The following is a 57671-nucleotide window of genomic DNA, read 5'->3' as shown; positions in this document are numbered from 1 at the left end:
TGCACTCAACAAAGGATGAGGGCCAGCACCCACTACTTCGTTCTAGTCTAGCAGCGTACTTTTCGGGGAAAGGTAGCGGCCTGTCAGTCAAGCGGCGTCGGGAAGCGGTTACAGTACGTCGGCGAGACGGCCTGCCTCGCGGACTGAAGAGGTGTTGCCGCTGCCCCTCAAGCTGGTGTGGTGCGGGAGGGTTCCCTGAAAGCGGCTCTAGTCCGCCGTACGTGGAAACCGCAGCTCACTGATTGGAATCTCGCGCTTCCACTGCTCAACGCCGTTTTCATCGAAACACCGCATCGTCAGCAAGCGCTGGGCGCGCGGCCCAGAAAACTCCAGAAGACCAAAGTTGTGCTTCTCTACCAGCGTTCCCGCAACGCGGCAGGGATTGTTCTGCTCGACCTTGGACAAGGTCGCCACGCCGGCCGTCAGCGAACTCGATGTGAAGTCATACAGCGGGTACAGCCCCGGCTCAATCCGTTGATTGAGCTCCGCCAAGTGCCGGTCGCCGGAAATAAAGACCACCCCTGGAATCTTCTCCTTGCGAAGGAAGTCAAAAACTTTGGCCTGCTCAACTTTGAAGCGGCTGAAGCATTCCCACGGCGAAACCGGATTAAGCATTTGCCCGCCGTTGGCGATGACCTTGAACGTCGCCTCGCTTGAACGTAGCGACTCCAACAACCACCGGAGCTGTTCCTGACCAAACATCGTTTTATCCAGGGAATCGTCGGGCAGCGCATTCGGTGTCCGGTGATAGCGGTTGTCCAGCATAAAGAACTCAACGTCGCCCCACTCAAAACGGAAGAAACAGCCCGGAATCTCCGGCGTGCCGTGCGCGGGGTTGCCCCAGTAGTCGCGGAAGACGCGCAGCGCAATGTCGCGCCCTCGGTAGGTGCGGTCGGAGTCATTTGGGCCGTAATCGTGATCGTCCCAAATGGCGTAGTGGTGAACGGACGCCCACAGCGGTTGCAGTTCAGCTTGCGCGCGCGTGTGCGCGTAGCGATACCGCATGCCGGACTCCGTTCGGTAGTCGGCCTCACGGTAGTAGCAGTTGTCGCCCAGCCACAGCATCAAATCCGGCTTCTGCGCCAGAATAGCCGCAAAGACCTTGGGCGAATCGCCGTAAGGACGACCAGGCCGGTCAAACGGCGGATCGTTGACGTAGTGGCAAGAGCCGAAGGCGACCTTGAAGGGCGGCGGTTCCGTGCGCCACTTCCACATCGGCTGCGTCTGAAACGTCATCGCGTAGGGACGCTCAATGCGTACGCCGTCCAGATACACTTCGTAGTCGTAGCGAGTTCCGAACGACAGGCCCGACAGCACAAACTTTGCAATCAAGTCGCTGTCCAGCGTTGTCCGGTGTTCCTCGCTGAGCCGCGCTGTCTCTGGCTTACCCTGCACCCAGTAGCGAAGTTGTGCGCGCGCCGGACGGCGCGTTTGCAGCCAGATCAGTACTTCCGTCATTTCACTGTAGCCAACCAACGGGCCGGAAAGCAGCGCGTCTGCTTCCGCCCCTTCAGTACGAAGCCGCAGCAGTGACCACGCCACTGGTGACAGGAACAGGTGGCTAATAAACGAGCGTCGTCTCACGGTGGAGTTTCCTCAAGCTGAACAAGCGTTATGCTCGGCGACCGCACCAGCGCAAGTGGGGGAGAGACTGTGGTCTACCGGCGTGCGGACGCACAGGCGAAACAAATGGAATCCAAGAAGCGCGTTGGGAGGATTTATCTGGTGGGGCGCCGCTAGGCGGTCTATTCCGCTGGTACAGTTGGGAGCACTTGCCGAGCAGTGCGTCGGCGACGCAGCTTTGAACCAAAGCCTGCGCCGCCCCACCGTACTTTCGCTTTGACGCCGCTGAACAATGCCCACAGCGAATTCTTCAAACGAATTTTTCTCAGGTTGAGCGGTGGGGACGCGCCTAAAAGAGAGCCGGCCGGGGATTAGCCGCTTAGCGACCACCAGATGAGGCCTCCGATGCAGAGACAGGCTATGACGACGGCGACAATGACGACCGTACGCCAAGTCGCGCTCCGGCGTGGTTTTTCGCGTGCCACGACGGTTTGCGAGGCCATGACGATGTCCGCCGGATTGTTTTCCGGCGTCGGTTTCGGCGTCGGCGACAACTCACCGTTCACGGCGTTCACAACATTCAACGGCGTCGGCGAGACGGGCGGCGGTGGCAGCGCCCGCTGCTCGGCTTCACGCTTGCTCATTGTCGTCGCCAAGCGTACGGCTAACTCCAGCTCGCGCGCGAACTCGCCGCCCGACTGCGGCCGCCGCAATGGGCTTTTCTCCAGCGCCCGCATAATCACTCGTTCAACGTGCGCCGACAGGTCGGGGCGGAACCGGCGCGGCGACGGGGGAATTTCGTTGGCGTGTTTGCTGAGGATGACCTTCGACGGCCCGCCGTGAAACGGCGTCTTGCCGGTCAGCATTTCGTAGGTGATGATGCCAAGGCTGTAAACATCCGACCGCGCGTCAAGTTCAAGCCCCTTCGCCTGTTCCGGCGACATGTACTGCGGCGTGCCCATGACCATGTTTTGCGCCGTCAGGGGAGCGCTGTCCGTCGTGTCCTCTTGAACCTTGGCGATGCCGAAGTCTAGTACTTTGACCCGCTCCCGTTCGGCTTCCTCCGTCGGCAGCAGCATGATGTTTTCCGGCTTGAGATCGCGGTGGATGACGTTTTGCGCGTGGGCGGCGTCCAAAGCGTCGCCGATTTGCCGCACAATGTGCACAGTACGTTCTAGGCTGAACGGCCCGTCGGTCTGGATGGCGCGTTTGAGCGTCGAGCCTTCCAGATACTCCATCACCAGATAGACGTAGCCTTCTTCACTAATTCCAAAATCCGTCACCTGGATGACGTTGGCGTGGTCAATCCGGCTCGCCGCCTGGGCCTCTTTCTGGAAGCGTTTGACGGCGCGGCGCTGAGCCGCTAGTTCGGCATGGAGTATCTTGACGGCCCAGAGCTTGCGCGTCAGAACGTGCGTCGCACGATACACCGTGCACATCCCGCCTTCCCCGATGCGCGCTGTCAGGTGGTAGCGGTCAATAAACACCCGTCCCACCAGTGGGTCCTCACCCAACTCTTCTTCGTCGGATACCGTGGACAGCCCCTTGCCGTCATAGGGGCAGAAGGCGATGTCCGCCGTGTAGGTGCGCCGACATTGCGGACAGGCTTTCATGGCTGACACAACATACAAAACCGATGAACAAGCGGGCGGGGCTTACTTCAGGTACAACTCTTCCAGATTCCACGTCGCCGCCGGATCGAACGCCGCTAGGCGAACATTCAGCACGTTGGAACGCGCGCCGGCGATGGTGTGTTCCGAGACCAGATGGATCACGGGCGAGACCTCATTCCAGTTCCGCTGGAAGTCGTTATAGAGCTTTTTCCGCTCCTCAACCGTTTTTTGCCGCAAGGCCTGGTCGAAATCGCGCGCTATTTTCTTGAACCAGTCATAGCCGCGCAAGTCGGTTTGTGGGTTGCTGATAACCGGTTCAGCGAAATAGGGCCGACTACCAGTGACGAACGGTTGGAGAAACACCGGGTCGGGAAACTCCGGCTGGATTTCGACCAAAATCAAGTCAAAAACGCCAGTCGTTAGCGCCTTCCACCATTTCTCCAAGGGTTGCTCGTCCAAAACCACATCTAGACCGGCGGCGGTCAGGTCTTGGACAATAGATTGTCCCAACGCCACAGCCGTCGGCTCTTTGGGGACAGTGAATTTGAAACGCACCGGCATCTGAATGCCATCGTAGAGCCGGCCGTCCCGATAACTGTAGCCGGCTGCCTGAAGCGCGGCTTTCGCTGTTTCGACGTTGGGTTCGTAGCGCGGCGCATTCGGGTCGTACCACGTTGCATTGCCCGGTGTGATCAGACCGAAGCATGGACTAGCGTTCCCACCCAGCACGGTTTCCGCGAGACGCTTTCGGTCAATCAGCCGTGAAATAGCTTCGCGGAAATCATCCGTAAGAAAGTGCTTAGCGCGGTTGCGATCCACCTTTGACTGGTCAATTCGCGTGTTCCCAACAAGTGTCCACACGCGCAGCGAACCGCCGGTGTTGCGGATTTTCGCCTGCCCTTCAACGGCTTTGGCTTGCGCCGGCAGGAGGTAGTCCACCAAGTCGTACTTGCCTTCAACGAAGCGCTCCGACTGCGTTTTGCGATCTACACCCAATTCGTAGACGACTTCGTTGAGGTACGGCAGCAGTGTGCCGGCGTTGTCCACCTTCCAGTAGTTGGGATTGGCCGCCAAGCGAAGTTCCTTTGGAGACAACGACTTGACGATAAACGGCCCGGAACAGGCGATCTTGGTTGGGTCGTCCTTGATGGTTGGAAAGTTGGCTTTGGAGACAATCGGAATTCGCGCAAAGACGAACTTCGCCGCATCGGCTGAAATGGAATGCGCAAACCGCACTTGCACAGTCTGGGCGTCAATGATGCTGAACTCGGCGTTAGCGCGTTCATCGCCGACGCCGGTGCGCAGGAGGTCGCTAAGCGCCGAACCCGCCGCCAACGCTGTGCTGTATGAAAATACTACGTCGTCCGGCAACAGGGGCGAACCGTCTGAAAAGAAACACTTCCGAAGCGTAATCCGGTAGGTTTTCCCGTCGCCTTCTAGCGAGACGGCTGTCGCCAGCCCACTGTCTTCAACCACCTGTTTTTCAAAGTCGTAGTCGAGCAGCGTGCCATAAAGCTTCCGCAAAACGGCAAAGGTGTCCGGCGTGGAGTCCACAAACGGATTGAAGGTGAGCGGGCCAAAGGCAAGTGCAAGCCGGAGTGTCCCGCCTTGTTTACCGGGTTCGCACTTGGCCGGCTTAGCGTCCACACCCGCCGCTAGTCGCCGTGAGGCGATATTACAGCCTGTGGTCAACGTTGTGACCAACGTGAGACAAAATGCGAGAGCGAGGGAAAGCGCCGTCGCAGCCCGGTTGATAGGACCCATGGGTACTCAGGAAAACAGGTCGTCATCCGTCCGGGGACGCGGTGCGGGAAGCCGTCCCCACCGACCGACGCGATGGCGACTTGAAGTTGTGAAGTCAAGAATAGCAGCCGCCCCTTTTAGCAAAGGAACAGGGAAAATGCCATAACTTGCCTCACATCCACGTCAAGAGGACAGGCGTTAGGCACCGTGACAGTTTTTGTACTTTTTACCTGAGCCACACGGACAGGGCGCGTTGCGTCCAATTTTAGGTGTGCGACGCACAAACGTCCCGCCTTCTCCAGCGCGCGCTGCCCCGGCGTTGGCCGCCGTGTAAACCTGCCCAGGCGTTTGGCGCAGGGTCGGCGTCCTGAGTTTGGCGGACAGGGGGCGCGCTGTCGCCAAGCGCGGCGGCAGCGGTGTTTCTTCGGCGACTTCAAATTCGGCGCTCTCATCCTCTGCTTCGGCGTCGGCCGCTGTCAGGTCAAACGTCGCCTCCTCCACGACCTCGACGCGCATGTTCATCAAGAGGCGGACGCACTCTTCGTCCATCCGGTCAATCATTTCCTCGAACATCCGGGTGGACTCTTTCTTGTACTCAATCAGCGGGTCCTTCTGACCGTACCCGCGCAACCCAACGCCTTCTTTCAGGTGGTCAAGAGCGGCCAGATGCTTTTTCCAGTGGGCGTCAACAATGTTAAGCATCACGTGGCGTTCCAGTTGGCGCAGGTTTTCGGCGCCAACTTTGGCTTCCCGCGCCTTGTACCGTTCCAGAACGGTTTGCCACACCTTTTCACGAATCTCGTCGCGGCTTAGCCGCTCAAAATCGAGTTTTTCCGCCTCGCAGTCGAAGGCGTAGATGTCAAGCAGCGCCACACGCAGCCCCTCAATGTCCCACTCTTCCGGTCGTCCGTGCAGGTAGCGGTGAATCACATCCGCCAGCAGGTCTTCCGCCAAGTGGATGAACTCGCGTCCGCCCTCCGCGCCTTCCATCAACTCGCGCCGCAAGTTGTAGATGGTCTCGCGCTGGAGGTTCATGACGTCGTCGTATTCGAGTAGGTGCTTGCGGATCGAGAAATTATGGGCTTCGACCGACTTCTGCGCCGCCTCCACCCGACGTGACACCATGCGGCTTTCAATAGCGACGCCCTCCTCCATCCCCAGCGTCAGCATAATTTTCTTGAGGCGATCGCCGCCGAAAATCCGCATCAAGTCGTCTTCGAGGGAGAGGTAAAAACGGGATGAGCCGGGATCGCCCTGCCGCCCGGCGCGTCCGCGAAGCTGGTTGTCAATCCGCCGCGATTCATGACGTTCACTGCCGATAATATGTAGCCCACCTAGGGCAACGACTTCGGCGTGTTCTCGATCGGTTTGCGCTTTGATTTGCTCAAACAGCGCCCGCCGTTCCTCCGGGGGAACAGTAGCTGGGTCGCGTCCCTGTCGGCGCAGTTCGGCGTCGGTTAGAAATTCCGGGTTGCCGCCCAACAGAATGTCAGTGCCGCGCCCGGCCATGTTAGTCGCAATCGTGACCGCGCCTTTGCGCCCTGCCTGGGCAACAATCTCCGCCTCACGTTCGTGGTATTTGGCGTTGAGGACGTTGTGTGGAATGCCGATGGCGGTGAGCTTGCGCGACACAAGTTCAGAGTTGGCGACCGAAGCCGTTCCTACCAAGACCGGCTGGCCTTTTTGGTACCGTTCCTTGACCTCTTCGACAATGGCGTTCCATTTCTCTTCCGCCGTACGGTAAATGAGGTCGGGATAGTCCTGGCGGATCATCGGCCGGTGTGTGGGGATAACGGTGACTTCCAGATTGTAAATCTTGGCGAATTCCGCCGCTTCAGTTTCCGCCGTCCCAGTCATGCCGGCCAGCTTTTCGTACATGCGGAAGTAGTTCTGAAGCGTGATCGTCGCCAGCGTCTGGGTTTCCGCCTCGATTTTGACGCCTTCCTTGGCCTCCACCGCCTGATGCAGGCCATCCGACCAGCGCCGGCCTTCCATCGGGCGACCAGTGTGCTCGTCCACGATAATGACCTGCCCATCCCGTACCATGTATTCCTTGTCGCGGTGGTAAAGCGTATGGGCCTTGAGCGCCTGATTGACGCAATGCAGCAGCTCAAAATGCTCCGGGGCGTAGAGGTTGTCCACACCAAGCAGTCGCTCAACGCGCGCAATTCCGCTTTCCGTCAGCGCCGCCGTGTGGGTCTTTTCGTCAACAAGGTAGTCAGTGGCGGGATCGAGCTTAGGGATGACATCATTAGCAAGGTAGTACTTTTCACTCGATTCGTCGGACGGGCCGGCAATGATGAGCGGCGTGCGGGCTTCGTCAATGAGGATTGAATCCACTTCGTCCACGATGGCGTAGAAGTGACCGCGCTGGACACATGACTTGACGGAGTACTTCATGTTGTCGCGCAGGTAGTCGAAGCCAAACTCATTATTCATCCCGTACGTGATATCGCAGTTGTAGGCGTCGCGCCGCTCGTCGTCATGCATGTAGTTTTGGATCACGCCCACTGAGAGGCCGAGGAAGCGGTAAATCTTACCCATCCACTCCGCGTCACGTTTGGCAAGGTAATCATTGACGGTGACGACATGCACGCCGCGTCCCAGCAGGGCGTTGAGGTAAACAGGCAGCGTGGCGACCAGCGTTTTGCCTTCCCCAGTGCGCATCTCAGCGATGCGGCCTTGATGGAGTACGATGCCGCCGATGAGCTGAACATCAAAATGGCGCATACCAGTGGTACGCCGCGAAGCTTCTCGTACGACGGCGAAGGCGTCCGGCAGGAGGTCGTCAAGCGATTCACCTTGGTCAAGGCGTTCTTTGAATCGCGCCGTTTGGGCCTGCAATTCCGCATCCGAGAGCGCCTGCATCTTGGGTTCGCGGTCGTTGATCGCCGCCACAAGCGGGCGAATCCGCTTGAGGTAGCGGTCATTGGCGCTACCGAAAATTTTAGCGAGAATCTTGTCAATCAGCATGATGGGCGGGACTGAGGGTAGGCAATTCTGAGGCTAGGCACGTGAGAAGCCATGCACAAACAACATCGTTTGGTTGGTAAACCGCCCGGACGCCTCGCCGGAAAAGTTTAGCCCAGCGCGTGATGGTAGGGAATCACCGGTGCGGCGTCAAGGAAGCGGCGCTCGTTGTGCCAGCAGCCAAAATTTTAGGAAGGGATGGCGCGGTCGCCATCCCTTCTAATTTCGAAGTCGGCTTGAGAGGGCAGGTCGTCCCACCTAGCGGGCGGTTTTTTACGGATGCGGTGGGCGGACTTGCACGACGTGGCTGTGCTTGACGCGGTGGTTGATGAGCGCGTCAAGATAATCGGTGAGCGCCTCGATCTCATCGGGCGTCCCGACTAGCGGCGGCATGTAGCTCCGGTACGGTGAATCCGGCTTGTTTTCGTGCAGCGTCTTCAAAAATGATGCAATCGCCTGCCGGTCGCGTCCTTGCAGCAGGCGCGCAATCGGGCGGTAGCCTTCCACTGTGTGGCAGGCAAGACATTGCCCACGAAACATTAACTCGCCGCGCGCGAGGTTGGCGGCGACATCTGGTTCAACTGTCCCGCCAAAGGCGATGCGGCGCAGCGAGACCGGCGGCGCGTCGGTTTTCAGCCACATCGAATGGGTTAGATAACCCTCGCGGTTGAACTTCTCCACTTCCTGCTTGCGAATGCCGTTGGAGTACATGTGTTCGCCGACGACGAACGGCTTGCGCAGCATTTCTCGCGAGTGTTCCGCCGCCGCCGTGGCGGCGAAGGCTAGAAACAGCACGCATAACGCGCGCCCCAAGTTGAAGTGCCGTGAGTTGCGCCACGCCGAGAAGTACACAAACGCCAGAATTGTCGCCGAAGTCATGACCACCACTGTCGCGGCGCGCGTCACCTGGGTGAACGTACCCTGCCCGATGGTCGAAATGCCCAGATTAAGCAGAGCGCGTTGCGACTCCGGCACGCTTGCCAAGTACCAGAAGAAGCAAATCGGCACGAAAATGAACGACGGCACAAGCCACTTGGCCGACCACCGGATGAGTTCGTCTTTGAGCTGCGGCTCTGCGAGCGGATCAATCCGGCTGGCGGTAATCAAGGCGTAAACGCCCGCCATCGAGATGCAGACCAACGTTCGCAGAACAAGGCTGGGGAAATAGGTCGGGTTGAAAAACGCCTGCCAGAAGTAAGTGGCTTCCTGTCCCGTACCGGCTGCGCCGAGCCAGCTCGCGCCCGGCGTGAGCATGAAGGTTAGAATGCCGTTGATGATGACCAGGCTCATCCACGCGCAGAAGGCATAAATCCACCCAACCATTAGATGGGTGCGGCGCGGGAGTGCGTCCCAGCCATAGTAATAGACGGCCGCCGCCGTCAGCTCGACGACGAAAAACACCCATTCAATCGCCCAGCCGAACACGAAGTTGTGAATCAGCGTGCTGGTGGATTCCGGGTGAGCCAAGCCGATGGCGAACCAGATGCCAACGCCGGACACGGCACCGAACACGCCGGTCAGAATGATAAAAAAGCGCGCATGATCGCGGATGGCGCGCAGCCAATCTTCGCGGCCTTCCCGAATCGCCTTGGCTTCCGCCATCGGCAGGTAAAAGCCGCCGCCCACGGCGAAATGTGAAATCATCACGTGCAAGATGGCGATCAGCCCGATGACCCAGCCGCTGCCAATCAACGGGACATCCCAGAATGGATAGTTCATAACAACACTCCTTTGCGGCTACCTGAGGTCAAGGTAGCCCCAAACGCTGAACACGATCATTCCCAGCAGGGCGAAATAACCGAAATAGGTCGCAATTTGCGCCCGCCGACCGCCGGCCGTCCGGGTGTCGTAGAGCGGAATCAACGCCCAGACGATAATCGCCAGCGTAAAGAGCGAGACGCCCAGCGCCTCACCGGCTGCGCCCGGAAACCAGCGCCCAAAGACCTTGAGCACCTGAAACTGGCTCATGAAGTACCATTCAGGATGGATGCCGACCGGCGCAGGCGCCAGCGGATCAGCCTGCGGCCCCAACTGCCACGGGTACAGCGACGCTAGAATCGAAAGGACATTCAGCGCGATCAGCCACATGCCCAAGTCCAGCGAGAAGAAATCCGGGAAGAAGGGAATGCTGCGGCGTTCGCTTTCCGGCTTTGCTTCCTCGCTGGGCGGCAGCGCGTTGCCGTGCTTTTGCACCAGCCACAGGTGAAAGGCGAGAATCGGAATGTAAATGAGTGGCAGAATCACGACATGCAGGGCAAAGAAACGCTGGATAGTGGTCTCATTAACTTCAGGGCCGCCGCGCACGATGTCGGTTATCAACGTGCCGACAAGGGGGAGCGCCGCCGGAATCTCCAGCCCGACTTTGGTGGCGAAATAGGCCAGATCGTCCATCGGCAGCAGGTAGCCGCTGAAGCCGAACAGCAGCGTGAGCGCCAGCAGCGCCATGCCGCTCCACCAGCCGAACTCGCGCGGCTTGCGGTACGCCTTCATGAAGTACACCGAAAACATGTGGACGAAAACGGCGAACACCATCAGGTTCGCCGACCACGAGTGCGCCGAGCGAATCAGCCAGCCGAAGCGTACGTCGTAGGTAATCTGCCGAACGGATTCGTACGCCTCCGCGCCCGGCCGGTAATAGACCAGCAGCAGGACGCCGCTGAACACCTGTACGAAGAAGAAAAACAGTGAAATCCCGCCCCAGTAGTACCAGAACGAATACTTGTGATCGGGGACGGTTTTCTTGCGCGCCAGCGCCAGCATCTCTTCCAGCCCAAGGCGTTCGTCCACCCACTCATACACCGCTGCGGCGACCGAGCGCGGGCGGGCCGCGTCAGACTTTGGAGACCAGGATGCGTCCATCTTGCACCTCCACCTTGTAGCGGGTCAGGGGTTTGGGGGGCGGGCCGGCGACGTTCGCGCCGGTTTTGGGGTCGTAAACCCCGCCGTGACAGGCGCAGTAAATGCGCGCCTGTTCGGGTTCGTAGCTCACCGTGCAGGCCAAATGCGTACACACGGCGCCGAAGGCGACCCACGTCCCGTCGGTGTGGTGAATCAGCATGGCCGGGTTCGGGCCGAACTTGAACATCAGAACTGACCCGGCAGGCAGTTTGTCGGCGCCGTCGAGCACCGTTTGCGTAACCGCGCCGATTGCAGCCGCCTTGCGAGCCGGCGTGGCGAGATACTGATAGACCGGGTAGCCGATGAGTCCGGCGTAGCATGCGCCCAACGCGCCGACGCCAAGGGCGATGAAGGTTCGGCGGGTGGCGTCGGTCGGCGCGGCCGTTTGTTCGTTCGGATGCGAGGTTGCAGAAGCGTTAGGCATGGCGTGCGACTCCTTTCGCTTTGGCCAGCACGTACAGCATCCAGCCGATGACGCCGAGGCCGGCGACAAACAACACCAGAAAGAGCACCACAACCTGCCAGTTTGAGACGACGGGCTGTTGCCAAACGTCAAAGCCCTTGGCCAGTAGAGTGAGGTCGCGGATGCCGTCACGAGCGATGACAGCCATCGTCGTCGCCAAAAAGCCTGCACCGGCTGCGCCGACAGCCGGTAGCCAGCCCTTTAGCTTGAGCGATAGAAAACCAAACACCGCCAGCAGCGCGGCGCAGACCAGAAAACCGGGCAGACTCCAAGCGTAGAAAGGGTGTTCGGCGAGGGCGGTTTTGACGACGGTCGGCTGCGTACCGTGAACCCAGACGCCAAGGCCCATCGAGAGCAGTCCGCCTAAGCCGGCCAGCCAACCACCCCACCGACCCAGCAGCAACCGGACAGCGGCGTCGGCGCGGCTGAAGTTGGTGATGAGCAAGAGTCCCGCGCCCGTCACAGCGAACGAGGTCAGCATCATGAAGAAGAACCGGGGCAAGGTCGTGGGGTCGTCGGTGGGAAGCTGTGCGCCCAGCGGGTCGGCGCGGTACAGTTCGAGCCAGACTTCAGGCCGGAGCATTAGCGTGAGATTGGTCGAGTAAATCCGCCCGATGTACGTCACACCGACCAGCGACAGCAGGCTCAACCACCAGAAGGCGCGGCCTTGGTCGGCGCGACGCGCAGCGACATAGAGCAGGTAGTACGCCGCCGTCAGGAGAAAAATAACCGCCAGCCAGTACGCGCCGATGAGGATGCTGCTGGTGTAGAGCGCGCGGCCGTAGAGCACCTGCGCAAACAGCAGCGGTGGAATGCCGAAATTGACCAAGTAAGTCATGACGACCGGCAACCGGTGGGCGATGTCGGCGGAAGCGCCGTACAGCGGCGTACTGGCGTCATTGCGGGTGCGGAAATTCCACAGCGCCGCGAGCGTCAGCCCACCCACCATCAGGTAAATCGTGACGAAGTGCAGAGACAGGGTGACGATGTGCAGGACTTTGAACAGCCACACCGGGGCCGGAAGGGGAATCGGATCAAGCGTCGGAAACGGCATGCAGCAGTGTCTCCTTCGGAAGGCGGACGGAGAACGCTTGGGGACGTTCACCTTTTACACTTCGGGGGTGAATGGCAGCCGTGCATCAGGAGGATGCGTAGCTCATAAGTGTGGCCTTCCGTACATAGGTTACATTGCGGGGCGCGCCACCTCAAAAGAAAAAATCAACCAATGGGGCGCGTGGCTAGGAGATGTCTTGCACTTACCCTTTTTTGGAATGAGAGCGTTGGAGTCGTTCGCAGGCTACTTGGGTGCTTTCGATTATGGAGATCCTTGGCGGCGCCCCTGCAAAAGGGGGCTAGAGCGGGTTTCGGGAAGTGTAGCGCGCCAGTTTGCGGGCAGTGCCGAAACCCTCCCGGTCTCGCAAAGCGGGCGATTACTGACAAGCCCGGTGGAACCTGGGTCACGTTAGCGCTTGCCGAAAAGCTGCTCCACAAGTTCGTTGAGTTCAGGGATGCCACACCGCCGTTTGCTCAAATCCTCGATCTGCTTGAGTTTGCGGATCATCTGCACTACAGGGGCCTGCATTTCCGGAAACTTGATCACGATGTCAAATTGCTCCCCCGGGCCGACCATACAGGCTTTGTCATTGAGGAATGTCGTCAGGTGGTTGAGCATCCCCTGGGCCAGAATCGCCACTTCCGCCAGGATTTTCTGGTACTTCTTTTCGAGGCGCTGTCGTTCCTCCTCAATCGTGGCGCCAGGAGGTGTGGAAACATCCTCAGTAAATTTGCCGCTGTCCTGTGTCGTCCGTCGGAGTTCGTCCAACTGCTGTTCGGCTTCGCGCATCCGGCGCTCATACTCAGCGACGATTTCTTCCAACTCTCGAACATCACGCCGGCCCAGCTTGACTTGCAATCGCTTGCGCAGGCTGCGGTTATCTTGTTCGAGTCGTTCGATGCGAGCCAGCAACTCCTCTTTTGAAAGGTGACTGAGTGCAATTGCTGGACGCTCCGGCGTCAGGCTGCGCTCAATTTCGGCATCCTCTTCCGCATCGCTCAGCGTAGTAGGCTGGGCCATTTGCTCGCGCCGGTATTGCTCAATCAGCTGGTCAAGCTGAATGACATCGCCGCTAAACAACCCGCTTGGAAGGTTTCCGCCGGACGGCGTCTGGGGACTTGCCGTGGAGGTTTGGTAACCCGCTGCCGGTATCGGAAATCGCTTTTGGATGTAGCTCACAAGGTCTGGGCGCGCCACTTTCCCCAAGTAGCTGAGGAAAGCCTGGTAAACGGCAGGCGTGGCCAAAACCGTTTGAAAGTAATTCTGCCAGTGCTGATAGCTCTGTATGACCTCCGGCTGCTTCAGGTAGGGTGATTGCGGCTCCGACTGTTGCAGGCTTTCTACTTGAGCCAAATAGGCCAATCCATCGGCCATGTAAGGGAACTGCGCATCCATTGTTCGCCGAGCTTCCTCAGAAAGGCAGGTATAACGTTACCGTTACCGGCGCTGTGACGACGTTGAAGCCTCAGCGTTAGCTTCGATGCCAGCGTCGTACGTCAGGCAACCCATCAACTGTACAACGTCCACATTACCGCCTGAAAGCATAACGCCAACCCGTTCCCCCTGCACGGGAACTTTACCCGCCAGCAATGCCGCCACGCCAACGGCCCCGGTCGGTTCAACCAAGATTTTTAGGCGCGTCAGGAGAAAGGCGACGGCGGCGCGGATATCGTCTTCCGAGACAAGTAAGATGTCAGTTACGGTGCGTTGAATGATCGGAAATGTTAGCGCGCCGGGTGTCAGGTTGCGCATGCCGTCGGCGATGGTTTCCGGCGGCGCAATGGCGATTCGGCGTCCAGCGCGAAAGGACTGGTGGGTATCATTGGCGCGTTCGGCCTCAACCCCGTAAACGGCCATTGTCGGATACCAAGCCTTTGCGACAGTGGCGCATCCGCTGAGCAGTCCGCCACCGCCGACCGGGACGAGCAGTGCGTCAAGCCGGCCGATTCCATCAACAGTTCAAGCGCAGCTGTCCCTTGGCCGGCGATCACGTCGTAGTGGTCATAAGGTGGGACAACCACGGCGTCGAGTTCCTCCGCCAGTCGCTGCGCCACCGCTTCGCGATCATCGCGGTGACGGTCATAATAAACAATCCGTGCGCCGTAGCTGCGCGCAGCTGCGATTTTGGCCACCGGAGCGTCGGTCGGCATGACAAGCGTCGCTGGGACGCCGAATGTGCGGGCAGCAAGGGCAACGCCTTGGGCGTGGTTGCCAGATGAAAATGCTACGACCCCGCGCGCGCGAACTTCCGGCGGCAGGGCGGCCAAGCGGTTTGTCGCGCCGCGTACCTTGAAGGAACCACCGCGCTGAAAATTTTCCGCTTTGAGGAACACACGCCGACCCGTTCGCTCATCCAGCGTACGTGAAGTTAGAACTGGCGTACGGTGCACGTAAGGTGCGATCCGGTCGTAGGCGGCAACGACCTGTGCCAGCGTTAAGTCGCTTGAATTTGTCATGGCTGTGAAGTATCGCACACTTGAGCACGCTTTTGCTATTTCCAACCCCGCTTTGGGAGTTATGCTGAAAGCAGGCGAACGGTATGGCGCACTTCGGCCCACTGCACGGCAGGCATATCCTTATCACCCGCGCGGCGCATCAAGCGGCTGCTTTTGTCGCGCTGCTTGAACAGTACGGCGCGCAGGTGACGGCGTTGCCCACCATCGCCGTCACGGAACCGACCAGTTGGGAAGCGCTGGACGGCGCACTGTGCCGTCTGCGTGAACAGGCCGCTGGAATGACGCGCCACTACGACTGGCTCTTTTTCACCAGTGCTAACGGTGTGGCGTTCTTTCTCAAACGCCTGCACGCTCACGGCGATGATCCGCGTCGGTTGACGCAGAGCGTTCGGATTTGCGCGATTGGAAAGGGAACCGCCAAGGCGGCACGCGACGCTGGCTTTGAAGTGGCGTTGATCCCAACCCGCTTCAATGCGGAAGGCGTCGTTGAAAGCTTCCTTACCTTGCACGAGGGACGGGTCGCCGGATTGCGCGTTTTGCTGCCGCGTGCGCGGGTGGCGCGCGAAGTGTTACCGACCGCTTTGGCCGCCCTTGGCGTCCACCTTGACGTGGTGGAGGCGTACCAGACGGTGCGGGGCGACTTTGACCCAACCGCTTGGCGTCAGCGTCTGGAGAGCGGTGAATTCGACGTGACGGCGTTCGCCAGCGCCTCGGCGGTGACGCAACTCGTTGAGGCGTTTCCCGAAACGCCACCCGCTGCGCTCCTTGCACGTACCGTCATCGCCTGCATCGGCCCTGTCACGACACAGGCCGCGCGCGAGCTAGGGCTAACGGTCGCCATTGAACCTTCAGAGGCGACATTGCCGGCGCTCGCCGCCGCCATCGCCGCCTATTTTTCGCCGCAACGTGAACACCGTCCGGCGTCAACCGACACCGGAGCTTGACATAAGGGAGACTTTTGCAATGCCGACGCCGCTCCTGCTTGAACAAGACCTTGAAACGGATGTGCTCAACGTTCCCAACTACGCCGTGCGGGTGGAGACCTGCTTCGCTCAGCGGCTTGAATCCGGCGACGTGCGCATTACGGGAACGGTTGTCAACACCGGCCTGACGCGCTTGCAGACGCCCTACCTATACTTCACCGTCCACGATCGCTTTGGAACACTGTTACGTGAGGAAGTGGTGGCTGCCGGTGTCAAGGCGATTCAGGGCGGCGAGGTGGTCGCCATTGATGTTCTTATACCGGATTGTTCAACCAGCGCCGCCTTAGTGCGGGTGCTAGCCTCGATTTGATGAAGGCGACGGAGTTCCTACAGCTTGCGCCGACGACAGCGCCAGAGACGCTGTATGTGCTCACGGGTGAAGACGGCTATCTTCAGCGCGCTTGCCTGCAGGCGCTGCTGCAGCGGGCGATTCCAGAGGCGAGTCTCCGGCCATTTAATTATTCCGAGCATGACGTTGGGCAAGAAACCCTGAGCCGGGTTTTGGCGGTCGCGCGTGAGACGCCGCTGCCGCCAGCCCGCCGCTTGGTCGTAGTGCGGAACTTTGACAAACTGACTGACGCGGAAGTGGAACTGCTAAAGGACTACGTACGCCGTCCGACGCCGACAACAACACTTGTGTTTCAGGTAGATGCGCTGGATAAGCGCCGGACGGTGACGACGGTGCTGCTCAAGACGGCGACGCTAATTGACTGTGCCGCCCTGACGCCGGAAGAAGTGCGCCAGTGGATCACAGCTTACGCCCGCCAACAAGGCTTTGAGCCGGCGGCGGCGACGTTGAGCGTGCTGATTGGAGCCGTCGGTTGCGACTTGGCGCGTTTGACGCAGGAAATGGAAAAGCTGATGAACTACGCTGGTCAGGGCGGCCGCCTGACCCCAGAGGCCGCAGAGTCGCTTGTGGTACGCTCGGCGCAGGAGGATAACTTCGCTTTGGGCGAAGCGCTCTGGCAGAGGGATGCAGCGCGCGCCCTGCGGACGTTGCATCGGCTGCTTGACCGTGGCGAAGAACCGACGGCGTTAGTTGGGCTGCTAGGCTGGCAGCTGCGACAAATGCTGACGGCCTGCGATTTGATGGCTGCCGACACCCCGCGCGAAGCGTTACTCCGCGAACTGCGGATGCCGCCCCACCGATTGAATGCTTTTCTTGGGGCCGTTCGCAAACAGTCCGTCACCCACTTACGAAGGGCGCTGATCCGTTTGCAAGCGGTGGATGACGACCTCAAGCGCGGACGGGCGACGCCTCGCTTGCTGCTAGAAATCTTCCTTTGTGAGACGTTGGTGGGGCACAGCGTGGTTTCGCCAAGTTAGCCGAACTTTTTTTCGGTAAATTGAGGCTGTGATAATCCAGTTCGGTCTGCTACAATCGCCTGCGTCATTGGAAGTGATAACAACCATCAAACCCTAAAGCGGAGCGCTGCGTGTCTCATACGGCAGACATCTGGGTTGTTTTCGTCACGACGGATACCGTTGAGTCGGCGCGGGCGCTGGCGCAGGCGGTGGTACGGGAAGGCTGTGCGGCGTGCGTGAACATTGTCCCCGGCGTGACTTCCATCTACGTTTGGGAGGGAGCGGAGCGTGAAGACGCCGAGTGCCTTCTGGTGATAAAAACCACGGCGGCACGCTACCCAGCTTTAGAAGCCTGTATTCGAACACACCATACCTACGATACACCAGAAATTCTAGCCATCGCTGCCGGTGCGGTGTTTCCGGCCTATGCCGCCTGGGTTCGGCAGAGTTGTGAACCAAAGGCGTCAGGCTGAAGCGCTGGTGAGGAAAGCCCCGCCCCTTACGTTGCTCCACTGCACTTTGGGACTGGTTTCTGGGAAACGTTACAACACGAGGAGAAAGCATGCCAACGAATCTGGCCGACGTCAAAGAGGTTTTGGTGGATGTCGAGCTGCTGACCAAATATCGCATGTTCGACCGCGCGCTTGCCTTACTAGAAACGGCGATTGGCGTGTCCCCCAAAAATATTGAGCTCCGAGAGCGTGCATGCAGCATCGCCATCGAGCAGGGGTGGCGGCAGAAGGCGATTGAACATTTGTTGTCTTTGTCGAGTTTGTACATCGAGGCTGGTAAGTTGGAACAAGCCAACTCGGCGTTGCTGAATGCTAAGCGGCTCAACCCGCAACTTTCGATTACCTCACGTTTGAACGCGCTCAAAAACATTGAGCGTCAGCCGCGCTCCCTCGGCGCGTCCCCGCCGATGCCGCAAAATTTGGCGGCGTCAAGTTACTATGCACCAACGCGAAGTCGAGCGTTGCTGACCGGGGACCTGAGCTGTTTCAGCTTGTTCGATATCATTCAAATCATTGAGAACAGCCGCATTACAGGCTACCTTTCAATCCAGTCGCCGGGTCTAATGGGTAGGATTTACTTCAATGACGGCTTGATCGCTGACGCCTCAACCGACCTGCTGCGCGGCATCCCGGCTCTGAAACGATTCGCTGAACTGACCACCGGCTACTTTGAAGTTGAGAAGTCCGCTGTTGAGTACAAACAGAATATTCAGACGACCAGCAATACGAGCCTTATTCTGGACATTTTGCGCGAACTGGACGAAGAACGCTCTGGCGGCAGCCCGCCAATTGAAATCAGTCTTGACGATGCCGGCGGAGCCGACACCCACATTCACTAGTTTGCTTTCCGCCGCAATGTAGCAATACTTGGCCGAAGCCGCGTCAAGCCGTTGATACAGTCGCGCCCACACTGCTTCAACTTACGTGAAAATTGCGCGAGGAACCGCTCCAATCGGGCCTGAATACAGGCCAACAGACAGCACGGCGCGTGCGCCCATCGCGTACTACGCTTCCAGCGGCAGCCCTAACTGGGCGCGCAAACGGTTCAGTTCGGCCAGCAAAGCTTCCTTCGCTTGCCGCTCAGCCGCGGCGCGGGCTTCCGCTTCGAGCTTGGCTTGCCGCTCCGCTTCTTTCGCAGCGCGCTCCGCTTCCGCCCACGCCGCGGCTTCCTTTGCCTGCGCCTCCGCCGCCTCCTTTGCCGACCGCCGCCGCCAACAGCCGCTCGATGTCCGCCTGCAACAAATCCGCCCCAAACGCCCCGCCCAACACCTCACTCACCCCATCACACACCCGCCCACCTCACCCAGCACCACCTCCTCACCCTCTTGGTAGGTTTTCTCCTCCACGTACCGCCCCGCCGCTGTATCCGGCCCCGACACATCACTAAGCACCGCCGCCGCCAATCCACCACCCCATACACCTCGACACCCCGCCGCGCGTACGCCGCCCGCTTCTCCCTGTAGTCGTTCGCCAGTTCTCACTCACCACCTCCACGACCAACACCACCGGTGCCCCCACCCGCAGCACCCCGGCTTCTTCCTCTCCCTCCTTCACCGCCGCGTCCTCCCGCCGACACACCACCAAGTCGGGAATCCGCACCATGTACTCGCTGATTTGCCCCCCCAGCCGCGTCACCGCGTACGGCAGTCGCCGCTCGCTGATCCAGCGCATCAGGCGCACAGCCAAACTCAAAACAATCCACTGGTGGCGTTTGTTCGGTTGGGGCATCTCGACGGGGCCACCTTCGACGAGTTCATACGCACGCCGGGTTCGCCGTAGTCTAAGAACTCCTCGAAGGTCATCAAGCGGGGCAGGGTCGCGGTCAATGGTGTGGACATTGCAGGCGTGCCTCCGATGTTAGGGTGCGCAGGCGGCGTCACCCATCTGTGGGGAACAACCATGCTACACGCCAGTGCGTCCAGCGCTTTGTCGTCACACTTCTCAGAGACCGCTCTGACACACTTTACGAGAGCATGTGGCGGCGCTGACCCACCATTTGGTAGGCAGCGTAACCATGCCGCATGCCAATCGTTGACACAGTTCACACTAGGGCGTCACGCCACCTACGCGGAAACATCTTTAGGCGAGATAAGCCGCCATACGGCCTGCGCCGCCCGCGCCGACGCGCCTCGCTCGCCAAGTCGAGCACGAACGGCGGCGTACACCGTTTGCAGCCGTTCACGCTCGGTTTCATCCGTCAAAAGTCGCTGGAGTCGCTGTGCAATGTTGTCGCCGGTGACTTGTTCCTGAAGCAGTTCCGGGACGGCGACTTCACCCATCACGTAGTTGACAAGCCCTACGTAGGCCAACGGCGCAAAGCGCCGCAGATAAGCCGCCGTCAGCGGCGCAACCTTCCCGACAATCACCATTGGCGTCCCGATGAGCGCTGCTTCTAACGTCGCCGTACCCGAAGCGACCACGGCGGCGTCAGCGACCGCCAGCGTTTCATAAAACGCCTGGTGCGTCAGCCGGATGGGGACGGCAGCCTTCTGCATAAAAGGTGTGAAATGGGCTTCGTCCAATGACGGCGCACGAGGAATGACAAAGTGAAGCGCCTTATCAGTGTGCGCCAGCCGCTCCGCCGCCGCTAACATTGGCGGCAGGTAGTGCCGCAGTTCCGACCGCCGGCTTCCCGGCAACAGCGCGACAATCCGCCCGTCGGGGGGCCAGCCCAATCGTTCTCTTAGGATCAGCTTCTCGGCGTCTGAAAAGCGGGGGACGCGATCAAGCAGCGGATGACCAACAAACGTCACCGCCATGCCGCGCTGCGCGTAGAAGTCTACTTCAAACGGAAACAGCACCAGCATTTGCGTCACTAGCCGTTTGAGCGTTTTGACGCGACCACTACGCCAAGCCCACACCTGCGGGCTAATGTACCAGACGACCGGAACGCCGTGCCGTGCAAGCTGCTTAGCCAGACGAAGGTTGAAGTCGGGGAAGTCCACTAGAATTGCCAGGTCAGGCCGCTCACGTTCCACATCCGCCACCAAAGCGTGAAATACACGCCGGATCGTCGGCAAATGGCGGAGCACCTCGACGATGCCAATGACGCTCACGGCTTCCATGCGCGTCAGCGGTGCGACCCCGGCCGCAGCCATCGCCGCCCCGCCCATCCCCCAAAAACGCAAAGCCGCCCCGCCGTCCTGTGTCGCCAGTCGCTGAAGTTCACGGACAAGCTCGGCAGCGTGGGCGTCGCCTGACGCTTCACCGGCGACGATGAAAATCGAGCGGGTCACGGCGTGTTTATAAAAGTCCGGGGCGCGTCATGGTTCTCGCGTCATGGTTCTTCGGAAACCTTGACAACCAGCTTGCCTGTGTTCGAGCCGTCAAAGAGCTTGCGCACCGCCCGCGGTGCGTTTTCCAGCCCTTCGACAACGTCCAGCCGGTATTTGAGGCGGCCTTCTGTGACCCATTCCAACAGACGCGGCATCGCTTCCTGAGCGCGCGGCAGATAATCCAGCACAATGAAGCCCTCGATCCGTAGGCGTTTGCTGATCACCAACAGAAAGTTGGCCGGTCCAGTCGGCGGCCGGTCGGCGGTGTACTGGGAAATCGCCCCGCAGGCGACGACGCGCCCGAAGTTGTTCATGCGCGCCAGCGCCGCATCGAGTATCGCGCCGCCGACATTGTCGAAGTACACGTCAATCCCTGCCGGGCAATGTCGGGCCAGCGCCTCGCCAACGTTTTCGTTTTTATAATCAATCGCTGCGTCAAAGCCGAGATCTTCAACAATCCACCGGCATTTTTCTGGGCCGCCGGCAATGCCGACAACACGGCAGCCTTGGATCTTGCCGATTTGGCCGACCAGCGAGCCAACAGCGCCGGCCGCCGCCGACACAACTAGCGTCTCACCTACTTTTGGACGCCCAATGTCGAGCAAGCCGAAGTATGCCGTCAGTCCAATCGCGCCAAGGACGCCGTGGTAAAGCAGCAGCGAGTGACCCGGAATTTTGACAATCGGCGTCAGCCCTTTGCCGTCGCCGACGTAGTACAGTTGCCAGCCAAGCAGGCCCTGCACAAACGCGCCGACCGGAAGGGCGTCCGTGCGGGACGCCTCGACGACGCCAATCGCCACGCCGCGCATCACATCGCCGAGCGGGACGGCCGGCAAGTAGGAATCCTGCGCCGCCCAGATGCGATTGGTTGGGTCAAGTGATAGATAAATGTTGCGCACAAGCACCTGCCCGTCGGCGAGGGCCGGAACCGGTTCTTCATGCCAGGTAAAGTCGGTGTCTTTGAAATTCCCTACCGGACGGGCGGCTAGTCGCCACTGGCGGTTGATGTATTCGGCCATGTGCTCGAAAAACATCCTTTCGTGAAATGCCGCGCGTTTCCACGCCGCCGCAAGCATGCTCGATTTTGTTGAGACTGCAAGCCTGTTATGTCGACCACGACTCTGCGCAGCGGCGACGCTTTCGTGCTGCGCGCCTATGACTATGCCGAGGCGCACAAGATCGTCGTGCTGTTTACCCGCACGGACGGCTTGATTCGGGCGGTTGCGCACGGCGCACGCAGCGCCAGAAGCAAGTATGGCGCGGCGTTTGAGCTGCTTTCCGAAGTCGCCGTCGCCTATCGTGAACGCGAAGGGCGTGAGTTGGCGCAGTTGACGAGTTGCGACGTGAAGCGGACGCGCTTCGCCGCCGCAGCCGACCCGGCTGCTGTGGCGATGCTGGGCTACTGGGCCGAGCTGGTTTGTGAACTCTTCCCGCCGCACCAAGCAAATGATCCAGTCTACCGGCTGTTGGCTGTCGGCTGTGAAGCTATTGAACGCCGACTGGCGCTCAGCGTCGCCGAAGCTTGGCGCATACAACCAGCGCTGACAGTTTATGTTGAGACGTGGCTGCTGCGTCTGGCCGGCTTTCTTCCAACCTGGAAGCAGTGCGCCCTGTGCGGTGCGGCGTTCGGCGCTGGAGAGACAGCGCGGCTGGCGGCGGATGGGACGCCCGGCTGTCAGTCATGCCTGCCCGTCGGACGGTGGCTTGGCCCGCTCACGCGCGGCGCTTATGCGGCGATTCAGCGCCTTGTGCCGGATGAGTTCCTGGCGCAAACCCCGGCACCGGCCGTACTGGATGAGGTGGCTGAAGTCAATCAGCGCCTTCTGCAAGCAGCGATTGAACGCCCGCTGAAAAGCTACGCCGTTTGGCGGCGGCTGCGTGCAGAACCACCCGTATGAACAGACATCGTCGGAGGTGCAATGCTCAAGCGACTACTCATCGCTTTGCTTTCGGCGCTGTTCATCGCGCCGGGCGCGCCCAAAGCCAAGGAACGATTGCTTACACTGCAAACGCAGGCGCGCAGCCGATATGACCGGGGCTTGACGGGATTGCGGCTTCAACTCCGGCGGCTGCCGACGACGGCGAGCGTTCTACACATCGGCGCGCATCCCGACGATGAAGACTCCGCGCTCATCGCTCGACTGGCGCGCGGCGACGGGGCGCGGGTGGCGTACCTGTCGCTCACACGCGGCGAGGGCGGACAAAACATTCTGGGTCCGGAGCAAGGCGCGGCGCTGGGTCTGATTCGCACTGAAGAACTGGCTGAAGCGCGCGCCATTGACGGCGGCGAGCAGTTTTTCACTCGCGCTTTCGACTTCGGCTTTAGCAAGACGCTCAAGGAAACCGAAGCCAAGTGGGACGCGCTGCACGGTCGTGACGCCGTTCTGAGCGACATCGTGCGCGTTATCCGCGAGTTTAAGCCACTAGTCATCGTAGCGCGCTGGGGTGGTACGCCGCGCGACGGCCACGGGCATCATCAGTACTGCGGCTATCTGACACCCATCGCCTTTGCGAAAGCCGCCGACCCAAGCTGGCGTCCCGAACTTGGTCCGGCTTGGCAAGCGAAAAAGTTGTATGTCAGTGCAGATGTCGCACCGCCGGAAAACACCAATCCGACGCTGAGCCTACCAACTGGCGTGTACGACCCCGTTTTGGGCCGCACCTACTTTCAAATCGCCATGGAAGGGCGCAGCCAGCACAAATCGCAAGAAATGGGCGCGCTCGAACCCGACGGCGAGCGCTTTTCCGGCGTCAAGCTGGTGGAAAGCCGCGTACCAACCAATCCGCAAACCGAAACTTCGTTGTTTGATGGTTTGGATACGAGTCTGCGGAGCCTTTTGCCGGATACTGCGCCAGATGACGCGCGGCGCGCGATGGACGACGTACAAGCCATGACCAATCGCTTGCTTGCGGAAGCCTGCTCGCTGGACGAAACCTTAGCGATCCTGACCACAGCCTACGAACGGCTTGTTCAGTGCGGACTGGCGCTCGACGGCAAACCGCTTGACGGCCCTGAAGCCGTCGTTGTTGACACAAGCGGCGAAGGGGCTTTCAACCCAAAACGCGACACGCTGCCGCCTTCCTCCGCATTACGGATTAAGAAGGCGCAGATCGTACAGGCCATCTTATTGGCGGCCGGTTTTCGGGCGATGACGCTGGCCGATGCTGAAACTGTCACCGAAGGCGACATAGTGACGATCAGCCAAAAGGTGCGGATTGGAACGACCTCGGTGGCACAGTCTGCGGCGGTGGACAACTGGGGGCGGCCACTGCTGAGCGGCTATTTGTCCGGTTTTCTGTCCCATCCCGGCGCAACAGTTGAGCCGTTGCGGATAGAGGCGGGAACGTGGGAAAGCGTGCGGGTCGTGATGCCGAACGAGCCGGTTGACGTGTCACGGACACGCCCGTGGCTCAGCGCTATCGTCACATTGAACATTCGCGGTCGAAGGTATCTCTTCACCCAGCCGGTTGAACATTGCTTCGCGGATCCTGTGCGTGGGGAGCGATGCGACGAGGTTGAGGTTGTTCCTTCCCTATCGGTTCGGGTTTCCGAATCGTTGTGGCTTGCGTTCCGAGCGCCAGAAAGCCGCGCCAAGCGCCTCACGGTCACAGTGGCAAACCATTCGCAGCAGAGCCGAGGGGGAACCCTGACACTGCGTGCGCCGGATGGATGGCGGGTTGAGCCGCCGACGGCGACGGTGACGCTTCCGCCGAAAAGCAAGCAGAGCGTTGTGTTCAACGTGACAATACCGCGCACCACGGCGGACGGCCGGTACAAGCTTGCAGCGTCGGTCGCCAGCGACGGTAAAACCTATGACCGCGATGTCCAAGCGATTAGCCATCCGCACATTCGGACGCGGCGGTTATACCCCAAGGCCGAAGTCGAGGTCGTGGTGACGGATGTCAAGGTCGCGTCGGTCAAAGTCGGCTATGTCATGGGAAGCGGTGATCTTGTCCCGCAGGCCATTGAGCGTCTTGGGCTGTCTGTGACGTTGCTTGACGAGGCGACTCTGGCGGCGGGTGATCTGCGGAAGTTCGATGTGATTGTCGTCGGCGTGCGGGCTTCGCAGACGCGCCCTGACTTCGCCACCGAACACGCGCGCTTGCTCGATTACGTCAGGGCAGGTGGGACGCTTATCGTCCAGTATCAGCGTCCCGACTACCTTCAGCGCAGGCTACCGCCGTTTCCGGCTTCCGGGGTGACGCGGACGACCGATGAGAACGCGCCGGTGACGATCTTGAAGCCCGACCATCCGGTGTTCAATATCCCGAACCGCATCACGGCGAGCGATTGGGACGGGTGGGTGCAGGAGCGGTCGCTCTACGATTTTGAAACCTACGACGCGCGTTATACGCCCTTGCTGGCGGCGCACGATCCGGGTGAACCGCCGCGCACAGGTGGGTTGTTGGTCGCCGACATCGGTCGGGGGCGGTACATTTACACCAGCTATGCATGGTTTCGGCAGTTGCCAGCCGGCGTCCCTGGCGCATACCGCGTCTTTGCCAACTTACTGAGCCTACCGAAAGCGCCGTCCTTTGTCAGACACCAGTGAGTAAGCCCTAATTTGGTCAGGGTTGTTATAGGGCCGTTATCGTTCAAGTTGCGGCGGCGATGGGTGCAGGTTACTCTCCCACTGCCGGGCTTCCCTTGACTACTGACAATCGACGCCCGCGACGTAGCCCCTGATAACGTCCAATGCAACCGCCGTCTCGCTTCCCTGGAAACCTGTAATATCGTCAAGCGTGATTGTTTTGAGGTATTGCTGCAACAAAGGGACTGACAAGGGCGTATATGACCAGTGCCATTTTTCTTCCTCATAACCTGTCCGTCCCTTCTCCTTGGAGGTGTAGGGTTGGCAAAATCCATACTTGCCGGCATGGGTTACAAGCCATTGATAAACCGCCAATCCAACAGCTGATTTGAAGTAATCATCCTCTAAACTGTTCAAATCAATGTCTGTTCCCCAGTGATGACGGGATGTACCTGGCATAGAGGAATACCTGAGAATATCCCGCGCCCGCTCTACCGGATCGGTAATTGCCTGCCGCTCCTTCCATTTTGTCTCCCAGATATCCTTCTGACGGTCAAAGTTGCGGGTTGCCGAGACGATGATCAATTCTATGTTATCTTTCTTGGCGTCTTCAGCCATTTTGACAAACGCGGCATAAGTCTCCCTGCGCAAGTACTGGCAACGTGCAGCTCCAGCCGTATAGCGGTCTTCAAGTTTGACAAAACGACTGTCTCGGGCCGGATCGAATTTTCCAAGGAGATAGCTTTTGTCTATAAATTGGCTATCGGGCTTTGCAGGTGCTGACATTGGAAGCAATAGGAACGGTAGTAGAATGAAAAACTTTCTCATGAGTTTTTGAGAGTCAAAGGCACGGCAGACCTCTGGCTGCCGGCGCGACGGGGGTTAAGTTCAGGCGCAACAAGCCCGTAGTCAATAAAACCTTCTCAAGTCCATGCCGGCGTAGAGCGATGCTACCTGCTCGGCATAACCGTTGAACATCAATGTCGGTCGCCGGTTGAACTCACCGATGCGCCGTTCAGTCGCCTGACTCCACCGAGGGTGGCTCACATGCGGGTTGACGTTGGCGTAAAAGCCGTACTCATGGGGAGCAGCTTCTCGCCAGGTCGTGCGCGGCATCCGCTCGGTGAGGGTAATACGTACAATAGACTTAATGCTTTTGAAGCCGTACTTCCACGGAACAACCAGCCGCAGCGGTGCGCCGTTCTGGTTCGGAAGCGTTTTACCGTATAGCCCGACGGCCAGCAACGTGAGCGGGTGCAAGGCTTCGTCCAGTCGCAAACCTTCTCGGTAAGGCCAGTTCAACAGCCTACCGCGTTGTAGTGGGAACTGTTTTGGATCGTATAGGGTCTCGAAGGCGACAAATTGCGCCGCGCCCAGCGGCTCTACCAACTTGAGCAGGCCGGCCAACGGGAAGCCGACCCACGGAATGACCATTGACCAACCTTCGACGCACCGCAGCCGATAGATGCGTTCTTCCAACGGGAAGAGGCGGATGAGCTCGCCCACGTCGAACGTCCGCGGCCGGCCGACCAACCCATCCACTGCAACCGTCCACGGGCGCGTCACCAACGCCTGCGCCTCGTAGGCGACGTCATGCTTAGCGGTTGAGAACTCATAGAAGTTGTTGTAGTGAGTGACGTCATCGTAGTTGGTCGGTGGCTCATCCGTCGTCAACGCGCGGTCGGTCGGAGCAACCGTCGTTAGTGGTTGTGGAGCGGGGCCAGCCGGCGGCCGGCGATTTGCGCTGGCGAACAGGTGGTACAATCCTGCCGTTGCTGCGCATGAACCAGCCGCCGCCAAGGCCTGAATAAAGGCCCGCCGATTGAAATACAGCTGCTCCGGGGTGATCTCCGAGCTTTTGATGTCGGCGGGTCGTTTGATAAGCATGGCGTCCTATTTTTCAATCCCAAGTTGCGTCAGCAGAAAGGTGTAGTAAAACGCCGTCTCGCGCAGCGCGTCGTAGCGTCCTGACGCTCCGCCATGCCCCGCCGCCATGTTCGTCTTGAGCAGGAGAACATTCCGGTCGGTTTTGAGCGTCCGCAAGCGCGCAACGTACTTCGCCGGCTCCCAGTAGGCCACTTGGCTGTCGTTGAGCGCTGTCGTAACAAGCATCGCCGGATACGCGCCCGGCTTGAGATTGTCGTAGGGCGAATACGACCGCATGTAGTCGTAGGCTGCTTTTTCGTTGGGGTTGCCCCATTCGATGTACTCGCCGGTGGTAAGCGGCAGGGTCGCGTCCAGCATCGTGTTCATCACGTCCACGAAGGGCACCTGCGAGATGACGACCTGAAACAAATCGGGGCGCATATTGACCACGGCGCCCATGAGCAAGCCGCCGGCGCTAGCGCCCTGGATAGCCAGATGAGCCGGCGAGGTGTATTTCTCTTTGATGAGAAACTCGGCGCAGGCGATGAAATCGGTAAAGGTGTTCTTCTTGCGCATCATCTTGCCTTGTTCGTGCCATTCCTCGCCCATCTCACCGCCGCCGCGAATGTGCGCCACGGCGAAAATCATCCCCCGATTCAGCAAGGATAACCGGTTGGACGAAAAGCCGTCGGGAATTGAAATGCCATAGCTACCGTAGCCATATAGCAGCGTTGGATTCTTACCCGTTCGTCTAAGGCCTTTCTTGTAGGTGATAGTAATGGGAATCTTCACACCGTCTGAGGCTATGGCGAACAGCCGCTTGGTGACGTACTGTGTCTTGTCATAGCCCCCAACAACTTCATCCTGCTTGAGCAGGATTTGTTGGCGCGTGTCGAGATCATATTCATACACTGAGCGCGGCGTAATTGGCGATTCATAAGTGTAACGGAACTTCGTTGTGTCAAACTCCGCATTGGTCGCGCCGCCGACCGTATAGGCCGGTTCGGGAAATGCGATGACATGCGATTTGCCGCTTTCCAAGTCAAAAACTGTGAGTTTTTCGAGGCCGCCTTCGCGGGTTTCCAAAACAGCATGCTTGGCAAAGAGATTCAATGTTTCAATTTTCACCTTCGGATTGTGGGGAACAAGCTCGCGCCAGTTTTCCTTCGCTGGATTGGCGACCGGAGCGCGGACGACGCGAAAGTTTTTGCCGCCGTCCTGCGTCGTGATGAACCACTCGTCATTGCGGTGTTCGACAAAGTAGCGAATGCCATCCACACGAGGATACAGGATGCGAAATTCGCCGTCGGGTTGGTCACTCGGTAAGTAGCGAATTTCGCTCGTCGTCGAGCTCGTGGAAACCGCAATGAGATACTTCCGGTCATTCGTACGGTCGAGACCGAGGTTGTAAAGCTCGTCCTTTTCCTCAAAAATTTCCGTCGTTGCACCGCCCAAGGTGTGACGAAACAGCTTATTGGGACGTTTCGTCACCGGGTCTTCCACCACGAGAAAGAGCGTCCGGTTGTCTGCCGCCCACTCGACGTTTGTGACGCGCTCGGCCGTATCCGGCAGTAACTGGCCGGTCGTCAGGTCCTTGACGTGCAGCTTGTACTGCCGATAGCCGGTTTCGTCGGTCGTATAGGCGAGCAGGCGGCCGTCGTCGCTGACGGCAAATGCGCCGAGCGCCATAAATGGCTTGCCTTCCGCCAGTTGGTTGAGGTCAACCAGAACTTCCTCCGGCGCGTCGAGTGACCCTTTCTTGCGGCAATAAATCGGGTACTGTTTTCCCTGTTCGGTGCGGGAGTAATAGAAGAAGCCGAGGTACTTGTAAGGTACACTCAAGTCGGTTTCTTTGATGCGTCCGAGCATTTCTTTGTAGAGTGCCTCTTCAAACGCTTTGTGCGGCGCCATAACGCGCTCGGCGTAGGTGTTTTCGGCTTCGAGGTAGGCAATAACTTCCGGGTTTTGGCGCTTGTCGTCGCGCAGCCAGAAGTACTCGTCTACACGTTTGTCGCCGTGTAGCTCAAAGACACGCGGTTCTTTTTTGGCGATGGGTGGCGTCGGCGTTGTTTGGACCATGGCTGAGAAAGACACTGTAACGAGTATTGTGGCGAGTTTGAAAAACAGACGATCCACGGATCGGTCACTCCTTGGCATGTTTGCTAGTAGTCGCCTGCGACGGGCGTCGTCCCGCGAGCGTGGAGAAAGCACAGTCCAAGCGCGGGCGCAAGTCGAGCCGACCGCCGGCGGCGCACGCCAGCGCGTTTACGCCGACACCGTCCCGGTCGTATAATCCACCACAAAGCTTGATGTTTGTGTCAACAAGGTGATGGCTTGAAGAAGCTAACGCTGCCGGAGGAAGGTCTCGACATCCTCTTTGGAGCCTACGATGAGAACATTCGCTACCTTGAGACGCTTCTTAATGTACGCATCGGCGCGCGTGGCAGCGAAGTGACCATCGAGGGCGACGCCGCTGACACGGCCGCTGTGGAAAGTATCCTGACCGATTTCGCCGAACTCGTCGGTGAGGGCGCTGCGCCATCGAGTCAAGAGTTGCGGCAAGCGTTCAAGCAAATCGCCGACGACCGCACGGCGTCGCTTAAGACTTTCTTCTCAAAGACTTACCGCTTCAATCCGACCGGACGCAAAATGGTGTCGGCGCGGACGCCCAATCAGCGCCGTTACTTGGAGGCGCTTCAGGCGTACGAACTGGTGTTCGGGATTGGGCCGGCTGGCACAGGCAAGACCTTTCTTGCCGTGGCGATGGCGCTGCACTATCTCTGGCAAAAAAAGGTCTCGCGCATCATTCTGACGCGGCCGGCGGTGGAAGCCGGTGAAAAGCTGGGTTTCCTTCCAGGTGACCTGCAGGACAAGGTTGACCCTTACCTACGACCGCTCTACGACGCGCTGTTTGACTTGGCCGATCCCGACAAAATCACCCGCATGCTTGAAAAGCGCATCATCGAGGTTGCGCCGCTGGCCTTCATGCGTGGACGAACTCTGGCCGAAGCGTTCATCATTCTTGACGAGGCGCAGAACACGACATCCGAACAGATGAAGATGTTCCTGACGCGGATTGGTTACGGCTCGCGGGTGGTTGTAACCGGTGACGCAACGCAGATTGACCTGCCGGTGGGCAAATTGTCGGGACTGATTGAAGCGACCAACGTCTTGCGCGACATCAGCGAGATTGCCATTGTCGAGTTCACCAACCGCGATGTCGTCCGGCACCGGCTGGTGCAATTGATTGTCCAAGCCTACGACCGTGCTCGGCAAAACGCCTGAGACGGCGGCATTGTGGCCGCAGTGTCCATCCTCCAGATAATGCTTATGCCGACTTCATCTGCTGTTTCGACTGAGTTTGTGGGTGCGCCGTTGGCCGGCACAGAGGCGTCGTCGGTGACAAATCCGTTTTCGGATTACGACGAAGGGGTGTATTACCCGGCGGAGGATGGTCAGCCGATGGCGAACTCGGACCTGCACGCGGTCTACATTGTGCAGACGCGGGCGAACTTGGAGGCGCTGTTGCCGAACGACTTCGTCGGCAGCGACATTTTCTGGTATCCGGTCAAGGGGCGACCGGAGATTTGCCATGCGCCGGACGTGTTAGTAGCGCTGGGTCGCCCGCCAGTGGTGGGTGGGCATCGGCGGCGGAGCTATATGCAATGGAAAGAGGATGGAGTGGCACCGCAGGTGGTGTTTGAGTTTTGGTCGGAAGGGAATCGGAGTGATGAGGAAGAGCGAAAGTTGAGGTTTTACGAGCGGTATGGGGTGGAGGAATACTACGCTTACGATGTGCAGACGGGGCGACTTGAGGGATGGCGGCGGGATGGGGAGCGGTTGGTGGCGATAGAACGGATGGAGGGGTGGCGGAGTCCGCGATTGGGGATTGTGTTTACCCTAGAGGAAGGAGCGTTGCGGTTGTTGTACCCGGATGGGACGCCGTTTCAGACGCTAGGGGAGGTGCGTGCGGCGCTAGAGCGGGAGCGCGCCGCAAAGGAAGCGGCGTTGGCGGCAAAGGAGCGGGAGCGCGCCGCGAAGGAACGCGAGCGTGCGGCAAAGGAAGCGGCGCTGGCTGAGGTTGAACGGCTCAAAGAAAAACTGCGGGCGTTGGGTGTTACACCGGAGTGAAGCATAACCCTCCTAACCCGTATCCACTATTGTCCAACATTAGCCTCGGCGGCGTCTTTTGATGGTGGAAGCCTGTAGAAGCGCGCCCCGACGCTGAAGTAAGCGCCGCCGGTTGGAACGACGTCAACTGTCAACCAACTTGGCGTCATGTTTCTCACCCTGTCTAACAGCTTGACAACTGGAAGACACCGTACGCCATCCGCTCAACCCAAGGCAAACTACGCTTCCTTGGGCATCGAGCGTAGCTTGCACAATGACTTGGGTTGCAGCGTTCGCCGGATGAACTGTGGTACGCCAGTTGCCACAGTGAATGAACAGTCATTCATTTTCTTAGCGTGAGAGGCGGCAGTCATGCGCAACCGGCGTTTGGTGACGTGGTTTGGACTGGCAGTCATTGGATTGGGGCTGTGGCTTGGATGCGGCGCAAGCGCGTCGGCGCAAACGACTTTGGTTTTTGTTCACGGCAAGTCGGACGGTGTTTCCACCGACAGCCGCGACAAAGTCATCAACAACTACTGGACGCCGGATATGATCCGCGCAGCGACGCGCAACTACACCGTTCCGTACGAAGTCGTCTTCTACGACGGACGTAAGCCCTACTGGGACTGCGCCGTAGATGTCGCCGCCCAAATCAACCAGTTCATCACGAACGGACGGCGCAACCTCGTTTTCGTCACCCATAGCATGGGCGGGGTTGTGATGCGGTTTATCCTGTGCAACGCCGACCCGTCCGACCCGTTCTACAACTACCGAGGCGCGAACTTCAATCGGATTCAAGCGCACACGCGGCACGTACTGTCCTATGCGCCGCCGAACGCCGGCTCTGAAGCGGCTGATTTGGCCGGTTCGTTGAGCGGCTCGTGGCTAACGGCTTGGTTGGTCAGCCTCATTGACAACAACGCGCCCTCGACACAGGCGCTCACCACGGCGCACTTCCGTACGGCGAACGCCAACTGGATGCGCGACGCCTTGCGCAGCAAGGCCATCTTTACCGTCGCCGGTACGGGACTGTGGAACGACTTCTGTCTGGAGTGCGTCGGCTTGGCGACGCTGTCGGGACTGGCCGGGTTGCCCGGAGAAGACGACGGGATGGTGGCTGAGTACAGCGCCCACCACACGAAAGCGCCGGGCGGACGGTGGTACAACACCGACGCCAACCACCACTACAACCGCCGCAACAGCTACCGCAAGCTGGGGAACGACATTGCCCAGTACGGCTATTGAAAGGAGACCACGCCATGGTCGTTAGGACACGCAAATGGGTTTTGAGCCTCGCAGCCGTCGGGGCGATGGTGGGCGGTGTCGGCTTTTACAGCTCACTGCCGGTCAAAAGTGAACGCGCCAAGGACAACCCCGTGCCGGTGTCGGCGCTGACGACGACCACGCTGGACGGCGCAGCAACCGATTGCGGACGGCTGACCCCACAGGAACTTGCCCTGTCGTCCGCACGCGAAGAAACCTTCTCAACACGGTACGTCTTGGAAGGCGTCACAGGCGAGGCGACGCTGCCGGTGACGGGCAAACACGCCTGTATTGGTGTCTTTGTGGAAGATGAGACTGCGAAAACCACCTTGTTGGCGCCGAACGGCATGCGCGTTCCGACCGAGCTTGTCCCCCGCGATATGGACTTGGGTACGGCGCTGTCGCGGCAGGAAGTCGCCGCCGACGGCAAGGTTGAGGCGACGCCGCGCCACCTGACGACCGTACCGGGATTGTACCGTCTGCGGATCGAGAAAGCCGGCGGCAAACGTCTCCGTGAAGGAGGAACGACCGCCGCACCGCGTACAACGGTGGTCGTCAACGACAACAACCACCTCGTCCTCCATACTTGGTTGACCGACAACATGGTGGATGTCCGCCGGGCGACGGAAATCCATGCCCAAGTGCGCGACGGCGAACGGCCTGTTGAGAACGTCAAGGCGACCGCACGCATCTACCACGAGAATGGGACGCTGGTGCTCACTCGTGAAATGACGGCGCTGGGCAACGGCGACTTTGGCTTGAAAATCCGCCCGACGCAGCTTGGTCGTTTCGGCAAGGTCATCGTTGACGCCGAAGGCGTGACGGCCGACGGACTTCAGTTTAAGCGCACCGGTTTGCTTGAGATTGCAAGCGGTGTCGCCGGCGGGCGGTTGATGCGTGTCGTCGGCGAGCGACTGACCGACCGGGCGCTGGAGGTTGACCTCGAATACGTTGTTGTCCGCGCCGGGCGCTTTCATGCCCGCGCCAACCTCGTGACAGCCGACGGCGAGCCGGTCGCTTGGGCGCAAGCGGCGGCGGAAGCAGCTGTCGGACGGCATGTCCTAACGTTGCGCTTTGACCGCAAATTCCTCACCCCCGGCAAGTTGGTGTTGCGCGACATTGAACTGACCGACGTAACCGAATTTCCGGGCGTCAAGAGTCCGACAAGAATTGGAACCTATGCCGTCGAACACGCGTTGCAATAACGGGGATTTCTCCTGAAAAGCCGTTTTGCTTCGGCGCGTCGTTCTCCGACGCGCCTTCTTTTTGCCCGGACATTGCCTCCGGCAAGGCAAGAAGCGTCTTGTAGAACTACTCAGTTCGGCGTCCGTGCAGGGCTTGCGCCGCCTGGTGCAGCGCAGTGACGACCTGCACCATGGCGCGCGCCGTGTCTTCAGGGTCGTTGCGCGCCAGCGCATAGCGGACGCCGGAAAACACTTCCGCGCCGTAGCCCGAAAAGACGCCCGGCGCATAAATGACATGCCGCGCATCATAGCGCTTCGGTAACCCCTCCGGCGTCAGCAAAAAGCCCTCAAACCGACGACGCAAGCGGTTGCGCGCCGCCAGCGTCGCTTTCGTATCCGGTTCGGTTTCAAACATTTCAGCAGCGATCACCAAATCACGGGCGGCGTCCAGCAACGCGGCGGCGTCTAGCGTCGGGTGTTCTTGGGCGAGCTCCTGCGCTAGACGCTCAATTTCGCGGGCATAGTCCAGTAGGTTGAGTTCAAGCCGTACGGACTCCGACAGCCGAAACGCCAGCAAAGCCCACCCGCGCGCCATTGCCGTGTGGCGGGTGAAGTTCGGGTCGCCGAATTTTTCCATCCAGCGAAAGCTGTCGTAGGTCGAGTGATAAACGCCGTAGCCGCCCGTTGAGGCCATGTCCAAGCAGGCGACGCCGGCCAGTTGCAAAAACGGCGCGTAGTCTGACCCGCTACCCAGCTTGCCAAAGCGAACCTCCGGCGCGTTTTTGTCCTGCGCCCGCCAGTTGTCGTACAAGCTGCGCGTCCCACTTGCGTCCGGCGCGTCGCGCAGGACGGCTTTCGTCACCGCCCACAGGCTAGGGACGGCGCTGGCGCGAAAATTGTCGCCGCTGACGGCGCTATCCACATTGAGGTAGCAAACCGCCTTTTCGCGGAGTTCGGTAAGGTGTTCTTCCACCCATTCGGTTGAGCCGATGAGGCCGTACTCTTCGGCGTCCCAACTACAGAGCTTGATGGTGCGGCGCGGTTTCCAGCCCTGTTTGACCAGTTCGCCGAAGGCGCGCGCCACTTCCAGCATCGCCGTCGTTCCGCTAGATGGGTCCACCGCGCCGTACACCCAAGCGTCTCGGTGGTTGCCTAGCAGAATCCATTCGTCGGGGAACTCAGTACCGGGCAGTGTCCCGATGACGTTCCAAATAGTGCGAAGCCGGTAGTCCATCTCAAGCGCGATACGGACGCGCGTTTCGCCACCGCCGATGCGGTAAGCAATGGGTAGCCCCCCGACCCATGCCTTGGGAGCGTCGGGGCCGCGCAGGCTTTCAAGAATCGGCAGGGCGTCACGGTACGACAGCGGCTGGATGGGGATGGTTGGCAGCCCGGCGTCTTTAGGATTCAGGCGCGGAACGCCCTTCTTGGCTGGACGGCCGGGCGTAAGGGGATCGCCCGGCGGTTGCGTGAAGGCGCGGTAGCTGCCGCGCTGGACACAGTTATCCGCCCGCCATGGCCCGTCGGGATAGGTTTTGCCCTGAACATAGCCGTCGTCCTTGGGGTCGGAATACACGAGCAATCCCGCCGCGCCGCGCTGTTGCGCCACCTGCGCCTTGACACCTCGGTAGGCTTCCCCGTAGCGCACAATGACAATCTTGCCTCGGACGCTGACGCCAAGTTGGTCAAGGATTTCATAATCGCGCGGCAGCCCGTAGTTGGCATAGACGACCGGCGCTTCGACTTTGCCTGACGGTGACCAGGCGGCGAAAGTCGGAACGGCGAGTGGCGAAGCCGAGTCGGGATCGTCGGCGAGGACTGGTTCGGTCAGCGTACAGCGGTACTTCGTCGGCGCGGTCATTTCCACCCGCCGCGATTTTGGGCGCGGCAGGTACACTTCATACTCAACCAGTTCGGTCTGAAAACCGGCCTTGGCGAGTTCGTCACGGACGTAGAGCGCCGTTGCGTAGTCCTCCGGTGTGCCGGCCAGATGCGGCTTGGCGGTGAGTGTCCGTAGGGTTTGGCGGGCGCGGTCGGGCGACGGGGCTGCGAGCAGTTGGCTTTCGAGAGCGGAGAGGTTCGTTTTGGTTTCAGCCGCAACGCTGTGCGGCGTCATAACGTGACCACTCCGGAAGGCGGCGAAGAGGCAAAGACCGGTGGCGAACAGGTAGGCGGAAAGAGGGTGCGGAAAGCAGCGCATAGGGCGAGGTTGAACCTGCAAAGAAGCTGGATGTGGGTAAATCAGCGCTCAGCGCAGTTTGTGAGGCATCCGGCGCAAGCGTTTTGACGGCGAAGTGTAGGCAATTGGGTGGACGATTCAACTGTGTCTGGGTGGCGCAAGGCGTCAGACCTTATAAGCTGGGTGCAGTTTTGCCGCCGCGCCTTTAGCTTCTGAGGAGCGAGCTGTTTAGGTAAGGTGACGGTGTACGGCGTCTGAGAACGGCGCGCAGGAGAGGGCAGCGCGTGGCGACGAGGGGGAAGGGGGTTCCGTTGCAGGGGCTTCCGATAGGGCGTCACTCCGTCTTTCGGCAGGGCGCGTGGCGACTCACACCAGTGAGAAAGAAGCAGAAGCCGTCGCACTTCAAACGCTTGACGCCGCTTCTGAACCGAGTGTGTAGCTTGGGCATTGATGAAAGGCGCACTAGGAGAGCGCTATGAATGGGATAACCACCAACAAAGCTTGGCCGTGCGCCGCTGCCTTCCGGTCGCCAGACAACTTGGACGGCTCTAAAGCCGTCATGCAAAATACAGCGCCAGGGCCGTTCGGGCCAGATTCCAGACGCGCGTCCAGTTAAGTTTGCCGTTGCGCGCATCATGCAGACTGGCCCACACCTTTTCCCGAAGTTGAGCGCTCTCCCGCCGGAACAAGAACTCGCGTGCGTAAGGCAGAGCGACCTCAAGGAAGTTGAAACGCGGATTCATCGTAATGCTGATGCCTTCCAACGTCATCAGCGCCCGCATGATAAACGTAAACGATGCCGGCGTTGAGAATGGATAACGGTAAATAATGTCACCCAGATCGTAGGCCAAGTCCTTGAAGCGCACTTCCGACAGGTTGACATCCAACTTACGCCGGAAAAGGTCCTCAACCACCCGTGCAAAATCTTCCGTGTCGGCCTCAGGAGACAGAAAGCCAAGACCGATCAAATCCTGTACGATGCCCGGTGCGTCGCGGTCAATCAGATGGAAGAAGGCGCTGACCATTTGATCCTGCAGCTTGGGCGAAATATGCCCCACCATTCCAAAGTCGAAAAACGCCAACCGACCGTCAGGCAGCATTAGGATGTTGCCCGGATGCGGATCGGCGTGAAAGAAGCCGTCTTCAAGCAACTGCTTGAAATACGTTCGGTACATCAGTTCATTGGCTTCTTTGGGGTCAATGCCGGCGGCTTTCAAGCCTTCTAGATCGGTGACGCGAATACCGCGCAAAAACTCCATCGTGATGACCCGCGAAGTTGTTTGCTCCCAGAAAATGACGGGAACATGAACCCGCGGCCAGTCGGCGAAGTTGCGTCGGAAGCGGTCGGCGTTGCGCGCTTCATTCCGATAGTCGAGTTCGGCGAAAATCGTTCGCTCAAACTCGTCAATCATCCCCACCCAGTCATTGCCCTTGAAAAGCCGTTTGGAACGCGCCATCCACTGGGCAAGTCGGCGCAGAATAACAATGTCCTCGCTAATGCGCGCGACGAGGTTGGGACGCTGCACCTTGATGGCCACTTCCTGCCCGTCGTGCCGCACGCCGCGATACACCTGTCCCAAACTCGCCGCCGCCACCGGCTGTGGGTCAATCGAACGGAAGAACTTGCTGACGGGGCCGCCCAATTCCTGCTCGATAATGGCGAAGGCTTCCGCGTTTGGAAACGGCGGTACGCGATTCTGGAGCTTCGCCAACTCCTGTATGAATGGGACGGGAAGCAAATCGGCGCGCGTCGCTAGCGCCTGCCCAATCTTGATGAAGGTTGGTCCCAGCCGAATCAGTTGCTCCCGCAGCCGCGCCGCCTGCGCCTCCAGCTGCGCCGGCGACAACGCCGACAGATCGCCGTTCGGACGCCGCCGGGCGCGGCGGAGATCGCGGTAAATCATCCAGACAACGCGCCCAAGCACCCAAATGATGAACAGCGTTCGTTGCCAGTGGCGAACCCATCCCCACACGCCCCGCTGCATGGGGACGACCGGCGGGCGAACGACAGGCGGAATAGAAAAATCGGCCGGCAAGCTACGGTTCATGGACGTTGCGCGCCGACGATGCCGGTGGGCGACACATCGTACGGCATCCTTCGGGCGTTATAGCAAACTCAGCGTCACTGGCAAAAGCGACGACGCCTATGGCTTACCGTCGCCTCCATCCCGTCTGCGCCGCATCATAAGGACTGGCCACTTGCGCCGGTCGCGGTCGAGGTATACCTTAGGAGGCAGTTGCACGTTCTTTGGCTTCGGGTGCCCAATCCCCGAAACTGGGCGATTGGGAGAATAGGGAAGCGGGTGTAAATCCCGCACGGTCCCGCCACTGTGACGCCACGATGGTGTTCGCGCCTCTCCAAAGAGGCCACTGCGCTTGCGCAAGCGTGGGAAGGCCGGCGCGAACCGGCGAAGTCAGGAGACCTGCCCGAAGCCGCGCGCCCGGAAAGCTTCTCGCGGAGGAAGCGGCGCGGCGACAGTCCTGCCCGAATGCGTCCAACCCGGCGCATTGTCTCTACCTGTTTGCTTTCCGGCGCGTGATCCCAAGGTTATGGGTCTCCGTAGTGAGGCCGCTTGGCCGTACCTCGGCAATACCCGATGCGGCCGTGCCGTGGATGACGCCCGATGTCGCCTGTTCTGCTTGCCGCCGCCTACGCGCTTGACCGCTTGATCGGCGACCCGCCGTGGCTGCCTCACCCCGTACGCTGGATGGGCGCAGCCATCGCAGCTGGCGAGCGCGTTTTGCGTCCGTTGGCGCGCGGGCCGGCGACGGCATTTCTGACCGGCGCGGCGCTGACGCTCGGTTTGGTCGGACTATCGTACGGCGGCAGCCTGCTCGCGCTGCGCGAACTATGCCGCTGGTCGCCGGTGGTCGGCGCGATGGCGCTTGTCTATCTGGCGGCGACAACGCTGGCGACCAAGGACCTATTGGATGAAACGGGAAGCGTCGCTGACCGATTGCTCAACGACGACCTGCCCGGCGCGCGGCAGCGCGTCGCCCGGATCGTCGGGCGCGACACCCACGACCTCAGTGAAAGCGAAGTCTGCCGGGCCACCGTTGAAACGCTGGCTGAAAGCGCCTCGGATGGGATCATTGCGCCGCTGTTTTACCTCGCGGTCGGCGGCGTCCCGGCGGCGCTGGCGTACAAAGCCGTCAACACGCTTGACTCCTGCATCGGCCATGCGGACGAACACAACTTCTGGTTTGGAAAATTCGCCGCCCGCCTCGACGACATCGCCAACCTCATTCCGGCGCGGCTGACGGCCGCCTTGATTGTCGTCGCAGCGTGGTTGCACGGCGACGACTGGCGCGGCGCATTGCGCATTTGGTTCCGCGACGCCCGCCGCCATGCCAGTCCTAACGCCGGACAACCTGAAGCCGCCATAGCCGGGGCGCTTGGCGTCCGGCTGGGGGGCGTCAACCACTACGCCGGCGTCCCCTACGCAACGGCGTTTCTGGGCGACGCGCGCCGCCCGCTGGATGTCGCCGCCGTCGAGGCCGCGCGCCGACTGGTTGAACGTGTATCGTGGCTGGGGTTCGCCGCCGCGCTCACCTTTTGCCTGTGGAGTGTGCGATGAATCCTTCTCCGTGGTTGTCCGTCCATGGCGGGCGAGTGTTTGAAGCGGCGCAGCGGTGGGGCGTCGCGCCCGACCAGGTGCTTGATTTCAGCGCCAACCTCAATCCGTGGGGACCGCCCCAATCGGTTACAGACGCCGTAGCGCGCGCCGACTGGAGGCGCTATCCCGACGACACCGCGCTGCGCGCCGCCTTCGCCCGGCGTTACAACCTTGATCCGGCCGCCGTCGTCGTCGGCAACGGCGTGGCGGGACTCCTGTTTGACACGTTGCGCGTTTGGCGACCACGCCGCGTTCTGCTGCTGGAGCCGTCCTTCGCCGAATACCGCCGGGCGCTCGTCGCCGTCAACGCCTGCCTCGTCACCAAGCCGCTGCGCGCCGAGGAAGCTTTTCAGCCTGATTTTGCGCGCCTTGCGCCGTTGATTCGGGAAGCGCGCGTGGATACGGTCATCCTCAACACGCCGCACAACCCGACCGGCGCGGCTTATCCGCCCGACCGCCTGCTCGACTTCATCCGTACCGTGGCGCAGCACAGCGTCCGCGTCGTGCTGGACGAGTCGTTCGCCGACTACCGGCCTGAAGACTCGCTGGTTGTCAAGGCGGCCAACCTGCCGAACGTCGTCGCGCTGCGCTCGCTGACGAAGTTCTACACGATGCCGGGGTTGCGCGTCGGGATCGCCGTCGCGTATCCGCCGCTGGCGCAGGAACTGCATCGCCAAACCGCCGCGTGGCCGGTCGGCGCGCATGCGCTCGCAGCCGCCTGCGCCGCGCTCGCCGACGAGGACTTTGCCGCCCGCACCCGCATCCGCAACGAGTGCGCGCGCCGCACCTTTGCGCATGCGCTGGACGAACTCGGCTGTACGGTGTTCCCCAGCGCCGCCAACTTCCTGCTGATTCGGCTGCCGTACGGGGCGGCGTCGGACTTGGCGCAGTGGTTGGAGCCGCACCACGTTCTTGTCCGGCGGTGCACTGATTTTCTTGGTCTGGACGACCGCTACGTACGGTTAGCCGTCCGTGACGACGCCGCCAACGCGCATCTGGTCGCGCTGCTTGTCCGATGGTTGAACGAACAGCGCCGCCTCGCTTCGAAAAGTTCAGAAGATTCCTCGTTGATTCTGCTTGGGAAGGAGTCCCAAACGCCATGACTTCCGCCATGCTTCGCTTTCTGCTGCTGGGTGTGCTGTGGTTGGCACTTCCGGCCGGAAGCACACTCGCCCAATCAAACGCCATTCGCGGGCGCATCCTTGACGAACAAGGCGGACCCGTTCCGAATGCAGTCGTCGCTCTGCAAGGGCGCGACGTAAACGTTCGACTGACGACGACCAGCAGCGCCGACGGTAGCTACGCCTTTGAAAACCTCGCCGGCCGCGATTACCTCATCGAAGTGGAAGCCTCCGGTTTTCCGCGGACGACGCGGCGCGTCACTGTCGGCGAAGCCGCTGATGTGACGCTCAAAGTGTCCGGCGTCGCCGATACGGTCATCGTGACGGCGGCGGGCGCGCCCCAAACGGTGGATGAAGTCTCGAAAGCCGTCACCGTCATTGACCGGCAGGAGATTCTCGACCGGAACGAGTTTACACTCTACGAAGTGCTGCGAACAGCGCCGGGCATCCAAATTCTCAACAACGGCGGTCCTGGCGCGTTCACCCAGCTTCGGACGCGCGGGCTGCGCCCAGACGCCACAGCGATTCTCTACGACGGGCTGCGCTTCCGCGACGCCTCGACCACGCAAGGCGATGCCACCTCGTTTATGTCCAACCTCTACTTCGTAGACTTCGGGCGGGTGGAGTTTCTGCGCGGGTCCGGCTCGTCGCTCTACGGGACGAACGCCGTCGGCGGTGTTGTTAACATTGTCTCCAACAGCGGCGGCGGCCCAACCACCGGCTCGCTCCAACTTGAAGGCGGCGGGCTGGGCCTGTTCCGGGGACGTTTTCAACTTCAGGGCGGATTGGGCGACCGGTTTTCCTACAGCTTTGCGACGACGCACCTCAACGTCACGCAGGGCGTCAACGGCTGGACGCCCACCCGCAGCACGGGCGTGCAGGGGACGCTGCGCTACGACTTCACACCCAACATCTCACTCACCGGGCGCGTCAACGCCTCGGACGACTTCGTGGCGCTTCAGATCAGCCCTACAACGTCCGGCATTCCGGCGGCGAACTTTCCCGCCACAGGCGTCATTCCGGCCCGGTTTCTGCCTGCTGACCAAGTGCGGCGGCTCATCGCCGGTGTTCCCGCCGCGCAGATTGTCTGGGGCGATGCGACCATCATTCCCAACCGGCAAGACCCCGACAATCGTCGGTCATCCAACTTCGCCATGGGCGCGGTGATCTTCAATCACACGATCAATCCGGTGGTCGGCTACCGCGTGGCATGGCAGCGGGTACATACGGCGCGGGTGTTCCAGAACGGCCCCGGCGGCTTCGGTTTCCAGCCGGTCACGTCAAACTTCCTCAACTACGTCGGTGACATTGACACCGTGGATGCGCGCGTCAATCTGCAACCGACGCGCTGGTTCACGTTTACGGCCGGTTACGAGTTTGAGCGCGAAGCCTACTTTGACCGGCAGGACAACCGGATTCCCGACCCGCGCCAGCGCGTGGATGTCCAGACCAACATCAGCCAGAACGCCCACGCCGGTTACTTTCAAGCGCAGTTCCGGCTGCTTGACGACCGGCTTCAGCTTTCGCTGTCGGGCAGGTCGCAGGGTTTCCGGCTGAATCGTCCGACGTTTTTGGCGACGGGAACGACCAACGCCTACGCCAACGTGCAGCTCAAAGCGCCGCCGACGGCCTACACGGGCGACATTTCAGTGTCGTACTTCATCGCCGAAAGCAAGACCAAGCTGCGCGCGCACGTCGGCAACGCCTATCGCGCGCCGGCGCTTTACGAGCGTTTCGGCGGCGGCTTTTTCAACAATCCGGCGACGGGTCTGGTGAACTTCACGCCCTACGGCGATCCGTTTCTTGCCCCCGACCGCTACAACTCGTTCGACGCCGGTATTGACCAGTATTTCTTCCGTGACCGCTTGCAGGTGGGGATCACCGGTTTTTACACGCGCGTTGTTCAGGTTACGGCCTTTGATTCCAGCGGCGTCCTGAACCCGCGAACCGACCCTTACGGTCGCTCGTCAGGCTACATTAACGGCTCAGGCGGGATTTCGCGCGGCGTCGAAGTGAGTTTCAACGCGCGGCCGACGGCGACGCTGACGCTCAACGGCTCGTACACCCACACGAACGCGGGCACTGACCGCGACGTGTCAGTGCGCAACTTCTTCCGCATTTTTGGCGTCGCACAGCATACGTTTACCTTTGTCGCCAATCAGGCGATTGGGAAGCGCGTCAACGTCAACTTTGACTTGGCGGCGTACAGCAGCACGTACGCTTCGCTTTTCGCCGCCGGACGCGCGCGCGCCTTTGAAGTGCCGGGCTACGTCAAGGCCGACGTGATGGGGAGCTACACGCTGCCGGTCGGCAACGACCGCTCGCTGCGCTTTTACGGCAAGGTGGAAAACATGTTCAACCGACGCTACTTCACCGGCAACGGCTGGCTCGCGCCGGGCGTGGTCGGTCTGGGCGGCGTCGCGTTTCAGTTTTAGAAGGCAGTGGACGCCGCGCAACCCAACCGCTTTCTGGATGTGACGCGCGCCGACGGCGTCGTAAAGGAACTGCGCGTCATTGAAGGACAGCTCTTTGTCTGTCAGGGCTGCTGCTGCGGGCAAACGGAGCGCGGCGTCCCGGCTGTGCCGCTGGAAGCCTACAAACGGGAATGGAAGGCGCGGGGACTCCGGCTGCGGGTGCACCTGACCGTCACCAGTTGCTTGGGTCCCTGCCCGCTGGCGAACGTCATTCTCATCCTCTTTGGCGGCGAGACGATCTGGCTGCACTCCATCAATGACGAGGCGACCGTGATGGCCGTTTTTGACTACTTGGAAGCGATGTTGGCCGCGGAGCGTTACCTGCCGCCGCCGGGCGTGCTGGCGACGCGACACTTCAACCGGCACGTTTTCGATGCGGCCTCGCCCGGTGTGTGGCGCAGCGAGAAGCGAGCCGAGGTTTCCCGCGAGGCGACGGCATGATGCGCTTGTCGGCGAACGTCGGACTGATGGCCTTGGCGCTGGCGCTTTCGGCGTTGGCCGGCAAGTACGGCTTTGCTTGGCAACAGAAGGCGACCTCGGCGGCGCAGCGACCGAAGCAGCCGGCGCTTGAAAGCAAGCCGTCACGCATCATTTCAACCGAATACAACGTCAACGAAATGCTCGTTGATTTGGTTGAGCCGGAGCGCATTCTGGCGCTCAGTCAGGACGCCGACAATCCGGGACTGTGCAACATTCTGGAACGGACGGCGCGGATTCCGGGACGGGTCGCGTCCACACCGATTCGTGCCGAACAAATTTTAGCCCTCGACCCAGACGTGGTGTTTGTGGGCGCTTCCTGCCCGGCGGAGACGGTACGCCTGCTGGAACTCAGCCGGGCGCGCGTGGTGCGCATCAATCGCGGCTATACGATCGCCGAAATTCAGGAAAACATCCGGTTGGTGGGCGACACTGTAGGCGAGCCGGCGCGCGCGCAAGCCCTGATTGACGAAATGAACCGCCAACTGGCGGCCGTCCGCGCCAAAGTCGCCGGCGCGCCGCCGCCGCGCGCGCTCTACATCGGCAGCGGCTACGGCTATACGGCCGGCATCGGCACCTACACCGACGAGCTTTTGCAGGCGGCCGGGGCGCGCAATGCGGCGCGGGAGGCGGGCGTTGAAGCGTGGGGCAAAATCACACTGGAAACGGTCATTGAGATGGACCCGGACGTGATTTTCGTCCCCGACACCGGCGGTCGGGCGCACGGCGCGGTCGGCAGGCGGTACGTCGTGCCGCCCAAGCCGCTGGAAAAGGACCCGCTCTGGCAGGATGTGCGGGCCGTCAAAACGGGGCGTGTCGTGACATTGCCGCCGCGACTCCTGATGTGTAACTCGCACTACAACGTCCGGGCGGCGTGGGCGATGGCGCGCGCCCTGCATCCCGACCGCTTTGAGGATAAAACCCATGACGCGCCGTGACGCGGTTGTTTTTCCGGCGCTGACCGTCCTGCTCATCACCGTGATGGTTTTGGCGACGGCGTTGGGGACGGCGAACATCCCGCCGCAGCGCACGTTGCGCATTCTATGGGACGCGCTCACCGGCGCGGAGGGCGATTATCCGGCGTGGCAGCGGACGGTACTCCTCTGGGTACGCCTGCCGCGCGTTGTGACGGCGGCGCTGGTCGGCGGCGGACTGGCGCTGACGGGCGCGGTCATGCAGGCGATTTTTCGCAACCCGATGGCTGAGCCGGGCGTCATCGGCGTTTCGGCCGGGGCGGCGTTCGGGGCGGTGACGGCGCTGTACTTGGGCGCGACGACCTTCTCCATGCTTTTGACGCCGACCGGGGCGTTTATCGGCGCGCTCGGCTGTACGGCGATCGTCTACTGGCTGGCGTCAAGCGGGCGTGGGCGCGTGGCGACGACGACGCTACTGCTGGCGGGCGTCGCCGTTGGAAGCATCGTCTCGGCGCTAACGTCGTTCGTGCTGGCGTTGTCGCTACGGCAGTGGGAGGTCGGGCGGCAGATGCTGTCGTGGCTGATGGGCGATTTTGAAGGTCGCTCGTGGGGGCATGTCGCCTTGGCGGCGCCGTTGACGCTCATCGGCGGCGTCCGGCTAGCGTTGTACGGGCAGGAACTCAACCTCTTGCTGACGGGCGAGGAATCGGCGCTGTCGTTGGGCGTTGACGTGCCGGCGTTGCGGCGGAACTTGATTGTTTGGGCGTCGCTGGTGACGGCGGCGACGGTCGCCGTCGTCGGCGCGATTGGTTTTGTGGGCTTGGTAGCCCCGCACATGCTGCGGCTTGTCCTTGGACCGGACAACCGTCGCCTGCTGCCGGCGTCGTTTCTGGGAGGCGCGACGTTTCTCGTTGCGGCGGACCTGCTGTGCCGCGCGGCGTCGCTGACGGAGCTGCGACCCGGCGTTGTGACATCGCTAGTGGGCGGGCCGTTTTTCCTGTACCTGCTGGTGAAGTCAAAGCGCGCTTGGGCTGGGTAGCGGCGACCTGCGTATGGCGTTTCTGGAGCTTGACAAGGCGTGGTTTGAAGTCGGCGGCGCGGCTATTGCGCGGGAGGTTTCGCTGGCGCCGCCGCCGGGACGCTTTCTGGCGCTGATTGGGCCGAACGGCTCCGGTAAAACGACCGTTCTGCGGCTGCTGGCAGGGCTGCTTGCGCCGACGCGCGGCGCGGCGCGGCTGGAAGGCCGCGACCTGCGGCGCTGGTCACGGCGGGACATTGCGCGGCGCATCGCCGTCGTGCCACAGGATACGCATCTGGAGTTCGCCTTCACCGTCCGCGACATCGTGGCGATGGGGCGGCACGCGCATCTGGGGCGTTTTCAGCCGGAGGGCGCGCATGATCGCGCCGTGATTGAGCAGGCGATGATGCGCGCCGACGTTTTGCATTTGCGCGCACGATTGGTGACGGAGCTTTCTGGCGGCGAGCGGCAGCGCGTTCTGATTGCGCGCAGTCTGGCGACGGAAGCGCCGGCGATTTTGCTCGATGAGCCGACGGCGAGTTTGGACGTTGCCCATGCGCTGGAGACGTACGAACTGTGCCGGGCGTTAGCTGACGAAGGGAAGACGATCGTGATGGCCGTACACGACCTGAACGCCGCCGCCCGCTATGCCGATCAAGTCGCGGTGATGCAGTCAGGGCGGTGTGTGGCGCGAGGTGCGCCGTCCGATGTGCTGCACGAGCGCCTGTTGGCTGAGGTGTTCGGCGTCGAGGTCGAGGTGTTTCACTCGCGCGGCGGTTGGCCGACTTTTGTGTTTCACCGCAGCGGCGTGGCGGTGGACAGAGTCGTGCGGTAGCGCTGCACCTGCCGCCAACGAAACCACCTTCATGAGGCGTGGCGTCCTAGGCCGGGGAAGTGCGGTATGCAGCGCCGCACGCGAGTGAGCGGGCCGCACAAAGCGTCGTTCCACTCCAACGGAAAACGCTTTAGAAAACAAACTTCGCCGCAAGTTGCAGCACGCGCGGCGCCACGCCCGGCCCATTGACAGCGCGAAAATCGGCGCGCGGCGTCAGGGTCGGCACACCACCCGGCGTGCCAAAGGCGAACTGATTGGTTTGCACCGCCGCTTGATTGAAGCGGTTGAACAGGTTGAACGCCTCGGCAATCAGTTCAACACGATACCGCTCCGTGATGGGAATTGTCCGGGTCAGCCGCAAATCGAATGACGCGAACGCCTTGCGCCGGAAGGTGTTCCGTCCGATGAACGGCGCGCGGTCGTTGCCTGGCGTCCCGTCGCCGTTGAGGTCGCCGCCAGCGAGCGCCGAGAACGGACTGCCCGAAGTCGCCGTCACAATCCCGCTGAACTGAAAGCCGTCCAGCAGCAGCCGCGCCGGGCGATTTTGGAGATTGCGGGCGTAGGCTAGCTCCCACACGTAGCTCAGGACGAACCGGTGCGGAATGTCCACGTCGGCGCGTCCGCGTTCGGTGCGAATGTTGAGCGGGTCTGCCACGAGGCGGCTGGTGTCGCCGCCGCCGGCCGTCACAATCGTCTGATCGGGGCGGTTGTCAATCGCCGTTGACCAAGTGTAGGCTAGCAAAAACTGAAAGTTTTGGCTGAAGCGTTTCGTCGCCTGAACCGCCAGCGCGTGATAAACCGAGTCGCCCGTGTTTTCAAACTGGAAAAGCCGTCCGTAGCTCACATTCGTACTCGGCGGAGGCGGAACAGGCAGGAGGTTTGTCGGCCGCGCCGTCACGTTGGAGCCGGGCGCAATGACATACCGCGGAATGATGACGGGGTTGCCGCCCACAATGTTGACAGGGATGGGAATTGGTTGGCGTAGGTTGATGTCGCGCGTCCGCGTCAATCGAATGCCCCGCGTAAACAGGTAAGACACCGACAGCGACAAGTCGCGGGTCAACTCGCGCTCAATACCTAGACTTGCCTGATGCACCATCGGGTCAACATAGCCGCTTGCAAAGAAAAACAACTGCAACGCGGGCGGCGTCACGCCGGCCGGCGGACTGGCGAAGGTGTTTGGGTAAGTCAAGCCGGTCGTCGCCAACTGCGCCTGCGTGAACTGTAACGTCCGCACACTGAGGCCGTTCTGGGTGTGCGCCGTCCCCGTCACAATACTCGGCGTCCGGGCGTAAAAAATCCCATAGCCGCCGCGCAGCACCGTTTTGCCGTCGCCTAAAATGTTCCATGCGAAGCCGACGCGCGGGGCGAAGTTGTTGAGGTCCTGCTTGAGGCCTTGCGTCCGTACCCCCAGCGCCAACAGACGCGGATCGTCGTTGAGCACCGGCGGCTCGTCTTTCACCTGCGCGTCGTAGCGCAGACCATAGTACAGCTTGAAGCGGTTCGTAATATTCCAGTCGTCTTGGACAAACCAGCCGTACTCGCTCGTGTTGGGGTACGAGCGCGGCCCGTTGGTGTTTGGCCCGGCGAAGGCCTGTTGATACACAATCGCCGTCGCGCCGGCGCCGCTCGGACGACGCAGCGCAAAATCTTCGTAGCTGTTGAAGACGTAGCTCCCGCCGAAAAAGCCGGGGAAGAAGTTGAAGATGCGGTTGAAGATGAAGTCGAAGCCGGCTTTGTACGTGTGCCGCCCGCGCACGTACGTCAACGTATTGGTGACTTGGAAGCGCCGCTCGGTCGTCTCACGCGGGCTGAAGTTGTTTCGTCCAAAGACCAGCGTGTTGCCCGCCGGGCTGTTGATGATGGTTTCCGGCGAATTGCTGTTGGCTGTACCGAGTTGCTGGTCGCGCGAAAAGCCAAAGCGGCCTTCGTTGATGAGGTTCGGCGTCAGAATGGTCGTGATCTGGCCTGTGACGGTGTCCGTCGTCGAATTGGAGTTGCCGGTGGCGCTGACGCTGCGAATCTGTCCGGGGTTTTCCTGATTTTTACCTTTGAAAAGCTGGCGGTTGTAGCGCACCGAGAGCCGATTGTCGCTGTTGATTTGCCAGTCAACCTTGCCCATGTACACGTCTTGGTTGAACCCCACTTGGTACGGCGCCGTCTGGGCGTTCAGAAAAGCAATGGTGCGTTGAGCGACATCCGCCGGCACGGCCGGGGAAAAGGATGTTGGGATCGGCACGAGTGGCGCCACCACGATTGGGTCGTTGCGCCGCTGCCCGTCGTAGGTGAAGAAGAAGAAAAGCTTGTCCTTCCGAACGGGGCCGCCGATGGAGCCGCCGAACTGCTGCACGCGCAAATCCGGCTTGCGATTGCGCGGCGGCGGCAGCGAGCGAATGAAACCGTCGGTGGCGTTCAGCGCGTTGTCGCGGAAGAAGTAAAACCCTTCGCCGTGAAATTCATTCGTCCCGGACTTCGTGATGACGTTGACCAGCGCGCCGCCGGCGCGTCCGAACTCGGCCGCGTAGCTGTTTGTGTTGACCTGAAACTCTTTGACGGAGCTTTGGCTGAACTGGTACGGCGCGCGCACGCCGGTGCGTCCGAGGGTTTGTCCAAAGAAGGTGTTGTTGTTGTCCGCGCCGTCAATGAGCAGACTGTTGAATGTTCCGCGCAGGCCGCCAGCGGAGTAGTCGCCAGCGCGAGGGTCAACATTGATGCCGGGCGTTAGGCGGATAAAGTCAAGGAAGTTGCGGCCGTTGACCGGCAAATCTTTCACGGCGCGCTCATTGACCGTCGTGGACTGCTGTGTGCGCGCGGTTTCCACAATCGAGGCTGAGTCGGCGGTGACGTTGACGGTCTCACTGATGTCACCGGCTGAAAGCGTGATCTCGACGCCGGCGGTTTGCCCGATGAGCACCGTCGCCCGTCGCGTGAGTTCAGTGAAGCCGGTCGCCGTCACCGTAATGTCGTAGGCGCCGGCGGCCAGCGCCGGGACTCGGAACGTTCCGTCCTCGCCAGTGGTTGTCTCGCGGGTCAGTCCGGTTTCTACGTTCTTGACCTTGACGACGGCGTTGCCGATGACGGCCCCGGAAGCGTCTTTAACCGTACCGCTTAGCGCGCCGCCGGTGACATTCGCCTGTCCCCAGGCTAAAACGGACAAGAGAGACAGCCAAAAAAACACGAAAAATCTTTGCAGCCACTCAGATCGCATAAATTTCAACCGAAGTCCTTAGATTTTGCCGCCGCATTCCGAACAGGCCTAACAAACCCGGCGCCGTACTGCCGGTATTCAGCGCCTTATTTCCCAGTATGCTTTCAGCTTTTTGGCTTTGATGTAAAGCCTATGTAACAAAGGCGCAGGTTGCCACTGTCCCACGTGCCGAGAGTGGTTGACGCCTTGACTTTGTAACGCCGTCGCTATATGGACTACAAATAAACAATGCCTGCATTAGCGGCGGTATTTACGGCGGAGATGAAAACAATGCCTCGCGCTCACCGCTTCGTCTGGTGTCTCCTCGGCTTGAAAAGCAGTACGTCATATCTTCATAACTTGAGCATAGCCGAAAGGATGGTTCGAAGATGCAGGAGCAGGAAAGACTTTGGGAAATTGAGATAGAGAACAACATATACGAGGCGACAACGGCGGAACTTGAGCAATGGATACGTGAGGGACGGGTACAGCCAGACGATAAAATACGCCGTGGAAATCTGCCCTGGACGGCCGCCAAAAACATTCCCCCACTGCGTGCATTATTTGAGCAGCAATTAGGTGATGTAAAAAGTACAAGCCCAAGCGTCCAACCGGGAATAAGCTCAGGTGTATACTCATCGCCAAGCGGATATGCAAGCGTTAGCCCGGAACGATCCACGAGGCGATTACGTGAAATATCCTCTTTCTGCGTTAATCATCAGAGCGTACCGGCGCAGTATGTCTGTCAAAACTGTAGCGTTGCCTACTGTCGTAACTGCCCGGAAGAAGTCAACCTGACAACGCGACTATGCCCAAGGTGTAAGAGTCTTTGCACCAAGTATGAAACATACCGGAAAGAGCTTGAATGGACTAGGCGTAAGCAGGAGCCGTTCGGCATCGCCGACCTCATAGAAGGATTAAGATATCCATTCATTGATAAGTTTGGATTTTTGGCTACAACGACAATTATTATCATCTGTACAGTACTGGGGAGATTCTCCAGTTATCTAAATTTTCTTGCGATTGGGATTGGGATGGCCTATGTCGCCATCACCATTCAGCGGGTTTCAGACGGCATCCGGGACGGCAATATATTGATTGAAATGAGCGACATTACTTCCGGCGCCCGGCTCGCCACCGCCATTGCCATTGTCACCTACGGATACCCGATTCTCATCAGTTTAGGGATTTTCTACCTAACATCAACGTTTATGTCTTCCAATTCTACAGAAAAATCATCGGATAAGACGATTATCACTATTTACAAAGCAGAGTCGGCCGTTTCCGGTGAAGAAGTAGGTAAAGGAATATACGTTGTTGAGTTGGAGAAGGGAAGGTTGCTCTCTAGTGACATCAGGATAGATGAGGAAAATAGAAAGCTGTTCAAAGCTCTCAGCGAAAGGGAAGTTGACGCTTTGGATTTGAGTGATTTTGATGTAAGCAAAGATGATATTTGGAAAGCTTTTGAAGAATATAAGTCAAAGGAGGACAATCTCATTACAGGTAGATATGTCAAGGATATTTCCGAAGATGAAGCATCCGGAAGTATTTTCAGGGATCGCATTCTAAGAGAAACGATACCTTTTTATGCTCAGATTTCTCAAATATTCATCTTATTGGTGCTGACGATTGCTTGGATTACGCTTTACTACCCGGTTGCGCTAATTGTCGCCGGCTACTCACGTTACTTCTGGAGCGTCATCAATCCGCTGGTCGGTTTTGACACCATCAAGAGGATGGGCGGCACTTACTGGACGCTTTTGGGGCTTTATCTCGCCATTTCATTGCTCTCACAAGTCACCTACGCCATGGTAGTCACAGCATTCAGCACAGGCGTCGGCGATTCAATTGTGAAAAGCTTAGTGGAGGCTGTCATTGGAAAGGGGCTATCAACCTACTTTAGCCTTGTGCTGGCATACGTCATCGGCTCGGCTCTGTTCAAGGCGGCCGACAAAATCGGAATTGCGCACTTACAAGCGCGACCAATTTAGGTTAGCACGTTTTCAAAATTCTAGAAAATCCTGATTTTCATCAGTGAATCAATTTTCAGGATTTCTAGCAAACCAGATAATAAGCTAACGATCTTAGGAAGGTTTTCTTATCCAGGTTCCTTTACCTACATGCTCAATCAATTTTAGATCACGTAATATTTGTAACTGTTGTCTAATTTTTGCCCTGATATTTTTATTTTGCGGGTAAAGGGTCTTAAAATATTTTTCAAATTTATAGATTTCTTGATTATTAAACTTATTTTGTGGTAAAATGTCATATACTTCCTTTACCCATCCAATTAAATCATCTCTATTTGGTCGAGGTTTTTGTAGGCTACGAGCTTTCTTAGTGAAATCTTTTAGCAATTCTTGAATTTCAAGATTCTTTGATAAATTCCTTGATAACCTTTTTGTTTTATTACATAACCTAATGAATAAGTCTATGAAATCGTCATCCGGTATAACTCTCGCTGGATGAAATTTTAATCTGGCATATGTTGTATAAGCTTCTGATACAATTTCTGTGTCAACATTGTCTCTAACTAACAAGTTAACTTCAACATTTGTCATTAGTCCACGTTTCGTTAGATTTGATGATCCGATGAAAATAGTCGCATTGTTATCATTTTTTGCTAGATACATCTTTGGGTGATATATTGCTGAACTACTTTGTGGAACAAAGCAAAAAAGTTTAGCTTGGTTAGTTTTATGTAGCTGTTCATAGAGGTACTTTACTGCAGCTGCATCTGTTGCCTGAGTATCCATTCCTATGAGAAACTCAACTTTTGCACCTGCTGTTAAGGCTTTTTCAATTGAAGGTAAGATTACATCAAGTCCATCTTTTGAGATAAAAGCCACAGCAATCCGGATGTCGCTTGCCATCTCGAAACTTAGGGCAAGTGTTTCTATTGTTTTATACTTGACATTATCCACGATCTGGATTTGCACGGATGGTCGGTAGCTCTTTTTCTTTTTGTTGTGGTCGCTTGCTGGACTTGAGTCTATAAAACTTTCAGACAAAGCGGAGAGCTGGAGAGAGCAATTGCCAATTGTCTCCAGGTCGGATGATAGACTGCCGTCTGACAAATTGCTGCTAACGTCGTTTTTTCAGGCGCGTCGCCGGAGCGCCGCCTGCGCCGCCGCCAAGCGCGCAATCGGGACACGGTAGGGCGAACAGCTCACATAGTCCAAGCCAAGCTCGTGACAAAACGCCACCGAAGACGGCTCGCCGCCATGTTCGCCGCAAATCCCGACCTTCAGTGTCGGCCGCGTCGCGCGTCCCTTCTGCACGCCGATCCGCATCAGTTCCCCGACGCCTTCCTGATCCAACACTTGGAAGGGATCTTCCGGCAGGATTTTCCGCTCGACGTACATTGGGAGAAACGTCCCGGCGTCGTCGCGCGAAAAGCCGAAGGTGGTTTGCGTCAAGTCATTCGTCCCAAAGCTGAAAAACTCCGCGACGGTTGCAATCTTGTCCGCCGTGAGCGCCGCCCGCGGCAACTCAATCATCGTGCCCACCAAGTAGGGAATCTCCACCCCTGACGCCTGTTGCACTTCGTCGGCGACGCGCCGGACAATAGCTTCCTGAGCGCGCAGCTCGTTGACATCCCCGACCAGCGGAATCATCACCTCCGGGAAAACCCGAACGCCCTGTCGCGCTACTTCAACAGCGGCCTCAAAAATCGCCCGCGCTTGCATTTCAGTAATTTCGGGGTAGGCGATGCCCAGCCGACAGCCGCGATGACCCAGCATTGGGTTGTGCTCCTTGAGCGCAGCAACGCGCGCCCGCACGTCCGCCGCCGGCAGGTTGAGCTTAGCCGCCAGCGTCTCAATCTCTTCATCGGTGTGCGGCAAAAACTCATGCAGCGGCGGGTCCAGCAGGCGAATTGTGACCGGGAAGCCGTCCATCGCTTTGAAAATCCCGACGAAATCGCCGCGCTGCATCGGCAGCAACGTCGCCAGCGCCCCTTTGAACAACTGCGCCGGCGTTGCCAACGCCGCTTCCAACGCCGCGCGTTCGGCTTCAAGCTCTGCCGTCTTGTCGGCGTCGCCGCGCGCCCGCTCCAAATCGGCGTTGATTTTATCGAGCGCCGCCGCCAACCGCTTGTACGTCCCCGAAACCATGATCATCTGCCGGACGACATCAATCCGGTCGCCCTCAAAGAACATGTGCTCGGTACGGCACAGTCCGATGCCCTCCGCGCCGAAGTCGCGCGCCACGCGCGCGTCATGCGGCGTGTCGGCATTGGCGCGGATGCGCAATCGGCGCGCCTCATCCACCCACCGCATGAAAGTTTCAAACTCTTCGCCTGTTTTCGGGGCCACCAACGGTACGTCACCCAACAAGACTTGCCCGGTCGTGCCGTCGAGCGTAATGAAATCACCTTCGCGGAGCGTCCGCCCGCCGATGTGCATCCCGTCGGCGTCCAACTTCAGATCGCTGCACCCAACAACGCAGGGCTTGCCCATGCCGCGCGCGACGACGGCCGCGTGAGAAGTCAAGCCGCCGCGCGCCGTCAGTATCCCTTGCGCCGCCACCATGCCGTGAAAGTCCTCCGGCGAAGTCTCCGTACGAACAAGCACCACCCGTTCGCCCGCCTGCGCCCGCTTTTCCGCCCGGTCAGGGTCAAAGACGACCGCCCCAGCCGCCGCGCCGGGACTCGCCGGCAATCCCTTGCCTAGGACGGTTTTTTCCACCGTCGGGTCCACCATTGGATGGAGCAACTGATCCAGATGACTCGGCTCTACCCGGAGCACCGCCTCCTGCGGCGTAATTAGCCCTTCCGTGACCAAATCCACGGCAATTTTGACCGCCGCCGCGCCCGTCCGCTTGGCGTTGCGCGTCTGAAGCATCCACAGCTTGCCGCGCTCGATGGTGAACTCCAAGTCCTGTACGTCGCGGTAGTGCCGTTCCAGCCGCGCCGCGACTTCGCAAAACTGCGCGTACACGTCCGGCATCTTCTCGCGCAGCGTATCGAGCTTTTCCGGCGTCCGAATGCCGGCCACGACATCCTCGCCCTGCGCATTCGGCAAGTACTCCCCAAACAGCACCCGTTCGCCGGTGGACGGATTGCGCGTAAACGCCACCCCCGTACCGGAGTCGTCGCCCATGTTCCCAAACACCATCGCCACAATGTTGACAGCCGTACCAAGGTCGTCGGAAATCTTGTGCAGGCGGCGGTAATCCACGGCGCGTTTGCCGTACCACGAGTTGAACACGGCGCAAATCGCCAGACGAAGCTGCTCGTAGGGGTCGGCTGGGAAGGGCTTTCCGGTTTCGCGTTCAACAATCGCTTCAAACTCGGTTACGAGTTCCTGCAAGTCAGCAGCGGTGAGTTCGGTGTCGTGCCGAACGCCGCGCGCCGCCTTTTTGGCTTCCAACGCATGCTCAAAGCGTTCGCCGGGAACGCCCAACACAATGCGCCCAAACATCTGGACAAAACGCCGGTGGGCGTCGCGGGCGAAACGTTCGTTGTTGGTTTGGCGCAGCAGACCCTGAACGGTGGCGTGGTTGAGACCAAGGTTGAGCACCGTGTCCATCATACCCGGCATGGAGAACTTCGCGCCCGAACGGACGGAGACCAGCAACGGGTTGGTCGCATCGCCGAACGTCTTGCCGACGGCGGCTTCAACTTCGCGCAGCGCCGCGCAAACCTCATCCCATACGTCCGCGGGCAGTTGATTGCCCGCCGCGTAGTAGCGCCGGCACACCTCCGTTGTGATGGTGAAACCGGGCGGTACGGGCAGGCCGGCCAACGTCATCTCGGCCAGTCCCGCGCCTTTGCCGCCCAGCAGGTCTTTCATCGCGCCGTCGCCGTCGGCGTGACCGTCGATGAACCGATACACATTCTTGTATGGCGCAACATGCGGTGTCATGGAAAAGCCTCGGTGTGTTTGTCAGGGTTGGGCAAGAGTGTTTTTTACTTGAAGCCGATCCCGAAAGCGAGAATGCTGGTCAAGGCGCGGCATGAACGAGCCAACCGCCGCCACCGCCGACCGGCGGCGCAAAGGAGGGGCGCTGCAGATGACGGTACGCACGCAGGAATCGTCGCGTGCAAGCGGCGGGTGCGCCTAAGCGTCTGTTTCTTCACAAACAAAGTGGGAGATGCGTTCGAGACGACTTTAGCGTCTATTTGGTGAGAGACACATTGGTTGTAGTCCCCGTCAGACTCACCGAGAGGTGTCTATCTCGCCCTGATTCATTCCGTGAGAGAACTTAGAAGAAGTTGGCTTTGTAGCGGTGTGTGTTTTGAGCAAAAGCTACCAGTTGTTCGCCAAGCGCGTCAACGCGCCAGCAGGCCGTCACTTAGCGTCCGGCGCAGGTTTGTCAGGCGGTTGAAATCACGGTTAGGCAAAGTGTTGCACAAGGTTTTTCAAAGCCTTGGAGCTTTGTGTACCTTAGGTGCGTCATCAGCCAAAGCGTGTAGGGCACGTGGCGAACGAAGGGTTTCCGCCGCAGGCGGTTGCGTTTTTTAGGGCGCGTGTTTTGCCCCATCGCTGCTAGATTGCCGGCCCGCGCTGTGGGTTGACCCAGTCAACAAGAAAACACTGACTAGAAAGCATACGAGAAACAAACCCTGATGATGACAGACATAAGAAAGCGGTGAGGCGGATTTTGGCGGGCGTGGCCGGCGGTTCTGCTGTGCGTCGTCGTGTGTACCCTGCCTCTGCTGGCGCAGCAGCGAAGACGCCCGGTGACGCCACAGCCGGGTAGCGAACAAGCGTAACCGGTACCGCCCAAAGCGCCTGCGCCGGGGACGGTGCGAAAAGTCGCCTACGGCATCGAGGTGGTCTATATCCCCGCCGGCGCGTTTTGCATGGGGTCGCCGGTGGGTGAAGCGGGTCGAGGGGATGACGAGTTTCAGCACCGCGTGAGAATCACCAAGCCGTTTTGGCTGGGGAAGTACGAAGTGACGCAGGCGCAGTGGGCGGCGGTGATGGGGAATAATCCGAGTGAGTTCGAGGATTGCCCGGCGTGTCCTGAGAGGAGGTGACTCGGGAGGATTGTCAGGCGTTTCTGGCGCGGCTGAATGCACAGGGCGGACGGGGAAAGGTTTGGTGTATCGGCTGCCGACGGAGGCGGAGTGGGAGTATGCCTTCGGGCGGGGACGACCGGAGCGTACTCCAGCGGTGACAGGGAAGCAGTGCTGGAGGCGCAGGAGTGGTATGACAAGAACAGCGGCAATCGGACGCACCCGGTGGGACAAAAGCGCCCGAACGTGTGGGGGTTGTACGACATGCACGGGAACGTGTGGGAGTGGTGCGCGGATTGGTACGGCAAGGATTACTACCGGAATAGCCCTGTGGATGATCCGCGAGGTCCGGGGAGCGGGGAGAAGCGGGTCCTGCGCAGCGGGTCGTGGAACGAAAGCGCCTTCTTCTGCCGCGCCGCCGACCGCGCCTTCGGCACGCCGACGGCCCGGTACAGCGGCATCGGTTTGCGCGTGACGGTCGGCGCGCCGTAACCCTCCGTGTGATTCCGCTTGAGTCTTTTCCCTTGAGCCGCGCGCGTCAGCGCGCGGCCGAAATTGTTGCGCCGGTCGGAGCAAGACTCGGTTGGAGGCGGCATCAAGTGTGGGCTAACTCGCTACTTGATTTCGGGAAGTAGTCTACTCGGCGCGGTTCAAATCGCGGAGTTTGGCTTTGAGGCGTTCGAGTTCCTGCAAGGCAGCTTCCTTGGCTTGCCGTTCCTGCTCGGCTTGCCGAAGTGCGGCTTCCTTCGCCTTGCGCTCTCGTTCCTTAGCGGCGCGTTCTCGCTCCTTGGCGGCACGTTCCTGCTCCACTGCTTGCAACGCGGCTTCCTTCGCCTGGCGTTCCTGCTCGGCTTGCCGAAGCGCGGCTTCCTTCGCCTGCCGCTCCCGCTCCTTCGCTTCGCGCTCCAACGCTTCCCGCTCCGCCTTGGTCGGAATCAACGCCCCGTCCGCATCATAAAACCGCAGCCACAAACCACGCCGCCCCTCGTACTCCCCACGCCACGCCCCCACAAACAACCCAGCCTCCCCCACCCACAGCCGCTCCCCAGCCGGCCGCTCCTCCACATACCGCGCCCCGTCGTGCCGAAACCACCG

The 57671-nt window shown here is 59.9% G+C and carries 44 protein-coding genes, 1 pseudogene and 1 riboswitch; of the genes and pseudogenes, 22 read left to right on the top strand and 23 right to left on the bottom strand.

The window, feature by feature from the left end:
* Positions 1–207 precede the first annotated feature (207 nt).
* From NZ585_01985 to NZ585_01940, 10 genes and pseudogenes are all read right to left on the bottom strand, one after another.
* Positions 208–1584 (bottom strand): alkaline phosphatase family protein, encoded by a 1377-nt coding sequence (locus NZ585_01985; protein ID MCS7078807.1) that lies wholly within the window; start codon positions 1582–1584, stop codon positions 208–210.
* Positions 1585–1934: 350 nt separating this feature from the next.
* Positions 1935–3176, bottom strand: a complete 1242-nt coding sequence (locus NZ585_01980; GenBank protein ID MCS7078806.1) for a serine/threonine protein kinase — start codon at positions 3174–3176, stop codon at positions 1935–1937.
* Positions 3177–3218: 42 nt separating this feature from the next.
* A complete protein-coding gene (locus tag NZ585_01975) occupies positions 3219–4940 on the bottom strand; it encodes an ABC transporter substrate-binding protein (GenBank protein MCS7078805.1) in 1722 nt (573 codons plus the stop codon).
* Positions 4941–5117: 177 nt separating this feature from the next.
* Complete coding sequence (gene secA, locus NZ585_01970; protein ID MCS7078804.1) at positions 5118–7892, bottom strand: preprotein translocase subunit SecA; 2775 nt, start codon at positions 7890–7892, stop codon at positions 5118–5120.
* 270 nt (positions 7893–8162) lie between these two features.
* Complete coding sequence (locus NZ585_01965) at positions 8163–9608, bottom strand: cytochrome ubiquinol oxidase subunit I (GenBank protein MCS7078803.1); 1446 nt, start codon at positions 9606–9608, stop codon at positions 8163–8165.
* 18 nt (positions 9609–9626) lie between these two features.
* Positions 9627–10748, bottom strand: coding sequence for a cytochrome bc complex cytochrome b subunit (locus tag NZ585_01960; protein MCS7078802.1), 1122 nt, complete (start codon positions 10746–10748; stop codon positions 9627–9629).
* Positions 10720–11211 carry a Rieske (2Fe-2S) protein gene (locus tag NZ585_01955; protein ID MCS7078801.1) on the bottom strand — a complete coding sequence of 164 codons (492 nt, stop codon included), beginning with the start codon at positions 11209–11211 and terminating at the stop codon, positions 10720–10722. Before NZ585_01955 ends, NZ585_01960 begins: the two co-directional genes overlap by 29 nt.
* Positions 11204–12304 (bottom strand): hypothetical protein, encoded by a 1101-nt coding sequence (locus tag NZ585_01950; protein ID MCS7078800.1) that lies wholly within the window; start codon positions 12302–12304, stop codon positions 11204–11206. Before NZ585_01950 ends, NZ585_01955 begins: the two co-directional genes overlap by 8 nt.
* A gap of 408 nt (positions 12305–12712) precedes the next feature.
* Positions 12713–13699, bottom strand: coding sequence for a hypothetical protein (locus tag NZ585_01945; GenBank protein ID MCS7078799.1), 987 nt, complete (start codon positions 13697–13699; stop codon positions 12713–12715).
* A gap of 42 nt (positions 13700–13741) precedes the next feature.
* Positions 13742–14760, bottom strand: a pseudogene (locus tag NZ585_01940) (pyridoxal-phosphate dependent enzyme).
* Between the two features lie 83 nt (positions 14761–14843).
* Between NZ585_01940 and NZ585_01935 the strand changes: the two are divergent.
* The 5 genes from NZ585_01935 (at position 14844) to NZ585_01915 (ending at position 18399) form a co-directional block, all read left to right on the top strand.
* Entirely contained in the window at positions 14844–15704 is an 861-nt protein-coding gene (locus tag NZ585_01935) for a uroporphyrinogen-III synthase (GenBank protein ID MCS7078798.1), read from the top strand.
* 19 nt (positions 15705–15723) lie between these two features.
* On the top strand, positions 15724–16053 hold the full coding sequence (locus NZ585_01930) for an FxLYD domain-containing protein (protein MCS7078797.1): 330 nt from the start codon (positions 15724–15726) through the stop codon (positions 16051–16053).
* On the top strand, positions 16053–17069 hold the full coding sequence (gene holA / locus NZ585_01925) for a DNA polymerase III subunit delta (protein ID MCS7078796.1): 1017 nt from the start codon (positions 16053–16055) through the stop codon (positions 17067–17069). Before NZ585_01930 ends, holA begins: the two co-directional genes overlap by 1 nt.
* A 110-nt stretch (positions 17070–17179) precedes the next feature.
* Complete coding sequence (locus NZ585_01920) at positions 17180–17521, top strand: divalent-cation tolerance protein CutA (protein MCS7078795.1); 342 nt, start codon at positions 17180–17182, stop codon at positions 17519–17521.
* Between the two features lie 89 nt (positions 17522–17610).
* Positions 17611–18399 carry a DUF4388 domain-containing protein gene (locus tag NZ585_01915; GenBank protein ID MCS7078794.1) on the top strand — a complete coding sequence of 263 codons (789 nt, stop codon included), beginning with the start codon at positions 17611–17613 and terminating at the stop codon, positions 18397–18399.
* Positions 18400–18564: 165 nt separating this feature from the next.
* Here the strand turns inward: NZ585_01915 and NZ585_01910 are convergent, their stop codons facing one another.
* The 4 genes from NZ585_01910 to NZ585_01895 all read right to left on the bottom strand — a co-directional run bounded on the left by NZ585_01910 (position 18565) and on the right by NZ585_01895 (position 21854).
* Positions 18565–18813 carry a hypothetical protein gene (locus tag NZ585_01910; protein ID MCS7078793.1) on the bottom strand — a complete coding sequence of 83 codons (249 nt, stop codon included), beginning with the start codon at positions 18811–18813 and terminating at the stop codon, positions 18565–18567.
* A gap of 130 nt (positions 18814–18943) precedes the next feature.
* A complete protein-coding gene (locus NZ585_01905) occupies positions 18944–19288 on the bottom strand; it encodes a Uma2 family endonuclease (protein MCS7078792.1) in 345 nt (114 codons plus the stop codon).
* A 335-nt stretch (positions 19289–19623) separates the two neighbouring features.
* Positions 19624–20796 (bottom strand): lipid-A-disaccharide synthase, encoded by a 1173-nt coding sequence (gene lpxB / locus NZ585_01900; protein ID MCS7078791.1) that lies wholly within the window; start codon positions 20794–20796, stop codon positions 19624–19626.
* Positions 20797–20837: 41 nt separating this feature from the next.
* Positions 20838–21854 carry an NADP-dependent oxidoreductase gene (locus NZ585_01895; GenBank protein MCS7078790.1) on the bottom strand — a complete coding sequence of 339 codons (1017 nt, stop codon included), beginning with the start codon at positions 21852–21854 and terminating at the stop codon, positions 20838–20840.
* A gap of 87 nt (positions 21855–21941) precedes the next feature.
* Between NZ585_01895 and recO the strand changes: the two genes are divergently transcribed.
* Positions 21942–22733 carry a DNA repair protein RecO gene (recO, locus tag NZ585_01890; protein MCS7078789.1) on the top strand — a complete coding sequence of 264 codons (792 nt, stop codon included), beginning with the start codon at positions 21942–21944 and terminating at the stop codon, positions 22731–22733.
* A gap of 21 nt (positions 22734–22754) precedes the next feature.
* Entirely contained in the window at positions 22755–25388 is a 2634-nt protein-coding gene (locus NZ585_01885; protein ID MCS7078788.1) for a PIG-L family deacetylase, read from the top strand.
* 99 nt (positions 25389–25487) lie between these two features.
* Here NZ585_01885 and NZ585_01880 read toward each other — a convergent pair whose 3' ends face one another.
* The 3 genes from NZ585_01880 to NZ585_01870 all read right to left on the bottom strand — a co-directional run bounded on the left by NZ585_01880 (position 25488) and on the right by NZ585_01870 (position 29312).
* The gene (locus NZ585_01880; protein ID MCS7078787.1) at positions 25488–26153 is read right to left on the bottom strand and encodes a M15 family metallopeptidase; all 666 of its coding nucleotides are present in this window, start codon (positions 26151–26153) and stop codon (positions 25488–25490) included.
* 123 nt (positions 26154–26276) lie between these two features.
* On the bottom strand, positions 26277–27254 hold the full coding sequence (gene msrP / locus NZ585_01875; GenBank protein MCS7078786.1) for a protein-methionine-sulfoxide reductase catalytic subunit MsrP: 978 nt from the start codon (positions 27252–27254) through the stop codon (positions 26277–26279).
* Between the two features lie 6 nt (positions 27255–27260).
* Entirely contained in the window at positions 27261–29312 is a 2052-nt protein-coding gene (locus NZ585_01870; protein ID MCS7078785.1) for a S9 family peptidase, read from the bottom strand.
* Between the two features lie 76 nt (positions 29313–29388).
* Between NZ585_01870 and NZ585_01865 the strand changes: the two genes are divergently transcribed.
* The 5 genes from NZ585_01865 to NZ585_01845 all read left to right on the top strand — a co-directional run bounded on the left by NZ585_01865 (position 29389) and on the right by NZ585_01845 (position 33811).
* Positions 29389–29526, top strand: a complete 138-nt coding sequence (locus tag NZ585_01865; protein ID MCS7078784.1) for a hypothetical protein — start codon at positions 29389–29391, stop codon at positions 29524–29526.
* Between the two features lie 41 nt (positions 29527–29567).
* Complete coding sequence (locus NZ585_01860; protein ID MCS7078783.1) at positions 29568–30518, top strand: PhoH family protein; 951 nt, start codon at positions 29568–29570, stop codon at positions 30516–30518.
* Positions 30519–30563: 45 nt separating this feature from the next.
* On the top strand, positions 30564–31364 hold the full coding sequence (locus NZ585_01855; protein MCS7078782.1) for a Uma2 family endonuclease: 801 nt from the start codon (positions 30564–30566) through the stop codon (positions 31362–31364).
* Between the two features lie 351 nt (positions 31365–31715).
* Positions 31716–32588 (top strand): hypothetical protein, encoded by an 873-nt coding sequence (locus NZ585_01850; GenBank protein MCS7078781.1) that lies wholly within the window; start codon positions 31716–31718, stop codon positions 32586–32588.
* Between the two features lie 14 nt (positions 32589–32602).
* A complete protein-coding gene (locus NZ585_01845; protein ID MCS7078780.1) occupies positions 32603–33811 on the top strand; it encodes a hypothetical protein in 1209 nt (402 codons plus the stop codon).
* 106 nt (positions 33812–33917) lie between these two features.
* Here NZ585_01845 and NZ585_01840 read toward each other — a convergent pair whose 3' ends face one another.
* Both NZ585_01840 and NZ585_01835 read right to left on the bottom strand, forming a co-directional pair.
* Positions 33918–35906, bottom strand: coding sequence for a M28 family metallopeptidase (locus NZ585_01840; GenBank protein MCS7078779.1), 1989 nt, complete (start codon positions 35904–35906; stop codon positions 33918–33920).
* A gap of 620 nt (positions 35907–36526) precedes the next feature.
* A complete protein-coding gene (locus NZ585_01835; GenBank protein MCS7078778.1) occupies positions 36527–38017 on the bottom strand; it encodes an AarF/ABC1/UbiB kinase family protein in 1491 nt (496 codons plus the stop codon).
* A gap of 191 nt (positions 38018–38208) precedes the next feature.
* Positions 38209–38415, top strand: a riboswitch (cobalamin riboswitch).
* A gap of 178 nt (positions 38416–38593) precedes the next feature.
* On the opposite strand from NZ585_01835, the gene cbiB reads away from it, so the two are divergent.
* Genes cbiB through NZ585_01800 form a run of 7 tightly spaced genes read left to right on the top strand, consistent with a single transcriptional unit; the run spans position 38594 to position 46425 of the window.
* Entirely contained in the window at positions 38594–39547 is a 954-nt protein-coding gene (cbiB, locus tag NZ585_01830; protein MCS7078777.1) for an adenosylcobinamide-phosphate synthase CbiB, read from the top strand.
* Positions 39544–40689 carry an aminotransferase class I/II-fold pyridoxal phosphate-dependent enzyme gene (locus NZ585_01825; GenBank protein MCS7078776.1) on the top strand — a complete coding sequence of 382 codons (1146 nt, stop codon included), beginning with the start codon at positions 39544–39546 and terminating at the stop codon, positions 40687–40689. The genes cbiB and NZ585_01825 overlap by 4 nt, the downstream gene beginning before the upstream one ends.
* The gene (locus NZ585_01820; GenBank protein ID MCS7078775.1) at positions 40686–43142 is read left to right on the top strand and encodes a TonB-dependent receptor; all 2457 of its coding nucleotides are present in this window, start codon (positions 40686–40688) and stop codon (positions 43140–43142) included. Before NZ585_01825 ends, NZ585_01820 begins: the two co-directional genes overlap by 4 nt.
* A gap of 6 nt (positions 43143–43148) precedes the next feature.
* Complete coding sequence (locus NZ585_01815; GenBank protein ID MCS7078774.1) at positions 43149–43622, top strand: (2Fe-2S) ferredoxin domain-containing protein; 474 nt, start codon at positions 43149–43151, stop codon at positions 43620–43622.
* Positions 43619–44596: an ABC transporter substrate-binding protein gene (locus tag NZ585_01810; protein ID MCS7078773.1), complete on the top strand. Its 978-nt coding sequence runs from the start codon at positions 43619–43621 to the stop codon at positions 44594–44596. The genes NZ585_01815 and NZ585_01810 overlap by 4 nt, the downstream gene beginning before the upstream one ends.
* On the top strand, positions 44583–45611 hold the full coding sequence (locus tag NZ585_01805) for an iron ABC transporter permease (GenBank protein MCS7078772.1): 1029 nt from the start codon (positions 44583–44585) through the stop codon (positions 45609–45611). The genes NZ585_01810 and NZ585_01805 overlap by 14 nt, the downstream gene beginning before the upstream one ends.
* Before the next feature lie 13 nt (positions 45612–45624).
* Positions 45625–46425 (top strand): ABC transporter ATP-binding protein, encoded by an 801-nt coding sequence (locus tag NZ585_01800; protein ID MCS7078771.1) that lies wholly within the window; start codon positions 45625–45627, stop codon positions 46423–46425.
* Between the two features lie 130 nt (positions 46426–46555).
* Here the strand turns inward: NZ585_01800 and NZ585_01795 are convergent, their stop codons facing one another.
* The gene (locus tag NZ585_01795; GenBank protein MCS7078770.1) at positions 46556–49582 is read right to left on the bottom strand and encodes a TonB-dependent receptor; all 3027 of its coding nucleotides are present in this window, start codon (positions 49580–49582) and stop codon (positions 46556–46558) included.
* Between the two features lie 419 nt (positions 49583–50001).
* Here NZ585_01795 and NZ585_01790 point away from each other — a divergent pair, with 419 nt between their 5' ends.
* Complete coding sequence (locus tag NZ585_01790; GenBank protein MCS7078769.1) at positions 50002–51603, top strand: B-box zinc finger protein; 1602 nt, start codon at positions 50002–50004, stop codon at positions 51601–51603.
* A gap of 93 nt (positions 51604–51696) precedes the next feature.
* On the opposite strand, the gene NZ585_01785 is transcribed toward NZ585_01790, so the two are convergent.
* On the bottom strand, positions 51697–52485 hold the full coding sequence (locus NZ585_01785) for a phospholipase D-like domain-containing protein (GenBank protein ID MCS7078768.1): 789 nt from the start codon (positions 52483–52485) through the stop codon (positions 51697–51699).
* Between the two features lie 225 nt (positions 52486–52710).
* Positions 52711–55479, bottom strand: a complete 2769-nt coding sequence (ppdK, locus tag NZ585_01780) for a pyruvate, phosphate dikinase (protein MCS7078767.1) — start codon at positions 55477–55479, stop codon at positions 52711–52713.
* 884 nt (positions 55480–56363) lie between these two features.
* Between ppdK and NZ585_01775 the strand changes: the two genes are divergently transcribed.
* Complete coding sequence (locus NZ585_01775; GenBank protein ID MCS7078766.1) at positions 56364–56597, top strand: SUMF1/EgtB/PvdO family nonheme iron enzyme; 234 nt, start codon at positions 56364–56366, stop codon at positions 56595–56597.
* Positions 56598–56687: 90 nt separating this feature from the next.
* Positions 56688–57068: a formylglycine-generating enzyme family protein gene (locus NZ585_01770; GenBank protein MCS7078765.1), complete on the top strand. Its 381-nt coding sequence runs from the start codon at positions 56688–56690 to the stop codon at positions 57066–57068.
* Between the two features lie 144 nt (positions 57069–57212).
* Here NZ585_01770 and NZ585_01765 read toward each other — a convergent pair.
* Positions 57213–57671, bottom strand: a 459-nt coding sequence (locus NZ585_01765) for a hypothetical protein (GenBank protein MCS7078764.1), incomplete at its 5' end; no start/stop codon positions are given.

The organism is Chloracidobacterium sp. (genome assembly GCA_025057975.1).
GTDB lineage: Bacteria > Acidobacteriota > Blastocatellia > Chloracidobacteriales > Chloracidobacteriaceae > Chloracidobacterium.
The sequence above is the reverse complement of the archived record's forward strand: the minus strand, read 5'-3'. Positions and strand labels throughout refer to the sequence as shown.

What these genes read in the sequence shown, in the direction of transcription:
- NZ585_01930 (MCS7078797.1), top strand. Translation starts at nt 15,724, where the DNA reads ATGCCGACGCCGCTCCTGCTTGAACAAGACCTTGAAACGGATGTGCTC.
- NZ585_01975 (MCS7078805.1), bottom strand. Translation starts at nt 4,940, where the DNA reads ATGGGTCCTATCAACCGGGCTGCGACGGCGCTTTCCCTCGCTCTCGCA.
- NZ585_01800 (MCS7078771.1), top strand. Translation starts at nt 45,625, where the DNA reads ATGGCGTTTCTGGAGCTTGACAAGGCGTGGTTTGAAGTCGGCGGCGCG.
- NZ585_01905 (MCS7078792.1), bottom strand. Translation starts at nt 19,288, where the DNA reads ATGCCCCAACCGAACAAACGCCACCAGTGGATTGTTTTGAGTTTGGCT.
- NZ585_01950 (MCS7078800.1), bottom strand. Translation starts at nt 12,304, where the DNA reads ATGCCGTTTCCGACGCTTGATCCGATTCCCCTTCCGGCCCCGGTGTGG.
- ppdK (MCS7078767.1), bottom strand. Translation starts at nt 55,479, where the DNA reads ATGACACCGCATGTTGCGCCATACAAGAATGTGTATCGGTTCATCGAC.
- NZ585_01790 (MCS7078769.1), top strand. Translation starts at nt 50,002, where the DNA reads ATGCAGGAGCAGGAAAGACTTTGGGAAATTGAGATAGAGAACAACATA.
- NZ585_01835 (MCS7078778.1), bottom strand. Translation starts at nt 38,017, where the DNA reads ATGAACCGTAGCTTGCCGGCCGATTTTTCTATTCCGCCTGTCGTTCGC.
- NZ585_01820 (MCS7078775.1), top strand. Translation starts at nt 40,686, where the DNA reads ATGACTTCCGCCATGCTTCGCTTTCTGCTGCTGGGTGTGCTGTGGTTG.
- NZ585_01855 (MCS7078782.1), top strand. Translation starts at nt 30,564, where the DNA reads ATGCCGACTTCATCTGCTGTTTCGACTGAGTTTGTGGGTGCGCCGTTG.
- holA (MCS7078796.1), top strand. Translation starts at nt 16,053, where the DNA reads ATGAAGGCGACGGAGTTCCTACAGCTTGCGCCGACGACAGCGCCAGAG.
- NZ585_01885 (MCS7078788.1), top strand. Translation starts at nt 22,755, where the DNA reads ATGCTCAAGCGACTACTCATCGCTTTGCTTTCGGCGCTGTTCATCGCG.
- cbiB (MCS7078777.1), top strand. Translation starts at nt 38,594, where the DNA reads ATGTCGCCTGTTCTGCTTGCCGCCGCCTACGCGCTTGACCGCTTGATC.
- NZ585_01870 (MCS7078785.1), bottom strand. Translation starts at nt 29,312, where the DNA reads ATGGTCCAAACAACGCCGACGCCACCCATCGCCAAAAAAGAACCGCGT.
- NZ585_01980 (MCS7078806.1), bottom strand. Translation starts at nt 3,176, where the DNA reads ATGAAAGCCTGTCCGCAATGTCGGCGCACCTACACGGCGGACATCGCC.
- NZ585_01850 (MCS7078781.1), top strand. Translation starts at nt 31,716, where the DNA reads ATGCGCAACCGGCGTTTGGTGACGTGGTTTGGACTGGCAGTCATTGGA.
- NZ585_01960 (MCS7078802.1), bottom strand. Translation starts at nt 10,748, where the DNA reads ATGGACGCATCCTGGTCTCCAAAGTCTGACGCGGCCCGCCCGCGCTCG.
- NZ585_01865 (MCS7078784.1), top strand. Translation starts at nt 29,389, where the DNA reads ATGTTTGCTAGTAGTCGCCTGCGACGGGCGTCGTCCCGCGAGCGTGGA.
- secA (MCS7078804.1), bottom strand. Translation starts at nt 7,892, where the DNA reads ATGCTGATTGACAAGATTCTCGCTAAAATTTTCGGTAGCGCCAATGAC.
- NZ585_01880 (MCS7078787.1), bottom strand. Translation starts at nt 26,153, where the DNA reads ATGTCAGCACCTGCAAAGCCCGATAGCCAATTTATAGACAAAAGCTAT.
- NZ585_01965 (MCS7078803.1), bottom strand. Translation starts at nt 9,608, where the DNA reads ATGAACTATCCATTCTGGGATGTCCCGTTGATTGGCAGCGGCTGGGTC.
- msrP (MCS7078786.1), bottom strand. Translation starts at nt 27,254, where the DNA reads ATGCTTATCAAACGACCCGCCGACATCAAAAGCTCGGAGATCACCCCG.
- recO (MCS7078789.1), top strand. Translation starts at nt 21,942, where the DNA reads ATGTCGACCACGACTCTGCGCAGCGGCGACGCTTTCGTGCTGCGCGCC.
- NZ585_01785 (MCS7078768.1), bottom strand. Translation starts at nt 52,485, where the DNA reads ATGGCAAGCGACATCCGGATTGCTGTGGCTTTTATCTCAAAAGATGGA.
- NZ585_01955 (MCS7078801.1), bottom strand. Translation starts at nt 11,211, where the DNA reads ATGCCTAACGCTTCTGCAACCTCGCATCCGAACGAACAAACGGCCGCG.
- NZ585_01895 (MCS7078790.1), bottom strand. Translation starts at nt 21,854, where the DNA reads ATGGCCGAATACATCAACCGCCAGTGGCGACTAGCCGCCCGTCCGGTA.
- NZ585_01805 (MCS7078772.1), top strand. Translation starts at nt 44,583, where the DNA reads ATGACGCGCCGTGACGCGGTTGTTTTTCCGGCGCTGACCGTCCTGCTC.
- NZ585_01810 (MCS7078773.1), top strand. Translation starts at nt 43,619, where the DNA reads ATGATGCGCTTGTCGGCGAACGTCGGACTGATGGCCTTGGCGCTGGCG.
- NZ585_01845 (MCS7078780.1), top strand. Translation starts at nt 32,603, where the DNA reads ATGGTCGTTAGGACACGCAAATGGGTTTTGAGCCTCGCAGCCGTCGGG.
- NZ585_01840 (MCS7078779.1), bottom strand. Translation starts at nt 35,906, where the DNA reads ATGACGCCGCACAGCGTTGCGGCTGAAACCAAAACGAACCTCTCCGCT.
- NZ585_01945 (MCS7078799.1), bottom strand. Translation starts at nt 13,699, where the DNA reads ATGGATGCGCAGTTCCCTTACATGGCCGATGGATTGGCCTATTTGGCT.
- NZ585_01915 (MCS7078794.1), top strand. Translation starts at nt 17,611, where the DNA reads ATGCCAACGAATCTGGCCGACGTCAAAGAGGTTTTGGTGGATGTCGAG.
- NZ585_01825 (MCS7078776.1), top strand. Translation starts at nt 39,544, where the DNA reads ATGAATCCTTCTCCGTGGTTGTCCGTCCATGGCGGGCGAGTGTTTGAA.
- NZ585_01935 (MCS7078798.1), top strand. Translation starts at nt 14,844, where the DNA reads ATGGCGCACTTCGGCCCACTGCACGGCAGGCATATCCTTATCACCCGC.